This is a genomic window from Kutzneria sp. NPDC052558 (genome assembly GCF_044547355.1).
GTDB lineage: Bacteria > Actinomycetota > Actinomycetes > Mycobacteriales > Pseudonocardiaceae > Kutzneria.
This window is the reverse complement of the sequence record NZ_JBIUAG010000010.1, coordinates 55,738-113,408: the sequence shown is the minus strand read 5'-3', so window position 1 is coordinate 113,408 and position 57,671 is coordinate 55,738. Positions and strand designations below refer to the sequence as shown.

The 57,671-nt window shown below is 71.3% G+C and carries 42 protein-coding genes (2 of these 42 only partly in view); 15 read left to right on the top strand and 27 right to left on the bottom strand.

The genetic code is table 11. The annotated features are described in order from the left end of the window. The 5 genes from ACIG5F_RS19875 to ACIG5F_RS19855 all read right to left on the bottom strand — a co-directional run. On the bottom strand, window positions 1-11,318 hold the start of the coding sequence (locus ACIG5F_RS19875; RefSeq protein ID WP_396519364.1) for an SDR family NAD(P)-dependent oxidoreductase. It extends 15,232 nt beyond the left edge of the window; 11,318 of the gene's 26,550 nt are visible here — the first part of the coding sequence; the start codon lies at window positions 11,316-11,318; the stop codon falls past the left edge of the window. A gap of 2 nt (window positions 11,319-11,320) precedes the next feature. After that, complete coding sequence (locus tag ACIG5F_RS19870) at window positions 11,321-12,277, bottom strand: hypothetical protein (protein WP_396519362.1); 957 nt, start codon at window positions 12,275-12,277, stop codon at window positions 11,321-11,323. Window positions 12,278-12,634: 357 nt separating this feature from the next. Next, window positions 12,635-14,965: a GAF domain-containing SpoIIE family protein phosphatase gene (locus ACIG5F_RS19865; protein ID WP_396519360.1), complete on the bottom strand. Its 2,331-nt coding sequence runs from the start codon at window positions 14,963-14,965 to the stop codon at window positions 12,635-12,637. A gap of 1 nt (window position 14,966) precedes the next feature. Next, window positions 14,967-19,517, bottom strand: coding sequence for a HAMP domain-containing protein (locus ACIG5F_RS19860; protein WP_396519358.1), 4,551 nt, complete (start codon window positions 19,515-19,517; stop codon window positions 14,967-14,969). A 222-nt stretch (window positions 19,518-19,739) separates the two neighbouring features. Continuing rightward, window positions 19,740-20,111: an STAS domain-containing protein gene (locus tag ACIG5F_RS19855; protein WP_396519356.1), complete on the bottom strand. Its 372-nt coding sequence runs from the start codon at window positions 20,109-20,111 to the stop codon at window positions 19,740-19,742. 143 nt (window positions 20,112-20,254) lie between these two features. Here ACIG5F_RS19855 and ACIG5F_RS19850 point away from each other — a divergent pair, with 143 nt between their 5' ends. Next, entirely contained in the window at window positions 20,255-20,743 is a 489-nt protein-coding gene (locus ACIG5F_RS19850) for an ATP-binding protein (protein ID WP_396519354.1), read from the top strand. Between the two features lie 55 nt (window positions 20,744-20,798). On the opposite strand, the gene ACIG5F_RS19845 is transcribed toward ACIG5F_RS19850, so the two are convergent. Together ACIG5F_RS19845 and ACIG5F_RS19840 are read right to left on the bottom strand one after the other, a co-directional pair. Then, window positions 20,799-21,977 (bottom strand): zinc-dependent alcohol dehydrogenase, encoded by a 1,179-nt coding sequence (locus tag ACIG5F_RS19845; protein ID WP_396519352.1) that lies wholly within the window; start codon window positions 21,975-21,977, stop codon window positions 20,799-20,801. A 69-nt stretch (window positions 21,978-22,046) separates the two neighbouring features. Next, the gene (locus ACIG5F_RS19840; RefSeq protein ID WP_396519350.1) at window positions 22,047-23,666 is read right to left on the bottom strand and encodes a cation:proton antiporter; all 1,620 of its coding nucleotides are present in this window, start codon (window positions 23,664-23,666) and stop codon (window positions 22,047-22,049) included. A 59-nt stretch (window positions 23,667-23,725) separates the two neighbouring features. On the opposite strand from ACIG5F_RS19840, the gene ACIG5F_RS19835 reads away from it, so the two are divergent. Continuing rightward, on the top strand, window positions 23,726-24,682 hold the full coding sequence (locus ACIG5F_RS19835) for a DNA topoisomerase IB (RefSeq protein WP_396519348.1): 957 nt from the start codon (window positions 23,726-23,728) through the stop codon (window positions 24,680-24,682). A gap of 84 nt (window positions 24,683-24,766) precedes the next feature. On the opposite strand, the gene ACIG5F_RS19830 is transcribed toward ACIG5F_RS19835, so the two are convergent. Then, a complete protein-coding gene (locus ACIG5F_RS19830; RefSeq protein WP_396519346.1) occupies window positions 24,767-25,066 on the bottom strand; it encodes a transcriptional regulator in 300 nt (99 codons plus the stop codon). 3 nt (window positions 25,067-25,069) lie between these two features. Next, a complete protein-coding gene (locus tag ACIG5F_RS19825; protein WP_396519345.1) occupies window positions 25,070-25,552 on the bottom strand; it encodes a hypothetical protein in 483 nt (160 codons plus the stop codon). Window positions 25,553-25,980: 428 nt separating this feature from the next. Here ACIG5F_RS19825 and ACIG5F_RS19820 point away from each other — a divergent pair, with 428 nt between their 5' ends. Then, window positions 25,981-26,697 carry an IclR family transcriptional regulator gene (locus ACIG5F_RS19820; RefSeq protein ID WP_396519343.1) on the top strand — a complete coding sequence of 239 codons (717 nt, stop codon included), beginning with the start codon at window positions 25,981-25,983 and terminating at the stop codon, window positions 26,695-26,697. Window positions 26,698-26,966: 269 nt separating this feature from the next. Here the strand turns inward: ACIG5F_RS19820 and ACIG5F_RS19815 are convergent, their stop codons facing one another. Beyond that, the gene (locus ACIG5F_RS19815; RefSeq protein WP_396519341.1) at window positions 26,967-29,297 is read right to left on the bottom strand and encodes an ATP-binding protein; all 2,331 of its coding nucleotides are present in this window, start codon (window positions 29,295-29,297) and stop codon (window positions 26,967-26,969) included. 350 nt (window positions 29,298-29,647) lie between these two features. Between ACIG5F_RS19815 and ACIG5F_RS19810 the strand changes: the two genes are divergently transcribed. Then, window positions 29,648-31,084 carry an aldehyde dehydrogenase family protein gene (locus ACIG5F_RS19810; protein ID WP_396519339.1) on the top strand — a complete coding sequence of 479 codons (1,437 nt, stop codon included), beginning with the start codon at window positions 29,648-29,650 and terminating at the stop codon, window positions 31,082-31,084. Between the two features lie 111 nt (window positions 31,085-31,195). Here the strand turns inward: ACIG5F_RS19810 and ACIG5F_RS19805 are convergent, their stop codons facing one another. The 7 genes from ACIG5F_RS19805 to ACIG5F_RS19775 all read right to left on the bottom strand — a co-directional run bounded on the left by ACIG5F_RS19805 (window position 31,196) and on the right by ACIG5F_RS19775 (window position 40,099). Beyond that, entirely contained in the window at window positions 31,196-31,576 is a 381-nt protein-coding gene (locus ACIG5F_RS19805; protein ID WP_396519338.1) for an undecaprenyl diphosphate synthase family protein, read from the bottom strand. A gap of 253 nt (window positions 31,577-31,829) precedes the next feature. Beyond that, entirely contained in the window at window positions 31,830-32,249 is a 420-nt protein-coding gene (locus tag ACIG5F_RS19800) for an SRPBCC family protein (RefSeq protein WP_396519336.1), read from the bottom strand. Between the two features lie 8 nt (window positions 32,250-32,257). Then, window positions 32,258-33,445 (bottom strand): acyl-CoA dehydrogenase family protein, encoded by a 1,188-nt coding sequence (locus tag ACIG5F_RS19795; RefSeq protein ID WP_396519334.1) that lies wholly within the window; start codon window positions 33,443-33,445, stop codon window positions 32,258-32,260. After that, window positions 33,439-33,879: an SRPBCC family protein gene (locus ACIG5F_RS19790; RefSeq protein WP_396519332.1), complete on the bottom strand. Its 441-nt coding sequence runs from the start codon at window positions 33,877-33,879 to the stop codon at window positions 33,439-33,441. The genes ACIG5F_RS19795 and ACIG5F_RS19790 overlap by 7 nt, the downstream gene beginning before the upstream one ends. Beyond that, window positions 33,879-34,667 (bottom strand): thioesterase II family protein, encoded by a 789-nt coding sequence (locus ACIG5F_RS19785; RefSeq protein ID WP_396519330.1) that lies wholly within the window; start codon window positions 34,665-34,667, stop codon window positions 33,879-33,881. Before ACIG5F_RS19785 ends, ACIG5F_RS19790 begins: the two co-directional genes overlap by 1 nt. Beyond that, a complete protein-coding gene (locus ACIG5F_RS19780; RefSeq protein ID WP_396519599.1) occupies window positions 34,660-39,879 on the bottom strand; it encodes a type I polyketide synthase in 5,220 nt (1,739 codons plus the stop codon). Before ACIG5F_RS19780 ends, ACIG5F_RS19785 begins: the two co-directional genes overlap by 8 nt. Window positions 39,880-39,892: 13 nt before the next feature. Next, the gene (locus ACIG5F_RS19775) at window positions 39,893-40,099 is read right to left on the bottom strand and encodes a DUF5988 family protein (protein ID WP_396519597.1); all 207 of its coding nucleotides are present in this window, start codon (window positions 40,097-40,099) and stop codon (window positions 39,893-39,895) included. Between the two features lie 403 nt (window positions 40,100-40,502). Here ACIG5F_RS19775 and ACIG5F_RS19770 point away from each other — a divergent pair, with 403 nt between their 5' ends. After that, window positions 40,503-41,405: a LysR family transcriptional regulator gene (locus ACIG5F_RS19770; RefSeq protein WP_396519328.1), complete on the top strand. Its 903-nt coding sequence runs from the start codon at window positions 40,503-40,505 to the stop codon at window positions 41,403-41,405. 57 nt (window positions 41,406-41,462) lie between these two features. Here the strand turns inward: ACIG5F_RS19770 and ACIG5F_RS19765 are convergent, their stop codons facing one another. From ACIG5F_RS19765 to ACIG5F_RS19755, 3 genes are all read right to left on the bottom strand, one after another. Further along, window positions 41,463-41,960: a hypothetical protein gene (locus tag ACIG5F_RS19765; RefSeq protein ID WP_396519326.1), complete on the bottom strand. Its 498-nt coding sequence runs from the start codon at window positions 41,958-41,960 to the stop codon at window positions 41,463-41,465. A gap of 380 nt (window positions 41,961-42,340) precedes the next feature. After that, entirely contained in the window at window positions 42,341-44,827 is a 2,487-nt protein-coding gene (locus ACIG5F_RS19760; protein ID WP_396519324.1) for an MMPL family transporter, read from the bottom strand. A 33-nt stretch (window positions 44,828-44,860) separates the two neighbouring features. Continuing rightward, window positions 44,861-45,502, bottom strand: coding sequence for a TetR/AcrR family transcriptional regulator (locus ACIG5F_RS19755; protein ID WP_396519322.1), 642 nt, complete (start codon window positions 45,500-45,502; stop codon window positions 44,861-44,863). A 128-nt stretch (window positions 45,503-45,630) separates the two neighbouring features. On the opposite strand from ACIG5F_RS19755, the gene ACIG5F_RS19750 reads away from it, so the two are divergent. The 3 genes from ACIG5F_RS19750 (at window position 45,631) to ACIG5F_RS19740 (ending at window position 48,076) form a co-directional block, all read left to right on the top strand. Beyond that, window positions 45,631-46,311: a YoaK family protein gene (locus ACIG5F_RS19750; protein WP_396519320.1), complete on the top strand. Its 681-nt coding sequence runs from the start codon at window positions 45,631-45,633 to the stop codon at window positions 46,309-46,311. Between the two features lie 59 nt (window positions 46,312-46,370). Then, window positions 46,371-47,003, top strand: a complete 633-nt coding sequence (locus tag ACIG5F_RS19745; RefSeq protein WP_396519318.1) for a GTP pyrophosphokinase family protein — start codon at window positions 46,371-46,373, stop codon at window positions 47,001-47,003. Window positions 47,004-47,101: 98 nt separating this feature from the next. Next, a complete protein-coding gene (locus tag ACIG5F_RS19740) occupies window positions 47,102-48,076 on the top strand; it encodes a cation diffusion facilitator family transporter (RefSeq protein WP_396519316.1) in 975 nt (324 codons plus the stop codon). On the opposite strand, the gene ACIG5F_RS19735 is transcribed toward ACIG5F_RS19740, so the two are convergent. Genes ACIG5F_RS19735 through ACIG5F_RS19720 form a run of 4 tightly spaced genes read right to left on the bottom strand, consistent with a single transcriptional unit; the run spans window position 48,077 to window position 49,775 of the window. Beyond that, window positions 48,077-48,253 (bottom strand): hypothetical protein, encoded by a 177-nt coding sequence (locus tag ACIG5F_RS19735; RefSeq protein ID WP_396519314.1) that lies wholly within the window; start codon window positions 48,251-48,253, stop codon window positions 48,077-48,079. Window positions 48,254-48,256: 3 nt separating this feature from the next. Then, window positions 48,257-48,979 (bottom strand): metallophosphoesterase, encoded by a 723-nt coding sequence (locus ACIG5F_RS19730; RefSeq protein ID WP_396519312.1) that lies wholly within the window; start codon window positions 48,977-48,979, stop codon window positions 48,257-48,259. Continuing rightward, a complete protein-coding gene (locus tag ACIG5F_RS19725; protein WP_396519310.1) occupies window positions 48,976-49,224 on the bottom strand; it encodes a BON domain-containing protein in 249 nt (82 codons plus the stop codon). Before ACIG5F_RS19725 ends, ACIG5F_RS19730 begins: the two co-directional genes overlap by 4 nt. Beyond that, window positions 49,221-49,775 carry a nucleotidyltransferase gene (locus ACIG5F_RS19720; protein WP_396519308.1) on the bottom strand — a complete coding sequence of 185 codons (555 nt, stop codon included), beginning with the start codon at window positions 49,773-49,775 and terminating at the stop codon, window positions 49,221-49,223. Before ACIG5F_RS19720 ends, ACIG5F_RS19725 begins: the two co-directional genes overlap by 4 nt. A 102-nt stretch (window positions 49,776-49,877) precedes the next feature. Between ACIG5F_RS19720 and ACIG5F_RS19715 the strand changes: the two genes are divergently transcribed. The 4 genes from ACIG5F_RS19715 (at window position 49,878) to ACIG5F_RS19700 (ending at window position 53,048) form a co-directional block, all read left to right on the top strand. Then, a complete protein-coding gene (locus ACIG5F_RS19715; protein WP_396519306.1) occupies window positions 49,878-51,731 on the top strand; it encodes a transketolase in 1,854 nt (617 codons plus the stop codon). Window positions 51,732-51,808: 77 nt separating this feature from the next. Next, window positions 51,809-51,970 (top strand): hydrophobic protein, encoded by a 162-nt coding sequence (locus ACIG5F_RS19710; RefSeq protein ID WP_396519304.1) that lies wholly within the window; start codon window positions 51,809-51,811, stop codon window positions 51,968-51,970. Between the two features lie 42 nt (window positions 51,971-52,012). Next, the gene (locus ACIG5F_RS19705; protein ID WP_396519302.1) at window positions 52,013-52,186 is read left to right on the top strand and encodes a CsbD family protein; all 174 of its coding nucleotides are present in this window, start codon (window positions 52,013-52,015) and stop codon (window positions 52,184-52,186) included. Between the two features lie 88 nt (window positions 52,187-52,274). After that, complete coding sequence (locus ACIG5F_RS19700) at window positions 52,275-53,048, top strand: alpha/beta hydrolase (protein WP_396519300.1); 774 nt, start codon at window positions 52,275-52,277, stop codon at window positions 53,046-53,048. Here the strand turns inward: ACIG5F_RS19700 and ACIG5F_RS19695 are convergent. Together ACIG5F_RS19695 and ACIG5F_RS19690 are read right to left on the bottom strand one after the other, a co-directional pair. Next, the gene (locus tag ACIG5F_RS19695; RefSeq protein WP_396519298.1) at window positions 53,045-54,652 is read right to left on the bottom strand and encodes a SpoIIE family protein phosphatase; all 1,608 of its coding nucleotides are present in this window, start codon (window positions 54,650-54,652) and stop codon (window positions 53,045-53,047) included. The two genes, ACIG5F_RS19700 and ACIG5F_RS19695, sit on opposite strands and share 4 nt — an antisense overlap. Then, entirely contained in the window at window positions 54,649-54,981 is a 333-nt protein-coding gene (locus ACIG5F_RS19690) for an STAS domain-containing protein (protein WP_396519296.1), read from the bottom strand. Before ACIG5F_RS19690 ends, ACIG5F_RS19695 begins: the two co-directional genes overlap by 4 nt. A gap of 197 nt (window positions 54,982-55,178) precedes the next feature. Between ACIG5F_RS19690 and ACIG5F_RS19685 the strand changes: the two genes are divergently transcribed. After that, entirely contained in the window at window positions 55,179-55,859 is a 681-nt protein-coding gene (locus tag ACIG5F_RS19685; RefSeq protein ID WP_396519294.1) for an HSP18 transcriptional regulator, read from the top strand. 2 nt (window positions 55,860-55,861) lie between these two features. On the opposite strand, the gene ACIG5F_RS19680 is transcribed toward ACIG5F_RS19685, so the two are convergent. After that, window positions 55,862-56,695, bottom strand: a complete 834-nt coding sequence (locus ACIG5F_RS19680; RefSeq protein WP_396519292.1) for an MEDS domain-containing protein — start codon at window positions 56,693-56,695, stop codon at window positions 55,862-55,864. 212 nt (window positions 56,696-56,907) lie between these two features. Here ACIG5F_RS19680 and ACIG5F_RS19675 point away from each other — a divergent pair, with 212 nt between their 5' ends. Both ACIG5F_RS19675 and ACIG5F_RS19670 read left to right on the top strand, forming a co-directional pair. Beyond that, entirely contained in the window at window positions 56,908-57,240 is a 333-nt protein-coding gene (locus ACIG5F_RS19675; protein WP_396519290.1) for a hypothetical protein, read from the top strand. Window positions 57,241-57,396: 156 nt separating this feature from the next. After that, window positions 57,397-57,671: the 5' portion of a SpoIIE family protein phosphatase gene (locus ACIG5F_RS19670; protein WP_396519288.1), read on the top strand. Its footprint extends 4,147 nt past the window's final position; 275 of the gene's 4,422 nt are visible here — the first part of the coding sequence; its start codon is at window positions 57,397-57,399; the stop codon falls past the right edge of the window.

Sequence of the window (57,671 nt, the reverse complement as noted above, 5' to 3'; positions counted from 1 at the left end):
CGCCCGTCGCGCAGCGCGAGCTGCCACTCCCCCGTCGTATCCCCAGTCACACCGGGGTTGTCGACGTCAGCCAGCAGGAACCGGCCCGGGTGCTCGGTCTGGGCGCTGCGCACCAGGCCCCAGACCGCCGCCATCGCCGGATCCGGCACGTCGTCCGGCAACGCCGCCACCGCATTCCGGGTGGTCACCACCAACCGCGAGTCCTGCCAACGGTTTTCTGCGAGGAACGCCTGCACGACCTGGAGGACCGCCCGCGCACCAGCGGAATCGGGCACGCGCAACTCGACCCAGGGTGACGGGTCGAGCTGGGCCAACCCCTCCGCGTCATGGATCACCGGCAGAGGCTCGCCGGACGCGGCCAGAGTCGGCGCGTGCGTCCAGTCGAGGGCAAACATCCCGTCCACCGGCTGCGCCACCATCCGGCGCACCACCGACCCGACCGTGACGCCGGCCGCGTCGACCGCCACTTGCCGCCATTCCACGGGCGTGGCGGAATCCTCTGCGCCCACAGCGGTTTCAAGCAGCGCCGGGTGGACCGCGAAACCCTCCGGGTCGGTCTCGGCCGGTAGGACGATCTCCTTCGGGGCCGGCGCCGAGGTGACCGTGAGGGTCCCGGTGGCGTGCCGGGTCCACGTCCCGCCATCCGGCCGGGAATACACCGTCACCGCACGGGAGTCGTCGACCAGCACCTGGATTGCCAGCGAACCCCGCTCCGGCACGGCCAGCGGAGTCTCGACGATCAACTCGTCGAGCACCGGCGAGCCGACCCGCTGCCCACCGTAGAGGGCCAGGTCGACCAGCGCCGCGCTCGCCGCCACAGGTTGAGCGACCCAGGGGTGCCGGGACCGGGAGATTCGCCCGGACAGCACCACCCGGTCGGAGTCGGGCAGTTCCACCACCGAATCCAGCAGCGGATGCCCGGTCGAGGTGCGGGCCTTCAGCCAGTAGTGCCCGCGCTCGAAGACCGAGGTCGGCACGGCGGCTCGGGGACCGGGCGGGATGATCGCCGCCCAGTCGACCTCGCCGCCGTGGGCGAAGACCTCGCCCATCGCGGACAACGCGGTGATCACTTCGGGTCGGTCACGCCGGGTCAACGCCACCGCGTGCTGGTCACGGGCACGGATCAGCCCGGTCAGGACCCCGTCCGGCCCCAGTTCGAGCACGGTCGTCAACGGCGTCGCCCGCATGGTGGTGACCGCGTCGGCGAACCGCACCGGGCGGCGCACCTGCGTCACCCAGTAGTCGGCGTCGAGCGCCTCCACGAGCTTCCCGGTCACCGTGGACACGATCGGAATCTCCGGGGCCCGGTAGGTCAGCCCGGCGGCCACTTCCCGGAACTCCGCCAGCATCGGCTCCATGAGCGCCGAATGGAACGCGTGGCTCACCGCCAACGGCCTCGTGCGGACGCCGAGTTCGGTCAGCTCGGCCGCCACCTGGGCCACCGCGTCGCCGGCGCCGGAGATCACCACGGCCTCCGGTCCGTTCACCGCCGCGATGTCGACCCGGCCTTGGGCGATGTCCCTGACCCGGTCTTCCGTCGCGGTGACCGCGGCCATGGCCCCGCCCGCCGGCAGCGCCTGCATCAAGCGGCCCCGGGCCGCGACCAGTGCCGCCGCGTCCGCGAGGGTCAGCACCCCGGCGACGTGCGCGGCGCTCAGCTCACCCACCGAATGCCCGGCCAGGACTCGCGGCCGGATCCCCCACGACTCCACCAGCCGGAACATCGCGACCTCAAGGGCGAACAACCCGGCCTGCGCACAAACCGTCCGGTCCAGCAACTCCGGGCGTTCGAAAACCGCCTGCCGCACCGGGACAGGCCCGGTCAGGTGGCGGTCCAGCTCTGCGCATACGGTGTCGAACGCCTTGGCGTACACCGGAAACGCCGCATACAACTCGCGACCCATGCCCGCCCGTTGCGCGCCCTGGCCCGTGAACACCAGCGCCACGCCGCCTTCGGCCGCCGCGTGCTGCCCGCGCGCCGCACGCAGGCCGGACACCGCCGACTCCACGTCCTCGGCGACAACGACCGCGCGGTGTTCCCACACTGCCCGGCTGCTGGCCAACGATCGGGCCATCGCGCCCAGGTCACTCTCCGCGGTGAGGAAATCGGCCAGGCGAGCCGCCTGTGTGACGAGGGCGTCCGCCGATCGCGCGGACACCACCAGCGGGACCGGCCCCGCGTGCTCGACCGAGTCCACAATGGACTCGTCGACCTGCTCAATGATCACATGCGCGTTGGTCCCGGAGACTCCGAAGGCCGAGATCCCCGCGCGCCGAGGCTGATCGCCCGCCGGCCACACCGCCGGCTCCGTCAGCAGCCGCACGGCCCCGTCGGACCAGTTCACCCGATGCGACGGCGCGTCGACGTGCAGCGTCTTGGGCAGTACCCCGTGGCGCATCGCGAGCACCATCTTGATCACGCCGACGACGCCGGCGGCCGCCTGGGTGTGGCCGATGTTGGACTTGACCGAGCCCAGCAGCAACGGCCGGTCCCGGTTTTGCCCGTAGGCCGCGAGCAGGGCCTGCGCCTCGATCGGATCACCCAGGGTGGTGCCGGTGCCATGGGCCTCGACGACGTCCACTTCGGACGGTTCGAGGCCGGCGTTGGCCAGTGCCTGGCCGATCACCCGCTGCTGGGCGACACCGTTGGGCGCGGTCAAGCCGTTCGACGCGCCGTCCTGGTTCACCGCCGATCCCCGCAGCACGGCCAGAATCTCGCGCCCGTCCCGGCGCGCGTCCGAGAGCCGTTGCAGGACGACGACACCGACACCCTCGGCCCAGCCGGTGCCGTCCGCGGCATCGGCGAAGGACTTGCACCGGCCGTCCGCCGACAGGCCTCGCTGCCGCGAGAACTCCAGGAAGATGTCGGGCGTGGCCATCACGGTCACGCCGCTGGCCAGCGCCATCGAACACTCGCCGGCGCGCAGGGTCTGCGCGGCAAGGTGCAAGGCCACCAACGACGATGAGCACGCGGTGTCCACGGTGACAGCGGGACCCTGAACACCGAGGACGTAGGAGATCCGGCCGGACAAGACACTCGCGGAGGTGCCGGTCAGACGGTAACCCTCGACACCCTCGGGTTGCGCCGTCAGCCCGTAGGCCTGTCCGACGGCCCCGGTGAAGATGCCGATTTCCTGGCCCCGCAACGATGTCGGATTCACGCCCGCGCGTTCCAGCGCCTCCCAGGAGACCTCCAGCAGCAGCCGTTGCTGCGGGTCCATCGCCAGCGCCTCGCGTGGCGAGATCCCGAAGAACCCCGCGTCGAACCAGCCCGCGTCGTGCAGGAACCCGCCGTGGCGGGTGTAGGACCGGCCCAGCGCGGCGGGATCCGGATCGTAGAGCTCGTCGACGTCCCAGCCCCGGTCGGCCGGGAACTCCGAGATCGCGTCCCGTCCTTCGGCGACCAGGTCCCAGAACTCGTCCGGGGTCGTCACCCCGCCCGGCAGCCGCACGCCGATTCCGACGATCGCCACCGGATCGCCGTCGGCTTCGGCCCTCGTGGCGGGTGCGGGCGCAGCCGCGCCCCCGGTCACCTGCTCGTGCAGGAAAGCGCCCAGGGCCGCCGGGTTCGGGTGATCGAACACCACCGTCTGCGGGAACCTCTTGCCCAGTCTGGCGTTCAGCCGGTTGCGCAGCTCGACCGAGGTCAGCGAGTCCATTCCCGCGTCGCGGAAGGCTCGGGACAGCGGCAGGCTCCGTGGATCACCCAGGCCCAGCACCACAGCGGCCTCGGTCTGCACCAGACGAATCAAGGACTCCACAGTGGACACATCGGACGCGACCTCGGCGCGGGCCGCCCGGCCGATCGGGCCGGCGACCTCCCGCAGGATCGCGGGAACGCCACTCTCACGAGCGAGGGCCCGCAGTTGTGGGCGGTTGAGCACCACTGGCGCGATCAGCGCCCGTTCGGCGGCAAGGCTCGCGTCGAGCAACGCCATGCCGTGGTCCGGCTCGATTCGGCCGATCCCGGACCGGGCCATGCGGGCGGTGTCGACGCTGGTCAGATGCCCGGTCATGCCGCTGGCCGGCGCCCAGAGACCCCAGGCCAGCGAGACCGCGGAACGGCCGGCCGCCCGCCGACGCCGCACGACCGCGTCGGCAAAGGTGTTCGCGGCCGCGTAGTTGCCCTGCCCGGCCCCGCCGAGCACGCCGGATATCGACGAGAAGACCACAAACGCGGTCAGATCGGCGTCGCGGGTCAGCTCGTCCAGATGAATCAGCGCGTCGGCCTTGGGCCGCAAGACCGCGTCCAGCCGGTCGGCGTCCAAGGCGGTGAACACCGCGTCGTCCAGCACACCAGCCGCGTGGATCACCGCCGTCAACGGCGCATTGGCCGGCACCACCGACAGCAGCGACTCGACCTGGCCCCGTTCGGCGAGATCGCCGCCGACCACCTCGACCCGTGCCCCCGCGGCCTGGAGTTCGGCGACCAGCGCCCTCGCCGGCTCCGCCTCGATTCCACGCCGGGACGCGAGCACCAGGCTCCGCACGCCATGAGCCGACACCATGTGCCGGGCCACCAGCGCACCCAAGGTGCCGGTGCCGCCGGTGATCAGAACCGTGCCGGCCGGATCCAGCGCGGACTTCGCCGGCTCGGGCCTGGTGATCGGCACCAACCTCGGGACAAGGACTCGGTCGCCGCGCAGCGCGAGCTGCGGCTCACCCTCGACGCCCGGGAGATCGCCGCGGCCGTCGACGAGCACGATCCGGTCCGGGTTCTCGGTCTGGGCCGAGCGGATCAGGCCCCAGACGGCTGCCATCACCGGATCGACGACATCGTCGGGATCGACGGCGACGGCATGCTCGGTGGCGACCACGAGTCGCGAGTCGCCGGGCTGTTCGGCCAGGAACTCCTGCACAGCCCGCAGGACGTCACCGAGAACGCGCCGAGCGCGGCGGGCCTCCGGCTCCGTCGCACCGGGATCCACCCTCAGCAGCGTCCACGACGACGGCGGTCCCGCAGTGGCCGGCAGTTCTTTCCAGTCCACACCGAGGAGTTCGTCAGCAGGCTGGGTTGGGGCGGCTGTCCTGGCCATAGACCGTATCGAGAGAACCGGTTCCCCGGCGGTGTCCGCCAGCACGACCGCCACGCCTTCGGCTGTCGGGGCGACTCGGACCCGTACGGTCGTGGCCCCGGCGGCGTGCAGCGAAACTCCGGTCCACCGCGAGGGAATCTCGACGTCACCGTCCTCATCGAGCGCCAGGACGTGCGCGGCGGCATCCAGCAGGGCCGGGTGGATCGCAAACCCGGCCGTTTCGGGGGACACGCTGACTTCGGCGAACAGTTCCGCTCCACGCCGCCAGGCCGACCGGACGCCCTGGAACACCGGCCCGTAGCCGTAGCCGTTGTCGGCCAAGGTCTCGTACACGTCGTGGATGGGCACGGCCCCGATGGGCGGCCACTGCGTGAGCGACTCGCCCTTGTCTGCGTCTACCGTGAGCGTCCCGGCACCATTGCGATCCCAGCCGGATTCGCTGCCCTCGTGTCGCGAATGGACACTGACCGGCCGGCGGCCATCCGAATCGGCCGCGCCGACGACGACCCGGATCAGTACGCCCGACGGCGTGAGCCGCATGGGCGTTTCGAGCTCAAACCCATGCAGCGTCGGCAATCCGACTCGCGCGCCGGCCTGAAGCGCCAGCTCGACCAGGACCGTTCCGGCCACCACGTCGGGCGAGAGGTGATCGGTGAGCCAGGGATGCGACGTCGCGGACAGCCGCCCGGTCAGCACCAGCCCGCCCGACTCGGGGTTTTCCACCGCCGCGTCGAGGATCGGATGGTCGACGGTCGGGACGGCCGCGCCGGAAGCGACGGGCTCCAGCCAGTAGCGTTGGTGCTCGAACACCGTCGTCGGAGCCTGTGCCTTCGGCCCCGAGGGTAGCGCCGATTCCCAGTCGACAGCGACGCCCCGGACGTGCAACTCGGCGGCGGAACGCAGGAACCGCGCCTTGTCGCCCTCGTCCCGGCGGAGCGTCCCGCCCACCACGACCTCGTCGGCGAGCACGTCGCCGATCGCCGTCGTCAGCACCGGATGGGAACTGCACTCGACAAAGGCGCCGAAACCCTGCGCCGCCAACGCCGTCACCGCATCGGCGAAGCCGACTCGCTGACGAAGGTTGCGGTACCAGTATTCGGCGTCCACACCGTCGACCAGCCATCGACCGTCCACTGTGGAGTACCATGGGATGTTCCCAGCCACACAAGGGACATCACCCAGCGCCGCCAGCAACTGCGTGCGAATCGACTCGACCTGCGCCGTGTGCGAGGCGTAGTCCACGGGAATCATCCGGACCGGAACGTCCTGCCCCCGGTAGAAGCCTTCCAACTCCGCGAGCGCGGCCGGCTCGCCGGCGAGCACTACAGCGTTCGGGCCGTTCACCACGGCGACTTCCACCCCGGCACGGCCGTGAAGGTCACGCAGCGCCCGCTCCTCGCCGACCGCAACCGACAGCATGCCGCCGTGCCCGGTGAGTTCGGCGGCGATCAACTGGGCGCGGGTCACCACAATTCTTGCTGCGTCCACAAGGGACAGTGCCCCGGCTGCGCAGGCCGCGGCGATCTCCCCCTGTGAATGGCCCAGCACGGCATCCGGCCGCAGGCCGACCGATCGCCACAACGCGGCCAGTGACACCATCACCGCAAACGACACCGGCTGCACCACGTCCACCCGGTCCCACCACGCCGGGTCGTCGCTGCGCAGCACCGCGGCCAAGGACCAGTCCACGTGCGGCGCCAGGGCCCGCTCGCATTCGGCCATCCGTTCCGCGAACACCGGCTCGGACTCCCACAACTCCCGGCCCATGCCCGCCCACTGGGCCCCCTGCCCCGGAAACACCAGGACCGTCCTGCCCACGTCCTGTGCATCGGCGGCGATCACCCCGACCGCCGACCGCCCAGCGGCGAGGTGACGCAGGCCCGCGACCGCCGACTCACGATCGTCGGCGACGACCACCGCCCGATGCGGCCAGCGCGCCCGCGCCGACACCAGCGACCTCGCCACCCCGGCCAGTCCAGCCCCGGCGGCAAGGGCGTCATCCAGCTTCGACGCCTGCGCGCCGAGCGCGTGCGCGGAGCGGGCAGACACAACAAGCGGAATCGGGCCCGGATCGGCCGCCGAATCCACGGCCGGCGGGTCGCCCTGCTCCAGGATGACATGGGCATTCGTCCCGGAGACGCCGAACGAGGACACCGCGGCCCGGCGCGGACCCGGCGTGTCCGGCCAGTCGGTCTTCTCGGTCAGCAGCGTGACGTTGCCGGCGGACCACTCGACCCGGCTCGACGGCCGGTCGACGTGCAGGGTCGCCGGCGCGACCCCGTGCCGCATGGCCAGCACCATCTTGATCACGCCGGCGATGCCCGCGGCGGCCTGGGTGTGGCCGATGTTGGACTTCACCGACCCGAGCAGCAGCGGCCGCTCCCGGTCCTGGCCGTAGGTCGCGAGCAACGCCTCGGCCTCGATCGGATCGCCCAGCCGGGTGCCGGTGCCGTGCGCCTCCACAACGTCCACATCGGACGGTGCCAGTCCGGCGCCGGCCAGCGCCTGGCGGATCACGTCCCGTTGGGCGACGCCGTTGGGCGCGGTCAGCCCGTTCGACGCGCCGTCCTGGTTGACCGCCGATCCCCGCAGCACAGCCAAGATCTCGCGCCCGTCTCGGCGAGCGTCGGACAGCCGTTGCAGCACAACGACTCCGACACCTTCGGCCCAACCGGTTCCGTCCGCCGCATCGGCGAACGGCTTGCACCGGCCGTCCGCGGACAGGCCGCCCTGCTTGGCGAACTCCAGGAAGATGCCCGGCGTCGCCAGGACCGTCGCGCCGCCGGCGAGCGCGGTCGTGCACTCGCCGTTCCGCAGGGCCTGGGCGGCCATGTGCAACGCCACCAGCGAGCCCGAACACGCCGTGTCCACGGTCACCGCGGGCCCCTGGAGGCCCAGCACGTAGGAAATCCGGCCGGACAGCACACTCGACGAGGTGCCGGTCAGGGTGTAGCCCTCGGTGTCGCCGGTGCTCTCGTGCATGCGCGGGCCGTAGTCCTGCCCCATCGCGCCGACGTACACGCCGGTCCGGCTGCCGCGCAGCGAGGTCGGGTCCATCCCGGCCCGTTCGAGCGCCTCCCACGTCGTCTCCAGCAGCAGCCGCTGCTGCGGATCCATGGTGAGGGCCTCACGCGGCGAGATCCGGAAGAACCCGGCGTCGAAACCGGCCGGATCGGCCAGAAAGCCCCCGCCACGGCCGGTCGCGAGCACGGCCGCGTCCCAACCGCGATCGGCCGGCATGGGCGATATCGCGTCGACATCGTTGTCGACAACCGACCAGAACGCCTCCGGCGAGTCGATGCCGCCCGGATACCGGCACCCGATCCCCACGATGGCGATCGGCTCGTCCACGGCGGCGACCACAACCGGGGCGGCCGACTCGCCCGCCGTGAGGAACTCGACCAGCCGCGCCGGCGACGGGTGGTCGAACAGCGTGCTGCTGCTGATCCGCCGGCCGGTGCGGGAGTCCAGCCGCTCGGCCAGCTCCACCAGCATCGCCGAGTCGAACCCCAGTTGCCGGAACGGCGCGGTGAGCTCGACCAGCCCCACGTCGGCAAACCCGAGCACCGCCGCGCATTCCTGCGCCACCGCCACCCGCAACCCCCGCGAGTCCCGCTCATGGACAGACCGAATGTCAGTCTCAGGCATAGGCACGAGGCTGACATTCGGTCTGGTGGAGAGCGCGACTCGCGGGGGTTCGGAGGTGGGCCAGAAGGGGTCGCGTTGGAAGGGGTAGGTCGGGAGGGGGACACGATTGCCGGGGAACAACGAGGCCCACGGCACCTCGACGCCCTGGGTGTGCAGCTGAGCCAGCGAGCCCAGCATCCGGATCAGGGTCCCGTCGCCCCGCCGCAGCGTCGGGACGACGACCGCGTCACCCTCGGTCTCCAATGCGCAGTCGCGAATACTGCCCACCAGCACCGGATGCGGGCTGACCTCGACGAAGACCGAGAACCCCGCCTCGCGCAGCTGCCGCATCGCCCCGTGGAAGTTCACCGGCTCGCGCAGATTGCGGTACCAGTAGTCGCCGTCGAGCGGGGCGGTGTCCAGCCGCTGCCCGGTCACCGTGGAATAGAACGGAATCGGCGAGCCGACCGGCCGGATCGACGCCAGCGTCTCCCGCAGCTCCCGCTCGATCCGTTCCACCACAACCGAATGCGACGCGTAGTCGATCGCGACCCGGCCCAGCTGGGTCTCGCCGCCCCACTCGGCCACCAGTTCCGCCAGCGCGTCCTCCGGCCCACTGACGACGGTCGTCGACGGTCCGTTGGCCACGGCCACGGTCAGCCGGCCCTGCCACCGGATCAGCCGCTCCCGCACCACATCGACGGGCAGCCCGACGGACACCATGCCGCCGTCGCCGGACAGTTCCCGGGTGATCAGCTGCGCCCGCAGGGCGACCACCCGTGCACCGTCCTCAAGCGACAGTGCGCCCGCGACGCAGGCAGCGACGAGTTCTCCCTGCGAGTGGCCGACCACCGCCGCGGGTTCGATGCCATAGGACCGCCACAACGCGGCCAATGAGATCATCACGGCCCACAGCACGGGCTGAACCACGTCCGCCCGGTCCCAGGAAGGCGTCCCGGGCCGGCCCCGCACGACGTCGAGCAGCGACCAGTCCTGGAACGGGGCCAACGCCTCCGCACAGGCCAGCATCGACTCGGCGAAGACCGGCGCCGTGTCCAGCAGCTCCACGGCCATCCCGACCCACTGCGAGCCCTGGCCCGGGAAGACGAAAACCGCACCACCAACGTCCTTCGACGCCGTCCCCCACGTCACCATCGGAGCCGGCCGGCCGTCAGCCAGCGCCTGCACGCCGGCCAGCAGCTGCTCCGCATCCGCGCCCAGCACTACGGCTCGATGCGACAGCGTGGCCCGAGTGCCGGCCAACGACGCAGCGACGTCACCCGCCCTCAGGTCGGGGCGATTCCGCAAGTGCGCCACCAGGTTCGCGGCCTGCTCACGCAAGGCGGCGTCACCATGGCCGGACAGCGGCCAGGCCAGGACGGCTGGATCTGCGCTCGGCGTGGCCGCCGGCGTCTCGGGCGCGGACTCGACGATCACGTGACAGTTGGCGCCGCCCATGCCGAACGACGACACGCCCGCCAGCACCGGGCCGTCCGGCAGCGGCGTCGGCTCCGACACCACGGCCAGCTGCCACTCGTCGAAACGGATCTCCGGGTTGGGCTTCGTGTAGTTCAGGCTGGGCGGCAGGACGCGGTGACCGACCGCGAGCAAAGCCTTGAGCAGGCCGACAATCCCGGCCGCGCCCTCCAGGTGCCCGACGTTGGTCTTGGCCGAGCCGACCAGCAGCGGCCGTGTCGTTCGGGACGCGCCATAGACCGCTCCCAGGGCAGCGGCCTCGATCGGGTCACCGACCCGCGTCCCGGTGCCGTGCAGTTCCACGTAGCCGACCTCAGCCGGATCGACCCCAGCCCGGGCACACGCCGCCCGTAGCACCTCTTGCTGCGCCCGTGAGCTCGGCACCGTCAACTGCTCGGCCGGGCCGTCATTGTTGGTCGCACTGCCCCGGATGACGCCGTAGATGCGGTCGCCGTCGGCAAGAGCCTGGGACATCGCCTTCAGGACGACAACTCCGCCGCCCTCACCGCGGACGTAGCCGTTGGCCCGTGCGTCGAAGGTGAAACACCGGCCGTCCGGCGACAGCGCACCGAACTCCGCGACCGCCGCGGCCGTCTCGGCGGCGAGATTGAGCTGAACGCCGCCGGCCAGCGCCATCGACGACTCACCCGACCGAATACTCGAACACGCGAGATGCACCGCGACCAGCGCCGAAGACTGGCCCGTGTCCACCGACATGCTCGGCCCCGACAGACCCAACACGTGGGACAGGCGGTTCGCCAGCATGCTCCGGTTCGTCCCGGTCAGGGTGTGGTGCCCCACCGCTCCCGTCCGGCGCGCGATCACCGCGTAGTCGTCGGTCGTGGCCCCGACGAACACGCCGATTCCGCCGCCGCGCAGCGAGTCCGGCGCGATCGCGGCGTCCTCGAACGCCTCCCAGCCCAGTTCGAGCAGCAACCGCTGCTGCGGGTCCATCTCCCGGGCCTCGCGGGGCGAGACGCCGAACAGGCCGGCGTCGAAGCCGGCGACGTCGGACAGGTAGCCGCCCCGGTCCGGCCCCTCACGCCCGTCCGGCCGAGGTCCGATCGCCTCGACACCGTCGCGCAGCAGCCGCCAGAACTGCGTGGTGTCGCGCGCACCGGGCAGGCGGCACGACATCCCGATCACCGCGATGGGCTCCGCGGTCGGGTTCTCCCGCATCGTCACTCGCCGGTTTCCGCCGCTTCCAGCGAGGCTCGCGCCGCGGCGAAGAACGGTTGGATCTCCGCTGCCTCCCACACAACGGGATGAGTGGCCCGCGACGCGACGCCCGGCAGCGCCCGGGTTCGCTCCACCGCCTCCAGCAGGGCCTTGGTCGTCACCTCCCGGTTGTAGCGCTCGGTGACCCACTTCCGGCCGTCGATGCGGGCCTGCTCCAGGTCGGGCCGGCGCACCAGGTCGAGGGCTTGGTCGGCCAGCAGCGCGGTGCGCAGGTCCGGCACCGCCCAGGTCCCCGGGGCGTCGAACAGCTCCGCGCCACCGCCCGAGGCGTACCCCGTGACCAGGCACCCGCTGGCCAGCGCTTCGGCGATCGGCAGGCCGAAGGACTCGCCCTCGGGCGATCCCATCGCGATGAACACCGAGGTCGTCGACATCAGCTCGGCGACCTGTCCGTGCGACAGGCCCCGGATCTCCCGCAGTTCCACGCCCGCGCATCTCGGGTCATTACGCAGCAGGCGCCGCAGCAGCACCGATTCCCCCGGACGCTTGCGGGCCATCCAGGCGATGCTCGGGGTTCGCACGTCCGCCGGCCCGAACAGCTCCGCGTCCACCGGATTCGGAATGAGCTGCGGACGCACGTGCGGAATGGCCCCGCTCAGCACATCCACGCTTTCCCTCGACACCGTCCAGATCGCGGTCTCGCCGGCCCAGCCCGGATAGTCGTCGACGTCCGGGCAGGCGACGAACGTCAGGAAGTACGCCTGGTTGAAGACGACCTTCCGGGCCCCGGGGGCCGGATCGCGGTGCGGCAGCACCTCGATCTCCGGGATCACCAGGATGTCGTCCTCGGCCAGGTCGATCTCCAGGCCGGACAGCGTGGGCACGTGATCGTCGAACCAGGTGTACCGGTATCCCGGCGTCGGTGTCCACCGATAGGCCTCGACGCCCGCGTCGACCAACAGTCCGACGTGTTCAGTGGCTATTCGAATTCCGCCCAATGGGACATCGAATTCACCGAGGGCATAGATGACCCTGCCACCCATATGACGCTCTCCCCGTTCCACGCGAAGGAAACCCGGGACAGCCACCGGATCGAGGGCGCGGACACCACCCCCGTCGCAGCGGCCCAGCGGATTCCCACGCCGGCGAACGCCAGGAGCAGTCGCACTCTCCCCGCGATCCCCGGCCCACCCACACGGCGTTGTGCGACCACCCGGACAACGCCGACGCTACGGCCACTCCCCGGGGAAAGGAAAGATGATTGAACATTCGTGCAATGTATGCGGGAGGGCTTCACCCTGGCTCCTGGACATCCGTCAGCGCAGCTGCACCCCCACGATGCACGTGTCGTCGTCGGTGTCGGCGTTGCTGTGGGTGAGCAGGTAGTCGATCCGCTGCTCCAGCGCGGCCTGGGCGCGCTGTGCGGTCTGCACGAGGTGGTGGAGCGACTCGTCGAGCTCGTGGCCCTTCCGTTCCACGAGACCGTCGGTGTACAGCACGAGAATGTCGCCGGAGTCCAGCTGAAGCTCGGCCTCCTCGTACGCCGACTCGCCGCGGGCGCCCAGCACGAGGCCGCGGGTCAGGGGCAGGCTGGTCGCGTCACGCTCGCGGATCAGCAGCGGCGGCAGGTGACCGGCGCGGGCCCACCGCACGGTCCTGGTGGCCGGGTCGTACAGGGCGCAGATCGCGGTCGCGAGCACGCGGTCGGTGAGGTCGTGGGCGACCTGGTTCAACCACGCCAACAACTGCGCGGGGCCGGCGCCGGTCGTGGCCAGACCACGCAGGGCGTTGCGCAGCATCACCATGCCGGTGGCGGCCGTGACGCCGTGCCCGGCGATGTCCCCGACGGACAGCAGAACCTGCTTGTTGGGCAGGACGACCGCGTCGTACCAGTCGCCGCCGACGAGGTACTCGGACTCGGCCGGCCGGTACCGTACGGCGATGTGCAGCCCCACAGCGTCGATCGGGCCCTGCGCGGCGGGCATGATGGCCCGCTGGAGCTGAAGCGTCAGCCGGTTCTGCTCGGCGACCTGCTGCTCGGCCTGGGCGAGCTGGTCGCGGGTGGCGGCGAGGGCGACCTCGGTCCAGTGCTGGGCGGAGATGTCCTGGTACGCGCCGCGGACGCCGACCACCTGGTCGTCCTGGCCGAGCACCGGTTCCACGATCACCCGGATGTGCCGGGACACCCCGTCCGGCCGGCGCAGCCGGAACGCGGCCGAGGCGGGCCGCCGGTGGTGCAGCACGGCCCGCAGCAGCCGGCCGATGGCGTCGGCGTCGTCGGGATGCGCGTGCTGGGCGATCTCGGCCAGCGGCACCGGCCGCGCGGTCGGCGCGAGCCCGTGCAACGCGAACAACTCGCTGTGCCACGTGGTCTCGCCGGTGAGCAGGTTCTCCTCGAACCCGCCCACGCGGACCAGGCGCTGGGCGTGGTGGAGCAGCGTGGCCAGCCGGGCCGCCTCGTCCTGGAGCCGCCAGATCAGCAGGACGTGATGGCCGTGCCGGGTGATGCTGACCGTGGCGGTCGAGGTGAGCCGGATCTGGTCGACCAGCGCGGTCAGCACCAGGCGATCGGCGCGTAGCGGTTCCCCGGTGGCGTAGACGTGTTCGACCTTGTCGAACAGCCCGCTCTCCCCCGCCGCGAGCGGGAAGGCCTCCAGCAGCAGCTCGCCGGCGATCAGTCCGCGGGGCCGGCCGGCCGGATCCTTGAACGACTCGTTGACGTGCAGGATGCGGAAGTCCACCAACGACCCCGCGTTGTCCAGGTGCGGCCCCAGGACCAGGGCCGGGTCCAGCACCCCGTCGGCGAGGTCGATCAGCTCGGCCGCCTCGCGTTCCACCGCGACGGCGACGCCCGGCCGACCAGGCGCGACCCCATCGTCCACAGTGGACGCGCACAGCTGGGCCAGCGCCTCGATCTGCCGCAGGATCCGCGACTGCTGCGGCGGCACCGGGTCGGGCCAGCCGACCTCCAGCACGCCGATGATCCGGCCGCCGCTGCCGACCGGGCAGACGATCCGGCCGCCGTGCGGCCCCGCGACCGACGGCAGGCCGGCCTCGGCGAGGTCGGCGAACTGCACGACGTCACGCTCCAGCAGCGCCCGTCTCGCCGCGGTGGCGACGCCGGGCGGCACATAACGCCAGCGCTGGGCTTCGACCGCGGCGATCCCGGCGCAGCCGGCCAAGGTCAGCGAGCCGTCGACGGCGGCGGCCCAGATGGCGACCGTGGTGACGCCGAGGGGCCGGAGCGCATGGGACAGCAGGGATTCCGCGACCTGTTGCACGTCGGCGGCGACGGCGGCGCCGCTTTCGGCCGTACGGAGCCGGACAACCGCACGCTGATCGGCGTCGTCGGGCCGAACCAGGTGCTGCGCGACCGAGCTGAGGCGGTCGTCGGCGGCCTTGTTGATGACCTGCACGGCCAACTCGAGCAGGGTCTGGCCCGATTCCTCGGCCAGCGCGGCCAACTGCTCGGCCGCCTGCTGTGGGCCGCAGCGCAGGCGCTCGACGAGCACGCCCTTGGCCAGCTCGATCAGGGCGCGCCCGTCCGCGGCGGCCTCGGCGCGTCGGATCTCGCGGCGCAGCCGGTCGACGGTCTCGGCCAGCCGGCCGGCGCCCGCGCCTTCGGCGGATGGTCCGGATGTGGTCATCTCAGCCCTGCAACCAGCGGTGGATGCGCGCGATCACGTCCCGCGTGTCCACCGGTTTGGTGACGTAGTCGTTCGCGCCGGACGCCAGGCTCTTGGCCCCGTCACCCGGCATCGCCTTGGCGGTCACGGTGATGATGGGCAGGTCGGCGTGTTCGGGCATGGCCCGGATCGCCGCCGTCGCGGAGTAGCCGTCCATCTCCGGCATCATCACGTCCATCAGGATCAGTTCCACCTCGGGGTGCGCGGCCAGCGCCTCGATGCCGGTGCGGCCGTTGTCCGCGTGCAGCACCCGCAGGCCGTGCAGCTCCAGGATGCTGGTCAGGGCGAAGACATTGCGCGCGTCGTCGTCCACGACGAGCACCGTCCGGCCGGCGAGCCGACCGTCGAGCCCGGCTTCCGGCGCCGGTATCGACGCCGGTTCCTCCTGGCGTACCAGGGGAAGCACGTCGCCTGGCTGCTCAGCGCTCAGGTGCAGCGCGACCCGCTCGCGCAGCTCGTCGAGACTCGCGATCAGCTCAACGGGCTGGACCTCGGCCTGCGCGGCGACGCCATGCTCCTGTTCCGAGGACAGCCGTCGTGTGCTGTGGGCCAGCACGGGCACGCCGCGCAGGCCCGGGTCCCCGTCGAGGGCCTGGAGGAAGCGCAGACCGGCCTGTTCGGGCATGTCGAGCTGGAGCACCACGCAGTGGTAGGGCTGCCTGGCCAGTTGGGCGGCGGCCTCTTCCGGGCCCACCGCGGTCGTCACCTCCACCGGCAGGTCCTGAGCCAGCACCTGGCCGTGGCCGAGGTCGGCCACCGCGCTCTGCGCCACCATGGAGAGCAGCCCCTGCTGCCGTTCCTCGATCACCAGCAGCCGCTTCGGCTGCCGGCCCGGGGCCGAAGGCGTCGGCGGCCGTGGCGCGGGCACGACCAGCGCGGGGTCCGGTTCTTCCGCGCGCACCACCGATTCGGCAGCGATGACGGGGTGGAAGTCGGGGCGCGCGACCGGCAGGTAGAGGGTGAACGTGCTGCCCTTGCCCAGGGTGCTGTGCGCGGTGATCGCGCCGCCCAGCAGCTGCGCGAGCTCACGGCTGATGGACAGGCCAAGGCCGGTGCCGCCGTACTTGCGGCTGGTCGTGCCGTCGGCCTGCTGGAAGGCCCCGAAGATCGTCTCCAGCTGCTGGTCGGCGATGCCGATGCCGGTGTCCACCACATGGAAGGCCAGCGCGGAGCCGTGTCGGCGCACGGCCGCCGGCAGGTGCGCCGGGTCGGCCGGTTCGATGCGCAGCTCCACGTCGCCGGTCTCGGTGAACTTCACCGCGTTGGACACCAGGTTGCGCAGGATCTGCCGCAGCCGCGAGTCGTCGGTGAGCAGCTCGACCGGAACCCCGGTGGCGGTGGTGATCCGGAAGCCCAGGCTCTTCTCGGTGGTCAACGGCCGGAAGGTCGCGTCGACGTAGTCCAGCAGCTGGCGCAGCGGCACCTGCTCCGGGCTGATGTCCATCTTGCCCGCCTCGACCTTGGACAGGTCCAGGATGTCGTTGATCAGCTGGAGCAGGTCCGAGCCGGCCGAGTGGATGATGCCGGCGTACTCCACCTGCTTGGGCGTCAGGTTGCGGTTCGGGTTCTGGGCCAGCAGCTGGGCCAGGATGAGCAGGCTGTTGAGCGGCGTGCGCAGCTCGTGGGACATGTTGGCCAGGAACTCGGACTTGTACTTGGAGGCCAGCGCCAGCTGCTGGGCCCGGGTCTCCAGCTCCTGGCGGGCCTGTTCGATCTCCAGGTTCTTGGTCTCGATGTCCCGGTTCTGGCTGACCAGCAGCGCGGCCTTCTCCTCAAGCTCGGCGTTGGACTGCTGCAGTTCCTCCTGGCGGGCCTGCAGTTCCTGCGACCGGGTCTGCAGCTCGGTGGTCAGCCGCTGGGACTGGCCGAGCAGCTCGTCGGTGCGGGCGTTGGCCATGATGGTGTTGAGGTTGACGCCGATGGTGCCCATCAGCTGTTCCAGGAAGGCCCGCTGGATCGGGGTGAACTGGTGCGCCGAGGCCAGTTCGATCGCCCCCAGGACCTGGCCCTCCACCACGATCGGCAACACGATGACGGTGCGGGCCGCGGTCCGGCCGAGTCCGGAGGAGATGGTCACGTAGTCGGCCGGCGCGTCCTCCAGCGCGATCGTGCGCTGGCTGCGCGCGGCCTGGCCGACCAGCGACTGCCCCCAGCGGAACCGGGTCGGCCGCCCGTCGCCGGCCAGGTCGTCGGGATGCCCGTACGAGCCGATCAGGCGCAGCATCGGGGCGGGATCGGCCTCCTCGGTGAGGTAGAAGGCCCCGTACTGGGCCCCGACCAGCGGCGTCAGCTCGTCCATCACCAGGTCCGCGACCACGGCCAGGTCCCGCCGTCCCTGCATGAGGTCGGAGATGCTGGCCAGGTTGGACTTCAGCCAGTCCTGCTCCTGGTTGGCGCTGGTGGTCTCGCGCAGCGACTGCACCATCGAGTTGATGTTGTCCTTGAGCTCCGCGACCTCGCCGGACGCCTCGACCGTGATGGAGCGGGTCAGGTCGCCCTCGGCGACGGCGCTGGTCACCTCGGCGATGGCCCGCACCTGCCGGGTCAGGTTGCCGGCCAGCTCGTTGACGTTCTCGGTGAGCCGCTTCCAGGTGCCGGACACGCCCTCGACCTCGGCCTGGCCGCCCAGCCGTCCCTCGGTGCCGACCTCGCGGGCCACCCGGGTGACCTCGTCGGCGAAGGCGGACAGCTGGTTCACCATCGTGTTGATGGTGGTCTTGAGCTCCAGGATCTCGCCGCGCGCGTCCACGTCGATCTTCTTGGACAGGTCGCCCTGGGCGACGGCGGTGGTGACCTGGGCGATGTTGCGGACCTGGTTGGTGAGGTTGTTGGCCATCGAGTTGACGTTGTCGGTGAGGTCCTTCCAGGTGCCGGCCACGTTGGGCACCCGGGCCTGGCCGCCGAGCTGGCCCTCGGTGCCGACCTCGCGGGCGACTCTGGTCACCTCGTCGGCGAACGCGGACAGCGTGTCGACCATCGTGTTGATCACGCCGGCCAGCGCCGCGACCTCGCCCTTGGCCTCCACGGTGATCTTCTGCGACAGGTCGCCCCTGGCCACCGCCGTCGCCACCTGGGCGATGGACCGCACCTGGCCGGTCAGGTTGGACGCCATCACGTTGACGTTGTCGGTCAGGTCCTTCCAGGTGCCGGACACGCCGCGAACCGTGGCCTGACCGCCGAGATTGCCCTCGGTGCCGACCTCGCGGGCCACCCGCGTGACCTCGTCGGCGAAGGCCGAGAGCTGGTCGACCATCGTGTTGATGGTTTCCTTGAGCTCCAGGATCTCGCCGCGGGCGTCGACCCGGATCTTCTGCGACAGGTCGCCGCGGGCCACCGCGGTGGTGACCTCGGCGATGGACCGCACCTGCGCGGTCAGGTTGTCGCCCATGACGTTCACCGACTCGGTGAGGGCCTTCCACGTGCCGGACACGCCCTTGACGTCGGCCTGCCCGCCCAGCCGGCCTTCGGTGCCCACTTCGCGAGCGACCCTCGTGACCTCGTCGGCGAACGCGGACAGCTGGTCGACCATCGTGTTGATGGTGTTCTTCAGCTCCAGGATCTCGCCCCGCGCGGTCACCGTGATCTTCTGCGACAGGTCGCCCTTGGCCACCGCCGTCGCGACCTGGGCGATGGACCGCACCTGGTCGGTCAGGTTGCCGGCCATGAAGTTCACCGAGTCCGTGAGGTCGCGCCACGTCCCCGACACGCCCTTCACGTCGGCCTGGCCGCCGAGGCGGCCGTCGGTGCCGACCTCGCGGGCCATGCGGGTGACCTCGTCGGCGAACGCGGAGAGCTGGTCGACCATCGTGTTGATGGTGTTCTTCAGCTCCAGGATCTCGCCCTTGGCGGTCACGGTGATCTTCTGCGACAGGTCGCCCTTGGCGACGGCGGTGGTCACCTGGGCGATGTTGCGGACCTGGTCGGTCAGGTTGCCGGCCATGAAGTTCACCGAGTCGGTCAGGTCCCGCCAGGTTCCCGACACGCCCTGCACGTCGGCCTGGCCGCCGAGCTGGCCCTCGCTGCCGACCTCGCGGGCCACCCGCGTGACCTCGTCGGCGAACGCCGAGAGCTGGTCCACCATCGTGTTGACGGTTTCCTTCAGCTCCAGGATCTCGCCCTGCGCGTCGACGTCGATCTTCTGGGACAGGTCGCCCCTGGCCACCGCGGTGGCGACCTGGGCGATGTCGCGGACCTGGCTGGTGAGGTTGCCGGCCATGGCGTTCACCGAGTCGGTGAGGTCCTTCCACGTGCCGGACACGCCCGGCACCTTGGCCTGGCCGCCGAGCCGCCCCTCGGTCCCGACCTCCCGGGACACCCGGGTCACCTCGGAGGTGAACAGCGACAGCTGGTCGACCATGCCGTTGAAGACGCCGGCGATCTCGCCGAGCAGACCCTGCGCGTCGTCCGGCAGGCGCGTGCCGAAGTCCCCGTCCCGCACCGCCGTCAGGCCCACCAGCAGCTGACGCAGTTGTGGTTCGCCGACCTGCGCGACTTCGAGCGTCGCTCCGCTCATCGCCATCCTCGTTCCGCTCGCCGCCGACCGCCGGGCGCGCCGGCGTCGCGGAAAAACGACGTTTCTGCTGGGCAGAATGCGCATCACCGCCCCGCCCGCGCGCGACTGGAAAGCGCACAGGCCGAGGCGGTCCCGCCAGCTGGCTGCTGAACCAGCAGAACCGTGGATGACAGCAATCCAGACGTGTATATCACCAGGCGCGGCGAGGCCGCGCGCGAGCGCTCAGGAGCCCACGGCCTCGGCGACCGACCTGGTGATGGCCAGCAGCTGGTCCAGGCCGGTGATCTGGATCGGGCGCAGCACCTGGTGGCCGGTCGCGACCACGCGCAACGGCGTGCCCCGGTCGGCGCACAGCTCGTGGTGGGTGACCAGCAGCGCCAGGCCCATCGAGGCGAGGAACCGCACACCGGTCAGGTCGAGCACCACCGGCGCCGGCGGCACGGCGACGGCCTCGGCGGCCCGCAGCCGCTCGTCGAGCCGGTCCTTGCTGACCATGTCGATCTCCCCGCGGACGTGCACCACCACCGCCGCCCCGGCGAACTCGGTGTCGACCCAGAGCACGGGCGCGTCTGCTCGCGAGCTGGTCTCGCTCATCCTTCGGGGCCTCCGGTCCCTTGACGTCCTCCAAACCGTAGACCGATGCCCCCGCCGCCGCTGATCGACGGTGGGCCTGCGTGCCTGGACCGAATGCGCGATTATGTCCGCGGTGCCCGGGTACTCGGCGCTGAGCACAGGCCGTGACCGGCAGTGAACGCGAACAGGTGGTGCACGTGGCCGAATCGGCCGCCCTAGGCTCCGAAGACACCGACTCCGAGGATGCGCCTGCCGTCGCGGACCTGCTCCTCACCGGACACCCCGCCGTCGCCGAGGCCTTGAGCCGGGCCCGGGAGCAGCTGACCGCCTGGGCGAGGTCCGCCGGCCTGGACGACGAGCAGGTCGACGACGCGGCCCTGGCCGTCTACGAGGCGATGGCCAACATCGTCGACCACGCCTACGAGCAACCGGGCGGCACCTTCGACCTGCACGCCTGCCGCTGCGGCGACCTGGTCACCGTCACCGTCGCCGATCGCGGCCGTTGGAAGCCGCCCGAGAGCGGCGCCCCGAACTGGCGGGGACGAGGGCTGCTCATCATGGAACGCGCCACCTCGGCGTTGGATGTGAGTCGCCACGCAATGGGCACCACGGTCCGCATGAGCTGGCTGGCCAGCACGAGCGACCAGCCCTAGACACGGTGGACCAGAGGGCCACGCCGCCGCATGGCCTTGGTCCACCGCGGTGGTCTCAGGGCTGGAGCAGGACCTTGACGGCCCCGTCCCGCTTCTGCTGGAACATCTGGTACGCGGCGGGGGCCTGGTCCAGCCGAACCCGGTGCGTGGCGAAGGTCTCCACGCCGAGCGGGTCGCCGTCCACCAGCAGCGGCAGCAGCTCGTCGACCCAGCGGCGCACGTTGGCCTGCCCCATCCGCAGCTGGATCTGCTTGTCGAACATCCGCAGCATCGGCATCGGATCGGTCATCCCGCCGTACACGCCGGCCAACGAGATGGTCCCGCCGCGCCGCACGATGTCGATGGCCAGGTACAGGGCGTGCAACCGGTCCACACCGGCCCGCTTCATGAGCCAGGCCTGGATCCCGTCCGGCAGCAGGGCAGTCATCTGCTGGGCCAGCTGGGCGTTCGGCGAACCGTGCGCCTCCATGCCCACGGCGTCCACCACCGCGTCCGGGCCCCGCCCGTCGGTCATGTCCCGGATCGCCGCGACCAGTTCGGGCTCACGCAGATCCACCGCCTCGACGCCGTTGGCCCGCGCCCGGGCCAGCCGCTCCGGCACCAGGTCGACGCCGATCACCTTGCCCACGCCCCGATGCTGCGCGACACGGCACGCCATGTCGCCGATCGGCCCCAGGCCGAGCACCACCAGGCTGCCGCCCTCGGGCACCGCCGCGTATTCGACGGCCTGCCACGCCGTGGGCAGCACATCGGACAGGTACACGAACCGGTCGTCCGGCGGGCCGTCCGGGACCTTGATCGGCAGCGTGTTGCCGAACGGCACCCGCAGGAACTCCGCCTGCCCGCCGGGAACCTGCCCGTACAGCTTGGTGTACCCGAACAGCGCGGCGCCGCTGCCCTGCTCGTGCACCTGGGTGGTCTCGCACTGCGAGTGCAGCCCCTGTCCGCACATGAAGCACGTCCCGCAGGACACGTTGAACGGCACCACCACCCGGTCCCCGGGCCGCACGGCGGTCACCTCCGGCCCCACCTCCTCCACCACGCCCATCGGCTCGTGGCCGAGGATGTCGCCCTCGTCCAGGAACGGCCCCAGCACTTCGTACAGGTGCAGGTCGGACCCGCAGATGCCGCTGGAGGTGATGCCGACGACCACATCCGTCGGCTGCTCGATCCGCGGGTCCGGCACGGTGTCCACCCGCACGTCACGCCGGCCGTGCCAGGTCACTGCCTTCATCGGCTTTCCCTTCCGGAGAAACGTTGTCAGCCCCGGCTACCCGGTGCGCCACCGGGCAACCGCCACCGATCAGGGGGTGTCCACGCTGGCCTGGCGTAGATCCAGTTCGCGCAGCATCCGCCGCAGCACCTCGTCGTCGATCTCGCCGGCGTCCCGGGCCGCGACGACGACCCGGCGCTCGACGTCCAGCATCGTGGCCAGCAGCCGCTGAAAGGCCTCAGCGCGGCCGCCGTCCTGCTCCTCGATCCACTCCTGGGCCGTGCCCTGGTGGTGCTCGGCCAGCGAGCGCAGCAGCTCCACCACCTGGTCGGGCGTGGGCTCGTCACTGTCGGACACCCGGCGGTCGAGCTCCTCGCCGGCGGCGGCGACGGCCTCGTGGCGCACCCTGGCCTCGTCGTCGGCGTCCGCGCGCTCCTCGTGCGTGGGCACCTTGAGCAGGCGGATCACCAGCGCCAGCGTCGAACCGTGCAGCAGCAGCGTGCCGACCGTGATCGCGAACGTCACGAACAGCACCAGGTCCCGGCCGGGCATCGACGGCGGCGTGGCGAAGGCGACGGCCAGCGACACGACACCACGCATCCCGGCCCAGGCCACCACCGTGGTCGCCTTCGGGTCCGGCGGATCCCGTCGACGCGTCAGCAACGCCGGCAGGTAGGCCACCGGGTAGACCCAGACCACCCGGACGGCGACCGTCACCGCCACCAGGGCGGCGCTCACGCCCACCAGCCGCCAGCTCGGCCCGGCGGCCCCGACGATGGCCGGCAGCTGAAGCCCGATCACGCCGAACACCACCGACTCCAGCAGCACGTCGACCGACCGCCAGACCGCGTTCTCCTGCAACCGGGTGGTGTGCCGGCCGTACGGGGCCTTGTGTCCCATGAGGACACCGGCCACGGCGACGGCCAGAATCCCGGACGCCTCGACCTGGTCGGCGAGCGCGTAACAGGCGAACGGCGTCGCCACGCCGATCGCGCTCTCCAAGACGCCGTCGCCGATGCGCAGCCGCACGTGGTGCACGGCGAAGCCGATCGCCGCGCCGATCAGGCCGCCGACGACAGCCGCGTACAGGAACGCCAGAATCCCTTGCCACCACGTCATCGCCGCGCCGGTGGCGACGGCGAGCGCGAGCTTCCACAGAGTCAGCGCGGCGGCGTCGTTGCCGAGGCTCTCCCCCGCCAGCAACACCATCGCCCGCCGCGGCACGTTCAGCCGGCGGCCGATCGCGATCGCCGCCACCGCGTCGGTCGGCGCGACCACCGCGCCCAACACCAGCGCCGACGCCAGGGGGAACTGCGGCAGCAGCAGGTGCGCGGCGACCCCGACCGCGGCCATGGTGGCCAGCACCGGGCCGACCGCGAACAGGGCGACCGGCCGCAGCATCGAGCGGATGTTGACGTACGAGCTGTCCAGGGCGGCCGAGTACACCAGCGGCGGCAGCACGAAGGCCAGCACGAACTCCGGCTCCAGCTGGAAATCGGGCAGCCCCGGCGCCAGCGAGACGGCCAACCCGACCGCCAGCAACGCCAGCGGCGGCGGAAGGCGCAGCTTCACGGCGACCGCGCGCACCGCGAGGGAGCCGGCCACCAGCGCCACCACCGCCAGCGGCGTCACCCCGAGGAACTCTCGGTCAGCAACCGCACCGGCTCGCCCTCCTTCGATGGCCCCGTCGAAGGCAGTACCCAGCGCCACCGGCGTTAACCCCCTGGCAGAACGGGTATCCGGCCGGCATGCGGTTGAGACGGAGCCGATTGACCGGTGAATGCATCAGCCGGCGCCGCCACGGCCGTGGCTTCGGCTACCGACATCCGGACGGCTCGGCCGTCACGGACCGGGAAACCCTGGACCGACTCCGCGCCCTGGCCATTCCCCCGGCGTGGCGGGACGTCTGGATCTGCCCGTGGCCCAACGGCCACATCCAGGCCACCGGCACCGACGACGCCGGCCGCAAGCAGTACCTCTACCACGACCAGTGGCGGGAGGACCGCGACCGACAGAAGTTCGACCGCGTGCGGAAACTGTCCGCGAAGCTGCCGGCGCTGCGCCGGCAGGTCGGCGACGACCTGGCGGCCGGCGGCTTCGCCCGGCAGCGGGTCACGGCTGTCGCCCTGCGCATGCTGGAGCAGGGCGTGTTCCGCGTCGGCAACGACGAGTACGTCGAGTCCAACGGCACCTACGGGGTTTCCACGCTGTTGCGGGACCACGTCACGGTCCGCGGCGAACGGGTGGAGTTCCGCTTTCCGGCCAAGGGCCAACAGGAACGCCGCGTGGCCCTGGAGGATCCCGACCTGGCCAAGGCGGTGTCCTCGTTGCGGCGCGCCCGCACCGGCAGCGACCGGCTCCTGATGCATCGTGACGGCAGGCAATGGCGGCCCCTGGACGCCCAGGACGTCAACGAGCGGCTGCACGAACTGGTCGACGACGACTTCACCGCCAAGGACCTCCGCACCTGGAACGCCACCGTGCTGGCCGCCGTGATCCTCGCCGGCCGCAAGGGCCGGGGCGGCAAGCGTGTCGCGATCCGCGAGATGTTCAAGGAAGTCGCCGCGCACCTGGGCAACACCCCGGCCATCGCCCGCAAGTCCTATGTGGACCCTCGGGTGGTTCTCGCCTTCGAGCGGGATCGGACCATCGGCCCGAGCACGGATCTGGACCGCGTGGAGCGGGCGGTCGCCCGGTTGCTGGCCCGCACCGGCTTCGACGACTGAGGACGTCGCCGCGGGGTTGCGGCGGCGTCGAACCCGGACATCGGCCCCGCCGCCAGCCCGGCGGCCCTGCCAACAGGAAACGAGCTAGGCCGGGGGTCGGCGGGCGCTCTCGGCGATGGCCTGGAGGGCGGCGATGTGCTCGGCCAGGGTTTCACGTCCGGTGTCGGTGAGGTTGAGCCAGGTTCGCGGCCGCTTGCCGACGTAGCCCTTGCGGACCGCGACGTAGTCGTTCTTGGACAAGGTCGTGACCTGTTTGGACAGTGCGGAGTCGGTGAGGCCCACCGAGTCGCGGACGAAGCCGAACTCGGCCCAGTCCGCGGCGGCGAGCAGCGCGACGATGGCCAGCCGGGTCGGGTCCAGCAGGAGTTGGTCGAGCTCGGCCACCGCTCAGTCCTTCTCTTGCCGGCGCAGCAGCCACAGCTGGAACCGGGGTCCGAGGACGATGATGTAGAACGCCGCCAGCGCCCCGTAGTAGATCGCCGCGTGGGGCACGTGCAGCAGCGGAATGACCACGGCCACGGCCAACGAGAGGACGATCACGGGCGCGACGCGCGGCAGGTTCCAGCGGAAGGCGGACGGCAGGCTGCGGCCGGACACCGCGACCGACCGCCCGAGCAGGCTGCCGCCGACCCGGGTGCGCAGCACGACGAACAGCGCCAGCGCGACCACCACCAGGACCCAGGTCAGCCAGGGCACTGTCGTCGGGGCCAGGTCGACGGTCACGGCGTAGCCGAGCACGAGCAGGCCGCCGAAGATCGAGACCCAGCGGGGACCCACCAGGGATGTGAGCACCTGCTCCCGGCTCGCGCGGACCGCGCGCAGCGCCGCCGCCGCCTCGTCCGGCGTCGGTTTGTCCTCCGGCTCGTTCACGGTGACATCCCCTCTCCACTCCTCGGCAAGTACTTGCCTGAAGAGAAAGTACCTCGCCCTTTCCTCTCAGGCAAGTACTTGCCTAGCGTGTAGCCCCGCGGTCATGGCCACCGCACATGAACACGGACCATCGCCCTCGCCGCCGGCGATTCCCGGGATCAACCGGTTGACGCGCCCGGCCGTCGGCCGCGCCTACCGGCCGGGCCTACGCGGGGAAGGCTACGACGACGTCGAGTCCGAACAACCGCGCCGGTGCTCCCGGATGACCGCTGGTCAGGGGCGCGCTACGTACGCGGCGGCATGGCTACGTAGACCGGCCCGCCACCACCGGTGAGGTGAGCAGATTCACCGATAGCCGACCGCCGGGCGGCTGGTGGAGAGTCTGGAGCGGAAGGTTCACCCGACGCGGATTCCGTTGGAGGTGTGATGTGGATGATCAGAGTCTGCCGCGCTCGATCGGCAGGGCGTTCTCGGTCTTCTCGGCGTTGCAGGAGGCGAGCGGGCCGCAGCGCCTGACCGAGTTGAGTCTGCGCACGGGACTGGCCAAGTCGACCACCCACCGCATGCTGTCCGCGCTGACGTCGGTCGGCCTGGTGGGACGGGTGGGCGACTACTACCAGCCGGCCCAGGGCTCCCCGCCCCCGAGATCCGACCTCGACCACGAGACGCTCCGGCGCCTGGCCCCGTTCCTCGGCGACCTGCTGGTGCGGACCGGCATGACGGCGAGCCTGGCGGTGCTCGCCGGCACGGACGTGGAGTTCGTGCACCGCGTCTACAGCCACCACGACGCCCATAGCCCGAGTGACAGCACCGGCCGGGTCAGGGCGCTGCGGTCCGCCGCCGGCCGGCTGTTGCTGGCCTACGACGAGGCCGCGGTGCGCGGCCTGGTCCGGCAGGACGAGCTGGACGCCACCGAGGTGGCGAGGCTGGGCCGTGATCTGCTGCGGATCCGGCGACGCGCCTTCGCGGAGCTGACCGGCCCGCACGGCACCACCTGCCTGGCGGTGCCGGTGCGGCTGCCGGGTTGCCCGACGATCGCCTTGGTGGCCAAGGGAATGAGCGGGCAGATCGACCGCGACCGCACCCTGCTCTGGCTGCGGCGGGTGTCGGACGCGGCGATGCGCGACGTCTGCTGTGTGGCCTAGGAGTGCGCTGAACAACCGGCGGGTCTCCTCCCGGACCGGCGGTAGCCGGGCTGGGAGGATCAGTGGGTGCGAGGTGTCGGCAATCCTGATCCGGAGTTGATGGACGCCGCCGCCGGGTGTCGGGTTGCGTGCCCCTCCAGCGGCGAGCACACTGGCTGGTGGCGGGAAGCACGACCACTTGTCGACCCCACGGGGTCTGACCCAAATTGGCACGTAAGAGGCCGTCGTGGCGTCCTTCCCGCCCCAAACCACCCTTGTTCAGCACACTCCTAACCGTTGCGGTGGTCGACCACCCAGGCGGCGAGTTGCGCGCGGGAGTTGAAGTCGAGCTTCTTGAGCACGTTGGCCAGGTGCTTCTCCGCGGTGCGGGTGGAGATCCCCAGCCGGGCGGCGATCTCCTTGTTGGCCAGGCCCAGCGTGACCAGTTCGGCCACCTCGTGCTCCCGGTAGGTCAGCGGTGTCCCGGTGGTCGCGGCCGGCGCGGCGGACGCGGCTTTCTCTTCGAGGCCATAGGCGACGGCCTGATCGAGTTCGAGCGCGGCGCCGCGCTCGAAGGCGGTCGTGAAGGCACGGTCGCCGAGAACGCGGCGGGCCTGCTGCTCGCACGCCACACGTGAGGCGACGTAGTGCCGATAGCCGAACTGAGGCTGGCCGTCGACCAGGGACCACATCCGGTGGGCCGCGCCCATCAGCACCGCGGCCCGCTCCTGCTCGCCGGACGCGCCGTCGATCCAGGCCAGCCGCTCGACCCGCACCGCCGCGCTCATGATGTCGTTGAACAGGCGCATGACGCGAAGGCCTTCCTTCGCGTACACACGCGCCTGGGTCAACTCGCCCCGCGCCGATTCGGCCACGGTGAGGCTGTAGAGCGCATAGGACCGGGCCCATTGCTCGCCATGCCCCTCGCACAGTTCACGGGCATGTCGCCCCAATGTGACGGCGCGTTCGACGTCGCCCCGGAAAGCGACGACGATGGCGAGCGTGACATAAGCCAGAATCACGGAGCCGTTCAGTACGTCCAGAGCGTGGAAGCGCGCTAACGCCTCCTCCAACAGGGCCTGCGCACGCGGCAGATCATCGGTGAACCGCGCGATGAGCCCCTGCACGAACAACGCGTGCACCAGCGTGGTCTCGTCCCCGTGCGCCAGCGCCCAGTCCCGGCACTCCCGCGCCATGGTCGTGGCGGCCGAGAATCCCCCTTGCATCGTGGTGATGTGGGCGTTGGCGCGCAGGGCGTTGGCCCGTTGCCGGCTCGGCTCGGTGTCCAGGGCCAGGGCCCGGTCCAGCCAGTGCCGTCCCTCGGCCGCGAAGCCGCAGCCGAACCAGTAGAAGTGCAGGGCGGCGGCCAGCCGCAGGCCGGTCCGGGACTCGCCGGGGGTGGTCAGGCAGCACTCCAGGGCCAGGCGCAGGTTGGGGTGGGCGGACCGGGTGCGGGCGGCCACCTGAAGCTGGGTGGGGCCGAACCACTCCGCCTCGCCCCGTTCGGCCAACCGCAGGAAGTAGTCCCGGTGCCGCAGCCGCAGCGTGGCCTCCGCCCCGGCCGCCCGCAGCCGGTCGCGCCCGTAGTGGCGAAGGGTGTCCAGCAGCCGGTACCGCGCCCAGTCGGCCTGCTCCTGGTCCTCCCTGATCAGGATCGACTTGTCCACCAGCCCGACCAGCAGGTCCAGCACCTGGTCCCGGTCGATGCCGTCGCCGTCGCACACCGCTTCGGCCGCGTCCAGGTCGAACCCGCCGGCGAACACGGACACCCGCGCCCACAGCTGCTGTTCGGCCGGCGAGCACAACTCGTAGCTCCAGTCGACCACCGCCCGCAGCGTCTGATGGCGGGGCAACACCGTCCGGCTGCCCCCGCGCAGGAAGCAGAAGCGGTCGTCCAGCCGATTCAGGATCTGCTCCGGCGACAGCACCCGCAGCCGCGCCGCGGCGAGCTCGACGGCCAGCGGCAGGCCGTCCAGCTGATGGCAGATCCGGGCGATCGTCGTGTGGTTGGCGGCGGTGAGCGTGAAGTCGGGCCGCACGAGAGTGGCCCGCTCCATGAACAGCCGCATCGCGTCGTTGCCGACCAGGTCGCCGGGCTGCCGCGGGCGTTGCGGGTCCGGCACCGGCAGCGGGGGCACCGCGAGGACCTGCTCGCCGGGCGTGGACAGCGCGTGCCGGCTGGTGGCCAGGATCCGCAGCCCCGGGGCCGCCGGGAGCAGCTCGGCCGCCAGCCCCGCGCACCGGTCCGCGAGGTGCTCGCAGTTGTCCAGCACGAGCAGCAGCTCGCGGTCGCGCAGGTAGCCGATCACCACCTCCCGTGGCGAGCGGGCGGACTGGTCCCGCAGCCCCACGCTGTCGGCCACGGTCTGCTCCAAAAGGGCGTGGTCCTGCAACGAGGCCAGCTCGACCAGCCACACGCCGTCGACGAACTCCTGGCGCATGTTGGCCGCCACCCGCAGCGCCAGCCGCGTCTTGCCCACCCCACCGGCCCCGGTCAACGTGACCAGTCGAGCCGCGGACAGCAGTCGCGCGGCCTCGACGACCTCCCGGCGGCGGTCCACGAAACTGGTGACCTCGGCGGGGAGGTCACCCCCACGCCGCATCATCTCGGCATCCGGCATCAGAGATCCCATGTTCGCAGGGGCCATGGTCCACCGGGTCCGCGGTGGAACAACCTTCCCCCGATCTCCTACCATGCCGCCGCCGTCCGGCGGAGTCGCCCGGCCTGGTCGAACTCCAACGGGCGAACGTCGCCGCGCGCCCGGCGTCGGCCCTGTTCCACCTCATGGAACAGCGGTGTCGGGAGCCGGAACGGACGGATAGCGTCCACGAAAAACCGCCGGCGGACAACAAGAACGGTATCGTGTCGAGCATTCTCTGGGCTCCACGTTTGTCGAATGATCCGACTTTCTCCACGAGGTCCACCAGGCAGGGTCGTCCGAAGCGCACGATCTGACTAAGGAGCATCTCCGTGGCCCGCAACCACATCGACGGACAATGGCTGGACAGCGCCACCAGAACCGATTCCCTCAGCCCGGCGAGCGGCAAGTCGCTCGGCACGTACGCCGACGGCGGCGCCGAGGAGGCGACCGCCGCCGTCGACGCGGCCCGCCGGACGTTCGACACCACCGACTGGGCCCACGACCGCCAGCGTCGGGCCCGCGTGCTGCGCGAGATGGCCGACGCGCTGGAGAGCCACCGCGACGAAGTGATCACCTCGCTGGCCACGGAGAACGGCAAGATCCTCGCCGAGGCCGCGTTCGAGGTGGACCTGGCCATCCCGAAGCTGCGCTACTACGCCGGGCTGGCGCTGTCGGACCTCGGCGGGTCGGCCGAGGTGGCGCCGGACCTCTACTCGTTCTCGCTGCGCCAGCCCATGGGCGTCGCGGCGATCATCGTGCCGTGGAACGCGCCGGTGGTGCTGGCCATCCGGGGGTTCGCCCCGGCGCTGGCGGCCGGCTGCACCGTGGCGATGAAGATGCCCGGGCAGACCGGCCTGACCAACGGGCTGCTGCTGGAGCTCATGACCTCCGCGCCGAGCCTGCCGCCGGGCGTGCTCAACTCGTTCACCGAGTCCGGCAACACCGGCGCGCCGGTGCTGGTCGGCGACCCGCGGGTGAACGTGATCAGCTACACCGGCAGCACCGTGGTCGGCCGGCAGATCATGCGCGACGCCGCGGCCAACCTCACCCCGGTGTCGCTGGAGCTGGGCGGCAAGACCCCGATGGTGGTCTTCGACGACGCCGACCTGGACGCGGTGGCCCCGGTGCTGGCCAAGGGGATCACGACCTTCGCCGGCCAGTTCTGCATGGCCGGCAGCCGCATCCTGGCCCAGCGCGGCATCGCCCCGCGGCTGCGCGAGCGGGTGGTGGACCTGCTGCGGGCGGTCCGGGTCGGGCCCGGCGACGATCCGGCCAGCGACATGGGGCCGATGATCGACAAGGCCAACGTGGCGCGGGTCGACCGGCTCGTCGAGTCCGCCCTCGCCTACGCGACGCCGCTGGTGCGGGGCGGGGTGCCGACCGATCCGCACCTGGCCGACGGCGCCTACCACCTGCCGACCCTGCTGGAGGTCGAGGGCACCGACAACGACCTCGTGCAGAAGGAGGTGTTCGGGCCGGTCGGCACCTTCGAGGTCTTCGACGACGAGGACGACGCCGTCGCCCGGGCCAACGCCACCGAGTACGGCCTGGCCGCGAGCGTGTGGAGCCGGGACGTGGACCGCCCGCTGCGGGTGGCGCGCCGCATCGACGCCGGCACGGTGTGGACCAACACCTGGGGCCTGGTCAACGACCAGTTCGAGGAGGGCGGCTTCAAGCACAGCGGCACGGGCCGGCTCAACGGCCTGCGCGCGCTGGCCGAGTTCCAGGAGATCAAGCACCTGATGCAGCCGGTCGGCCGGCGCTGACCCCGACAGCACGAGCGCAGGCGACGAGGGCGATGGTCGGCAGTCCATCGCCCTCGTCGCATGTGGACAGTCGCGGGTGGACCTCGGGAGACAGTGTCCACAGCCGCGTTGTCATGGCTCAGATGGCGCGGCCCTGGTAGTGCAGGACCTGATCCTTGTCGGTGTTGTTGCGCTTGGCGACGACGCGGATGTCAGCCGCGCGATGATGTCCTCGTCGATCCGGTACAGGTCGGCGAGCTCGTTGTCGGTGCGGTGGCGGATGTTGTCGTCCGACAGCATCCAGACGGTCACCACCTCGATGCCCAGCTCCGCACACCAGGCGAGGACCTCGGGGATCTTCGCGAATCCGGTGCGGTGCCCATCGGCGACCGAGGCCAGGCCGCGGCGACGAGCCCACCTTCTGTTGCCGTCCAACACGATTCCCAGATGACGGGGCGCCCCGCCCGTCGGCGCGTTCTTCGACGCGAAGCGGGCGGCTGCTAGCTCAGTCATGAGTCGGTCTCCGATCATGGCGAGGGCTTCCTCGATCAGGATCCACCCGGCGCGCGGCGGCGGGCTATGCGTGAATCTACGAACATGGTCACGTAGCGGGGAATACGTAGCCAAGCGGCGGACCACCCAGTGGCACAGGACGTTGCCGATGTCCGTCGGTCAGCTCGGTGTCCCACGCGCGAACGTCAACCGTGACGACCGCGCCCCCGGTGACGGCAGCTGTCACCGGGGGCGCGGTCGGCCGGGCTGCGTGTCATCGATGCAGTTCCCGCAGGCCGTCGAACATGGACTGGTAGACCGCGATGATGAAGTTCATCGTCTCGGTCGGCGTGGTGTCGCGCGGTTCGAGCGTGGCCGACCAGGTGAGCAGGCAGCGCTCGGCCGACAGTTCGCTCACCGCCATGGTCGCCAGATAGCCGTCCTGCATGGGGAAACCGCTGGTGTCCGGCATCGAGTAGGTCAGGCGCATCGTGTCCTGGTCGATCGCCTCCAGCCGCTCCTGATACTGGAACGGCTGGCCGGTCGGGTCCTTCGCGACCAGGGTGCGGTAGCGACCGTCCACTGTGCACTCGATGACGGCCGGGCAGTAGCGGCCCACCGAGCCGAAGTCGGAGATGGTCCGCCAGAGGTTGCGCGCGGAGTCCTCGAACGATTGAGCAACCGTGCATTCCATGACGTCTCCTAGAGCAGTCCGACGACGGGGTCGCCGCCGCACAGATTGGCCCCGTAGATGTGTTGCGCCATCAGGGGAAGCAGCATGCCGTGGCGGGTGCCGGTCTCGCAGTCGCGCCAGTAGCGCTGCACGGGGTTGGCCTCGGCGAACGCGGACGCGCCCTGGGCGTCGAGCAGGAGCTCGATGGCCTCGCGGCTCTGCCGCAGGGCCCAGCCGGTGTCCATGCGCAGCTGCGCCCGCTCGTGGTCGGTGAGGCGCTCGTGCCGTTCGTTGCGGTAGTCGGAGACGGCGGCCGCCCGCAGCAGGTGCAGCTCGGCGGTGTCGATCTTGGTAGCGGCTTCGGACACCTGAAGCTGCACGGTGGCGACGTCGCGGGCCCGCTCGGCGAGGGTGAAGGTGTTGCGCTTGCCCTGGCGGATCTGGCCGAGCGTCAGCTCCAGCGCCGCCTTGGCCATGCCGACGTAGGGGCCGATGACGTAGAGGATGAGCGCGGCGGCGAAGCCGGCCTGGTACAGCGGAGCGTCGTTGTCCGGGCGCACCGCGCCGCTGTCGATCCCGACCACGTCGAGGATGCGGTGGCCGGGAATGAACAGGTCCTTGCCGACCAGCGTGTTGCTGCCGCTGGCCCGCATGCCCGTGGTGTGCCAGGTGTCCCTGATCGTCAGCTCCCGCATGGGCACCAGACCCATGCCGGGCCGGGGCGGCGTGCCGTCGCCGCTGAAGACGGGCACGCCGACGAGCGCGTAGTCGGCGTGCAGGCATCCGGTGGAATAGCGCCATTCCCCGGTCACGCGGACGCCGTCGCCCTCCGGCCGCACGTCCTCGGGGATGGCCACGACCGCGCAGAACCGCGGGGCGGCCCCGTCGGCCCAGATCTCGTCGGTGGTCCGGCGGGGGTACAGGCCGGCCATCCACTGGCACGCCGACATGATGCCCAGCGTCCAGCCGGTGGCCCCGCAGCCGCGGCCGATCTCGATGGACGCCCGCACGAACTCGGTCAGCGTCCGCTCGTCACCGCCGTAGGCGGCCGGCCGGCTGGCCGAGTACAGGCCGCTGTCGACGAGCGCGGCGATGACCTCGTCGGTGACGCGGCGATTGCGCTCGGCGTCGGGCGCCTGGGCACGCAACAGCGGCACCAGCGCGGCGGCGGCCTTGGTGAACGTGTCCTCGGCGGGAATGTCGGTGACGGTCAGCATGTCCCCTCCTTGCTGGAATCGGCGTACGCGGCCAGTTCGCGAACGAAGTCGTTGAGGAAGTCCTGCATGTAGCGCCGCCAGTGCCCGCCGCGCCACGGAACCTTGGCGTAGAAGGTGCTTTCCCAGTGCAGGACGCCGTCGGTGACGGTGCCGGTGCCCACGTACCGCCAGAACGGCAGGCCGGACAGCAGCCGGTAGCGCAGCAGCCGGTCGGGCTGCACCTCGGTGATCTCGGATCGGGTGGTGCGCCCGCGGAACCAGAAGGCGCGGATCGCGCCCGGGCCCTCGCGGTCGGCGGCCCCGGTCCGCTCCAGTCGGAACGCGTCCACCGACGAGCACCAGTCGGCCCAGGTGGCGCCGTCGGCCATCAGAGCGAAGATCTTCTCCGGCGGCACGGTGATCGGTGTGGACGCTACGGCACGTTGTTTGAACATCACAACTCTCCCGGTGCGTAGGCAGTGCTGAGCGGATCGGTCATGGCGAGCTCGGCCAGCACGAGGCCGAGCAGTGCGGAGCGGCCGTCGAGGATGGAGAAGTGCGTGCCGTCGTAGCGGCGGGCGCGCAGCGGCCGGTCCGTGTGGTGCTGCCAGTGCTCCATTTCGGCCGGCGCGACCAGGGTGTCGCGGTCGGCGGCGAAGGCACTGACGGGCAGCGGCAGTGGGGGGCGCGGATCGGGTCGGTAGCTTCGGTAGACGGCGGTGTCGGCGTGCAGCACGGCGCGCACGTGGGCGGCCAGGTCCGGGTCGTCGATCAGTTCCCTAGGTATGGCCCCGAGTTCGCTGAACACCACGAGTGGATCCCGGCCGCCGAGGTCGTAGGTCATGCGCCGGTTGTCCCAGCGGCTGGGCGCGGGCGCGGCCGACACCAGCAGCGAGGCGGGCATCGCGGCGGCCCGGCCGTGGAGGGCCCGCGCGCACTCGTAGGCCAGCATCGCGCCGGCGCAGTGGCCGAAGAAGTGGGTCTCCCTTCCGTCGTCGTGCTCCGCCACGGCGTCGGCGATGTGGTCAAGGAGGGTGTTGAACCGGGTCAGCGGGGCTTCGCCGATCCTGTTCTCCCGCCCGGGCAGCTGCACGCCGACAAGCTCGATGTCGTCAGGCAGCAGGGGAATCCACCGCGCGTAGGGAGCGATGCCGCCGCCGGCAAAGGGAAAGCAGTACAGGCGACGCCGGGCCCGCGGCCGTGGCTGCAAGGGCAGCAGCCACGAGTCGAATTCGTCAGACATCGCTGCCTGCCGCGGTGGCGAGGGCGTGCGCGAGTTGCCGTGGGGTCGGGTGCTTCCAGATCGCGGTGGTGGGCACTTCCACACCGGCCGACGCGAGACGCTGCCGTAGTCGCATGGCGCCAAGGGAATCCAGTCCCAGGCTGATGAACGGCATGTTCGGCTGCGTGGCCGAGGGCCGGCGGCCGAGGATGTCCCCGACCTGCGCCCACAGGTACTCCGACCAGATGTGCACCCGCTCGGCCAGATCGGCCACCCGCAGGCGGTCGGCCAGCGAGTCGGGCGTCGCCGATGCCTCGGTCGTCGGAGTGGACAGCGGGGCGAACAGCGCGAGCGCGGCCAGCCCGGGTTGGTCGGCGAACCAGTGCTCGGCGTCCGCCCTGAAGACGCCGACGTGGGCGAAGTCATTGAGCAGAGCCACTTCCATCGCGTCCATGGCGTCGGCTGGGGTCAACGCGGCGTGTCCCTGGTCCTCGTAGGTCCGGGCGAGCCCGGTGCCGGCCCACAGTCCCCAGCCGATGCTGGTCGCCGGCAGGCCCTGCGCCCTGCGCCAGCCGGCGAGGCCGTCGAGCCAGGCGTTCGCCGACGCGTACGAGCCCAGCCCCGCGCTGCCGATCATGGCCGACATGGAGGAGAAGGTGACCCACCAGTCGAGCGCGATGTCGAGCGTGGCCTCGTGCAGCCGCCAAGCCCCGTCGACCTTCGACTGCCAGGTCGGCAGGAAGTCCGCCGGCGTGAGGCCGGCGATCGGTCCATCATGGACGGTCAACGCCGCGTGCAGCACGCCGCGCAGCGAGCACCCGTCCGCATTGGCCGCCGCCACAAGTTCCCGTGCGGTCTCCGGGTGCGCGATGTCCCCGCACACCACCGTCACCTGCGTGCCGCGTTCGCGCATCGCCGCGATGACAGCCGCAGCGGTGTCGTTCGGGGCCGAACGGCCGTTCAACACGATCCGGCCCGCGCCCTTCTTGCTCAACCACTGGGCGGCGTGCAGGCCAACCGCGCCGAGACCGCCGGTGATGAGGTACGCCCCATCGGGGCTGACCACTGTGGACGGTTCGGTGTCGCGTGGGAGAGCCGGCGCCACCTGAGCCAGGAACCGGATTCCCGAGCGCCACGCGACCACGCTGGCGTCCGTGCTCGAGGCGAGTTCGGCCAGCAGGTCCGCCACCGCGGATTCACCGCGGCCGGGATCGACCAGGGTGGCCCGCAGTTCGGGATGTTCGTGCCGCAGCACGTGGACGATGGCCGGCACACCGGCCTGGTCCAGATCCGTGTGGTCGGTCGGCAGCACGCCGTGCGCATTCGAGGCGACGACCCACAACCGCGGGGCTCGCCCCGGACTCTCGACGACACAGGCCCGCGCCGTCGCCGCGACCAGCGTGGCCAACTCCCTGGCCCGCTGCGGTGACGGCGTCGCCACGGCCGGCGGCAGCAGGAGGAGCACGTTGGCATCGCCGGGCCGGCGGGCGACCGAGCGCGCGAGCTCTTCGCCGAACCGGGAGTTTTCCTCCACGGACAACGGTGTGTCGAGCAACTCGGCCGCGCGCAGCAGGGCTGCGGCTTCCGCGGCGCGTTGGTCGCCGGGCGACGCGCAGACGGTCCACGTGCCGGTCAGCTGCGCGCTCGGCCCCAACGGCGACGGCGTCCACGTCAGCTCGTGGAACAACGGGGTCAGGCGCTCCGGGCCCCGCGCGTAGCGGGCGAACCGCACCCCGCAGGCGTGCGCGATGAGGTCCCCGGCCTCGTCCAGCAGCCGGAATCCGCCCTGGAAACCGGAATCGTCGGGCAGCGGGGCAAGCTCGACCCGGCACTCGACGGCATCACGGGGATCGCCGACCAACCGCAGGTCGCCGAGCGCGATGGCCAGCGGCGCCACGTCGAGATCGTCGTGGGTGCACACCAGCGCGGCGCTGAGGGTCCGCAGGCAGGCGTCCAGCACGGCGGGGTGGACGTGGAAGCGCCGGTCCGCGCGCACACTGCCGGACACGACCAGCCGGCCACGGGCGAAGACACGGTCGCCTTCGGTGGCGATGTGGACGTCGTCCAGGAGCTGGAAGGCCGGACCGTAGGACACGCCGCGGCGATCGAGTTCCGCCGCGAGGGCCTCGGCGGTGACCGTCCGTTCGGCCCTGTGCCCGGACATCTCGTTGCTGTAGTTGGCCGCGCTCGCGATGCTCACCCGTGCCGTGGCGTGCACGGTCCAGGAGTCGTCACTCGAATCGAAGGACCGGATCGTGCAGTCGAGGTCTCCGTCGGCGCCGCGTTCGACGCTGGTGTAGACCGGCGTCGACGCGTCCAGCGGCAGCATCTGAACGACTTCCACGCCGGTGAGCGCGAGCTCTCGCGGCGGCCGGCCCAGCACTTCCGCACCGGCGGCGACAGCGATCTCCGCGAACGCCGCGAGCGGCGCCATCGCCTCACCGTGCACGGTCATTCCGGACAGCCACGGCACTGCGTCACGGCCCAGATCGGCCCGCCAGAACACACCGGTGGCCGGCGGCGGAGCGCACAACCGGGGGCCGAGGAACACATGCCCCTCGCCGCTACGGGCGGACGTGGCGAGATCGGGATGCGGGAGGGGAAGGTCGATCCAGTGGCGTTCGCGGTTCCAGGCCGTCACCGGCAGATCCGCGACCGTGCCGTGCCGTACTTCCGGCGACCAGTCCACCGGGACGCCGTGGGCCCACAGCGCACCGAGACCACGCTGGATGTCCCGAGGGCCGTCCTGACCGCGCACCAAGGTCGGCACCACCAGGGGTTCGACCCCGGCGTCGGTCAGGGTGCTGCGCATCGCCGAGGCCAGGCCCGGATGCGGTGATATCTCGACGAAGACGTCGAAACCGTCCCGCGCGGCGGCAACCAGGGCGTGCCGGAACCGCACCGGCTGGCGCATGTTGGCCGCCCAGTACGGGGCGTCGAAGTCGGGCGTGGCCCGCGGGTCGTCCAACACGGTGGTGTAGAAGGCGGGCAGCGTCGCGGCGGCCGGCGCCACGCGGACTTCCCGCAGGGATTCGATGAGTTCCGGGATGATCGGATCGACCATCGCGCTGTGCGAGGCCACATCCACCTTGATCAGCTTTGCCGGCACGCCGCGCGCGTTCCACCGCTCCACCAGAGCGTGCACCGCCGCGGTCGCCCCCGCGATGACCGTCGAGTCCGTGGCCGAGAGCACGGCGATCGACACGTCGTCGACACCGGCGAGCTCCTCGGCGACAACCTGCTCGTGCAGCCACACCACGGCCATGGCGCCCCGACCGGACAGACGGGCCAGCATGCGGGACCGGCGGCAGACCACTCGCACGCCGTCGGCCAGCGACAGGCGGCCCGACACCACGGCCGCCGCCACCTCGCCCATCGAGTGACCGATCACGGCGGCCGGCCGCACGCCCTGGGCCGTCCAACTCGCGGCCAGCGCGACCTGCATGGAGAACAGCGACGGCTGGAGGGTGGCGATGCCGGTGACCACCTCCTCGCCCGTGCACAACTGCTGGCGCAGCGAGAACCCGCCCTCGGCCCTGACCAACGGCTCCAGCTCGTCGATCGCCGCCGTGAACGCCGGGTCGACGTCGAGCAGCGACCGGCCCATGCCGGCCCACTGCGTGCCCTGCCCGGAGAACACCCACACCGGGCCGGCCACCCGTCCGAGCTGGGCGGTGGCCCGGGTGACGTCCGGCAGGTTCTCGGCCTGGTCCCGCACCGCCTTCAGCTGCTCGACCAGCTCGCCGGCACTGTCCGCGACCACGGCGAGCCGCTCGCTCAGCGGCGAACGACGCCGGGCCAGCGTGTGGGCGACGTCCCGCAGGGCGATCGAACCGGGCTCGACCAGCCGCTCGGCCAGCCGCCCGGCGGACTCCCGCAGGGCCTGGTCCGAGGCCGCCGACAGCACGAACACCCTTGGCCTGGCAGCGGCCGGCTCGGGTTCCGGCGCCGTCTGGTCGAAGCTCTCGACGATGGCGTGGGCGTTGGTGCCGCTGAAGCCGAAGCTGGACACCGCGGCGATCCGGGTGGGCCCGTCCACCGGCCACGGACCCACCTCCTGGGGGACGTACAGGCGGGTGTCGGCCGCGGGGATCTCCGGATTCCAGCGCCGGAAGTGCAGTGTGGGCACCACGGTGGCGTTCCGGACGCACAACACCGCCTTGATCAGGCCGGTGACGCCCGCGGCCGCCTCGAGGTGGCCGATGTTGGACTTGAGACTGCCCAGCGCGCAGCGGCCGAGATCACCGGAGCCGTACACGTCGGCCAGCGCCGAGAACTCGATCGGGTCCCCCACCGGCGTGCCCGGCCCGTGCGCCTCGACCATGCCCACCGCGGCCGCCGGCACGCCGGCCTTCTGCACGGCGGTGCGCAACAGGATGCGCTGCGCCTCGGCCGACGGCGTGGTCAATCCCCGCGAGCGGCCGTCCTGGTTGACCGCGGTGCCCTTGATGACGGCCAGCACCGGATCGCCGTCCCGCAGCGCGTCGTCCAGCCGCCGCAACACGACCATGCCCGCGCCCTCACCGCGCACGTATCCGTCGGCGGCGGCGTCGAACGGCCGGCACCGACCGGTCGACGACAGCATTCCCCATTGCGAGTAGGAAAGGCTGGCGTCCGGCGTGACCAGCACATTGGCCCCGCCGGCCAGCGCGATGTCACACTCGTCGGAATTCAGGCTCTGGCAGGCCAGGTGCACGGCGACCAATGAGGACGCGCACGCGGCGTCGATCGCCACCGACGGGCCACGCAATCCCAGCAGATACGATATCCGCCCGGCCGCCGTCGAATGCGCGGTGCCCGACGAGGTGTAGGGCTCGATCTCGTCGTACCGGCCGGCCATGCGCAGGAGATAATCGACGTGACACAAACCCGTGAACACGCCGACCGGCCGTCCTTCGAGGCCGCGCGGTGAGATCCCGGCCCTTTCCAGGGCCTCCCAGGCGATTTCCAGCATCAGCCGGGCCTGCGGATCCATCGCCCGGGCCTCCCGGGCGGAAATGCCGAAGAACTCCGCGTCGAATCCCGCGATGTCGTCGAGCAGCCCGGCCCAGCGGGAGGTCATCCGGCCGGGAACGTCCTGGTCGGGCGCATAGAAGGCGGCGACGTCCCAGCGGTCGTGCGGGCCTTCGCGAATAGCGTCCCGCCCGGTCCGCAGCAGTTGCCACAACGAATCGGGCCCGTCGACCCCACCGGGCAGACGGCACCCCACTCCCACAACAGCGATCGGCGACATGGTCACGGCCGACTCACTCGGCGATCGCGGTGCTGTAGAGCCACCGGAACACCGGATGGCCGCCGCCCGCGTCGTCGTGACCGCCGGTGAACTCGAAGTGCTCGTGCCGGGCGAAGTGATCCACCGTGATTCGGTCGGGCAGCGGATGCGACACGGTCACGGTCGCCACTGCCGGAAGATCGACCGGCCCTCCCTCGAGGAGAACGGTCCGCTGCACCATACGATCACCCAATGACATGACGACTCCCCACGAAGTAGGTGACGGAAAATCATGGGCGAAATATGTGCCGACTCATTTTCGCCCGCAATGTTCACTCACCATAGGGGCCTCGCCCGACGGTGCCCACGACGGTTCCACGCCATGGAACCGTCGCGCGCCCGCCGCACGGTCGCCAACGGCGGGAAGCCCTGAGCAGCATGATCACCGTGACCGGTGCATCCATTGTGGACAGTGATGGGGCTGGCCGGGCCGGCGTCGGGCTCGGCCCGGCGCACGGACGGCCACACGTGAGCCATGATCACACCCGCGCCTGGAGGTATGGCCGGCAGTGCCGATGTCGTGCACCTGCGGACATCCGGCACGGCGACGATTCGGCGTCGGCTGCTAGGGTTGCCGCCATCCCATGGAAACCTTGCATCTGCGCTATTTCGTGACAGTGGCCGAGGAGCTGAACTTCTCGGCGGCGGCCCGGCGGCTGCACATGGCGGCGTCGCCGCTGAGCCAGCGCGTCCGCGATCTGGAGCGGGAACTGGGTGTGCGGCTGTTCGACCGGGACACCCGCCGGGTCGAACTCACCCCGGCCGGCGCGGCGCTGCTGCCGATCGCGCGGGACGTCCTGGAGCAGTTCAACTCGATTCCCTGGCGGCTGCGGGAAACCACGCGACAGCACCGCGAACGGGTGCTGATCGGCATGCCGGTCGGCGTGCATCCGCTGCTGCGGTCGTGCGTCGCGATGCTCGGCGACCGGATCGGCGACCGCTACGACCTGCACCGGTGGCCGGGCCGGACCCAGACCCTGATCAACGAGGTCGGCCGGGGCAAGCTGGCGCTGGCGCTGGTCCGGATGCCGTTCAGCGACCCCCGGCTGGGGCACGTGTCCGTGCTGTCCGAGCCGATGGGCGCGGCGGTCCCGGCCGACCGGTTCGCGGGCCGGGAGGTCATCTCCCTGGCCGAGCTGGCCGACCTGCCCTTCGTGCCGCCGCCGCGGGACATCCGCGCCGCCTGTTTCGACGTGCTGGACTCGGAACTGGCCGAGCGGGGCATCCGCAAGCGCCTCACCGTCACCGACACCGGCTACGAGGGCGTGGCCGAGGTGATCTCCAGCGGGCTGGGCTTCGGCATCACCATCCTGGCCCCGGAAAGCCCCATTCACGGCTTCCTGGTCGGCAACGTCTCGGTGCTGCCCTTCGCCGACTTCGCGCCCCGGCTGGAAACCTGCCTGATCTGGCGCCGTGACCGGGCCGACGACGGCGATCTGGCGGAGATCATCCGGATCGCGCGCGACGTCTTCACCGCCGCCGACTGACCGGGCGGCGCGGGGAGAAGTCGTCCACCGCCTGGCACGACTTCTCCCCTGGAGCCACTAGCCCCAGAACCTCAGGGCCTGCCAACCCAACGACTGCTGGCCCGCCGTGTTGGCGTGACAGCCGTCAGCGATGAGCTCGTCGTTCTTGAGGTGGAAAGCGCCGGCGTACAACACCTTCTGCGTCCGGTCGGCGGCCGCCTGTCGGGCGAGGCTGTCCGTCGACTGTGGACCGTCGGCCCCGGCCAGTGGGCACGTGTGCCCGGGCTCGTACTGCGGCTGGCCGGTGATGTAGATCAGCGCGCCGGGGGCGGCGTGCAGGCGGGCGTTGGCGATCAGGGCCTTGACCTCGTCATAGGTCGCGCCCTGGGTGCCGATGCACACCTGCACCCACACCGCGGTCGGCTTGCCGAACTGGGCCGTCTGCGCGTCGAACTTCTGCCAGGCGGCCGAATTCGGGTCGGTCCAGGCCTGCACGATCAGGCCACCGGTCCCGTAAGGGCCCCACATCCGCTTGCCGCCGTCGGCGACGTAGCCCGTCGAGACGTTCTCAGCCATCGAACAGCCGATGAAGCCCATGGAATTCGTCCGAACGACGGCCGTCGACGCGGCCGCCTGCCAGGGAATCACCAAGGCGGCCAAGGCAGTCAGGCCCGCGACGACAACCGATAGCTTGCTTGCGACACGAAACATCAACACCTCCAATGGAGAAGAAAAGATGTGTGTCATCCTCATTTGTTCGCTTCACGAACACGCATTCTCATTGCGCACGGCCAAGCTAGGACCGTGCGGCGAACGATCGCAAGCGGCGCGGCGCCGTTCCCGGCGAATTCCCAGTGACGTCGTGACCCGGCGTCAAGGTGTCTGTGAAACAGCTGTGGCCGGCCCGTGTTCACACCACGGACCGGCCACAGGGTCAAAAACTCACAGGGAGAAACTCAGTGCGCGTCGACGCTCTCCCGCTCATCGACGGCAACGGGTTCGGCCCCGGGCAGCGGGTGGCTGCGCTCCAGCGCGGCGCCCTCCACATCCACGTTGGGCAGCAACCGGTCCAGCCAGCGGGGCAGCCACCAGACCGCCTTGCCGGTCAGGTGCATCAGCGCCGGCACCAGCAGCATCCGCACCAGGAAGGCGTCGAACAGCACGCCGACGGCGAGGCCGAGGCCCAGCGGCCGGACCATGGTCAGCTCGGAGAACACGAAGCCGCCGAACACCGAGACCATGATGATCGCGGCCGCGGTGACCACGGCGCGGCCGTTGCGCAGACCGGCGGTGACGGCCGCGCGGGCCGGCACGCCGTGCACGAAGGCCTCACGCATGCCGGAGACCAGGAACAGCTGGTAGTCCATGGCCAGCCCGAACAGCACGCCCATCAGGATGATCGGCGCGAAGTCCAGCACCGGCCCGGGATCGTGCACGTCGAACACCGCCGACAGCCAACCCCACTGGTACACCGCGACCACCACGCCGAACGCGGCGAACAGCGACAGCACGTAGCCGGCGGTGGCGATCAGCGGCACCAGCAGCGACCGGAACACCACGATCATGATGAGCAGCGACAGGCCGACCACCACGATCAGATATCCGGGCAGTGCGCCGGAAAGCTTGTCGGCGACGTCGATGTTGGCGCTGGCCGTGCCGGCCACGCCGATCGTGATCCCGCCCGGCAGCGGCGGCAGCGCCCGCAGCCGGGTCACCAGGTCCGAAGTGGACACACTGGTCGGCCCATCGGCCGGGATCACCTGGAAGACGAAGAAGTCCTTGCTGTCGGCCACGCCCGCCGGGGCGACCGCGGCGACGTCCTTCTGCTGGCTCAGTTCCCGGGCGATGTCGACCTGGGTGGCCAGCACGTCGTCGGCGCCGACCGGCTTCGGCGTCTGCGCGGCGATCACCAACGGGCCGTTGACCCCGGTGCCGAACTTGTCGGCGACGGTCTTGAACGTCCGGTACGCGGTGGAATCCGTGGCCTGCGCCGATCCGTCGGGCAGGCCCAGCCGCATGCTCAGCGCCGGGGCGGCGATCACCAGCAGCGCCGCGATGGCCAGCACCGCGGTCACGATCGCACGCCAGGTCGGCATCGGGGTCGGTGCGGGCGCGTCGTGCCCGCTGCTGCCGATGGCCTCCCGCATGCGCCGGGTCAGCAGCCGCAACCCGGCCAGCCGCATCAGGGCCGCCGGCAGCGTGATCGACACCAGCACGGCGACGGCCACGCACACCGCGCCGACATCGCCCATCACGCCCAGGAACGGAATGCCGGTCACGTTGAGCGCCAGCAGCGCCACGATCACCGTGAGGCCGGCGAAGACCACCGCGCCGCCGGCGGTGCCGTTGGCCAGCCCGATCGACTCGTGCAGCGCCATGCCCTGGCGCAGCTGCCGGCGATGCCGGTTGATGATGAACAGCGAATAGTCGATGCCCACGGCCAGGCCGAGCATCAGGCCCAGCACCGGGGTCACCGAGGCCATGTCGACCACGCCGGAGAACGCCATCGCCCCGGCCACGCCGACGCCCACCCCGACCAGCGAGGAGATCAGCGGCAGCACGGTGCCCAGCAGCGTGCGGAGCATGAGCAACAGCACCAGCGCCGCCACGATCAGGCCGGTGATCTCACCCGGGCCCATCAGGCCGGACGTGGACTGCGCGATCTCGGCCGAGTAGTCGACCTGGACGCCCGGGATCGACGCCGCGTCCAGCTTGTGGGCAACGTTGTCCTTGGCCTCCTGCGGCAGCGTGTACGCGTCGTCGGTGAACATCACCGCGCCGGTCGCGGCGGTGCCGTCGGCCGAGACCGTGCGGACCTTCGAGGAGAAGTCCAGCAGCTGCCTGCCCTGCTCCAGCGGCTTGGACTTGGCCGCGATCTGCGCCTCGGACGCGTCCAGCTGCTTGCTCTGCGCGTCGAGCTGGGCCTGCTGCTGGGCAAGCTGCGCCGCCGCGGCCGGGCTGCCGGCGGCAGCGGCCTTCGCGGCGTTCAGCTGCTGCTGCGCCGCGGCCAACTGCTGCCGCCCGGCCGCGATCTGGGCCTTGCCGTCGTCGACCTGCTTCTGCCCGTCAGCCAGCTGCTTCTGCTGGTCGGCGATCTGCTGCTGCACGGTGAACGGGTCGACGACATCGCGCACCCGGTCCTGGCCCTTGAGGCTGGTCAGCAGGTCGCTGACGCCCTTGCGCTGCTCGGCGGTGAACGGTTGGCCGTCCTTGGTCTGGAACACCACCGTGCCGGCGACGCCGGACAGGCTCGGCAGCTTGTCGGCCAGCTTCGCCGTGACGGCCTCGGTCGGCGTGCCGGGGATGGAGAAGCTGGAGGCGAGCGTGCCGCCCGCGGTCAGGAAGGCGACCACGGCCACGGCTAAGGCGAGCAGCCAGAAGCCCAGCACCCGCAACGGGTTTCGGGCCGCCAACCGCCCTAGTCGGTACAACAACTGCGCCATGGGAGTGCTCCGGTGTCGAATGGGTGGAAAGGGTCAGCCCAGGGCCACGAACCCGTCGCGCACCTGGACGATCAGGCGCTCGAACAGGTCCGACCACAGCCGGCGGGTCTCGGGGGTGTCGGCCAGCCCGGTGCGCTCGGCCCAGTGCTTGTGCAGCACGATCAGGCCGGCGAGCAGGCTGGACACCAGCACCTCGACGTCCAGCGGCGGCACGTCCGGGTGCCGGCGGACGGCGCTCTCGGTCAGGTTGTCGCTGACGCTGAGCACCGTGTCCCGGGCGATGGCCAGCACCCGCGCGTCCTGGTGGCCCATCGGCCCCAGCACGTGGGTCAGCCGGATCATCGCGCCGAGCAGGTCGGTGGACCGCAGCAGCGCGGCCAGGTCGTCGAGCAGGGCGGCGTGCGTGCCGGTGCCGGCGGGGGCCGGGGTGCGGCCGACCTTCAGGTTGTCGATGACGTCCCGGAGGATCTCGTTGCCGACGGCGATGAACAGTTCCTCGGTGGAGTGGAAGTAGTTGAACACGGTCCGCCGGGACACCCCGGCCCGCTCGGCCACCTCGTCCACCGACATGCCCTCGACGCCGCGTTCGGACAGCAGTTCGGTCGCCGCGCCGACGATCCGCCGCCGGCGACGCTCCATGCTGGCCGCCTCGCGACCCTCCAACGCCCGTGCCACAGCTTTACACTACGTGCAGTTCTGCACTCTGTGCAGAACTGGTGGCCGTGCTTCCGGTCACACTCCGGACGGGCAGGGAAACCGAGACTTCCACACATCGACCCCGATCCCTGCGGTAGCGTCGGCCCATGCCGCGCCGTTTCGACAGCGAAGCCACGCTTTCCTGGGTCCTTTCCGGCCTGGCCGGAATGACCGGGGCGACCGCGTTCACGCACAGCTCCGGATACTTCGTGACATTCATGACCGGAAACACCGAGCGGTCGGTTCTGGGCTATTTCTCCGGGACGCCCGACCTGGCCCTGGCCGCGCTGCTGCTGATCGCGGCGTTCCTGGCCGGTGTGGTGATCGCCTCGCTGCTGCGCCGCCACCTGTGGAAACGGCACGCGCACGGGGCCAGCGTGCTCACCACCCTGGCGCTGGCCGGGGCGACCCTGCTCGATCTGGAGCTCAACGGCTGGACCGGTCGGGACGTCACCCTCATGCCCATCATGCTGATCTCGTTCGGCATGGGGGCGCTCAACGTGTCTTTCGTGCGCGACGGCGAGGTGTCGATCCCGCTCAGCTATGTCACCGGCACCCTGGTGAAACTCGGCCAGGGAATCGAGCGGCATCTCAGCGGCGGCAGCGTTGTCGAGTGGCTCGGTTATGCCCTGGTCTATGTCTCGTTCATGGCCGTGGCGCTGATCGGCGGCATTCTCGCGCTGGTCACCAGCGGCGCGCAGCTGCTGCTGGCCACCACCGCCGTGTGCGCCGTGGTCAGCGCGTACACCTACTTCCACCTCGACCGGGCCCGGACGCCGGTCGGCTGAACTTGGGTATCGTTGCGGACGTCAGGTGAGCGGCCCGGAACGAGGTGCGGCGCAGTCCGATGAGTAGCGAAGTGCTGGGCGAGCGCCGCGTGGCCGAGCAGATCCGGCTGAACCCGAGATTCCTGGCGGTGTACAAGTTCGCCATCGAGGAGCTGATGACCAAGCTCCGGATTCTCAGCGAGGAGTTCGACCTCGCGCACCGGCACGACCCGATCGAGCACATCAGCAGCCGGGTCAAGCGGCCCGAGGCCATCGAGGACAAGGTGCGCCGCCGCGGGCTGGCCCCCGACCTGCCGGCCATCGCCGAGGGCCTCGACGACATGGCCGGCGTGCGCGTCATCTGCCCGTTCGTGTCCGACGTCTACACCGTCGCCGAGATGCTCACCGGCCAGGACGACGTGGAGCTGTTGCGCCGCAAGGACTACATCGCCACCCCCAAGCCCAACGGCTACCGCAGCCTGCACCTGATCGTGCGCATCCCGGTGTTCCTGTCCGACCGGGTCGAGCGGGTCAAGGTCGAGGTCCAGCTGCGCACCATCGCCATGGACTTCTGGGCCACCCTGGAGCACAAGCTGTCCTACAAGTACGAGAGCCAGGTCCCCGGCGACTTCGCCGCCGAGCTGGCCGACGTGGCCATGCTGGCCTCGCACCTCGACTCCCGGATGCAGAAGCTGCACCAGCGCCTGGGCTGAGCGACCGTCGACCCCGAATCCGGTGGCCCCGGCACGGATCACCCGATCGTGGTTCATCACCGGCGCGGGCGGGCACCCCGTGCCGGTGGTGAGAGTCGATGGCTGACAAGCAGCGCAGCGCGGTCACGGTGGTGGTGGCGCTCGGCGCGAACGTCGGGGTGGCGGTGCTGAAGCTGATCGCCGGGTTGCTGTCCGGGTCGGGCGCGCTGCTGTCGGAGGCGGCGCACTCGGTGGGCGACACGTCGACCCAGATCCTGCTGCTGACGGCGGTGCGGCGGTCGGAGCGGCCGGCGGATGCCGAGCATCCGTTCGGCTACGGCAAGGAGCGGTACTTCTGGTCGCTGCTGGCGGCGTTCGGGATCCTGGTGTCGGGGGCGGCTTTCTCGGTGTACCAAGGAGTGCACACGATCACCACGCCGCCGGAGTCCGACAGCTACGCCTGGGTGAACTACGTGGTGCTCGGCATCGCCCTGGTGTTGGAGGGCACGTCCTTGCTTCAGGCGACCCGCCAGGTCCGCACCGAGGCCGAGGAGCACGAGCACTCCGTGGCCGCGCAGCTGCGCGGCAGCGACGATCCGACGCCGCGGGCGGTGTTCACCGAGGACCTCACCGCCGTGATCGGCATCTTCCTGGCGGCGCTCGGGGTCGGCCTGCACCAGCTGACCGGCTCGGCGGTGTGGGACGGCGCGGCGTCGCTCGCGATCGGGGTCCTGCTGGCCGTGGTCGCCGTGCTGCTGGGGCGGGCGTGCCGGGGTCTGCTGATCGGCCGCCAGGCCGACCCGCGGCTCGTGCGGGCCATCTGGGAGTGGTTGGAGGAGCAGCCGGAGGTGGACGACCTGGTGGACCTCCAGACCATGCTCACCGGCACCGACCGGGTGCTGGTGTGCGCCCGGGTCGACTTCGTGGACAGCTACACCGCCGGCGACCTGGAGAAGGCGTGCATGCGCATCGAAGGCGGCCTGCGCGAGCGGTGCCGGGACATCGACGAGGTCTTCGTCCAGCCCGTCCCCCGCTCCGACCCGCAGCTGCGGGAGCGGGTCCTCCGCCGCTACGGCCGGATCCTCGCCGACTAGCTACTTCCCTTTCGCCGCCCAGAGATTGAACCCGCCGACCGCCGCCACCGCGGCACACCACAGCAGCACGTACGAGGGCGCGTGACCCACCGCGACCGAGACCACGCCGAGCAGCGCGCAGATCCCGCAGCCCGCCGCGGTCAGCAGGGAGATCGCACTCGCCGGATGACGGGACATCGCTCAGGCCGAAGCCGGTTCCAGGGTGTAGACGCGGTAGGCCGCCTGGAGCACGGGCTGGGCGACGTTGCGGACGCGGACGCCGCCGGGGGTGGTGCCGACCTCGGCGCCGTAGTGGGCGTGGCCGTGCACGGCGAGGTCCACACCGCTGCCGTCGATGGCCTCGGCGAGCTGGTAGGCGCCGAGGAAGGGGTGGATCTCGGGCGGCTCGCCGTGCAGGGTGTCGGCGGAGGGCGAGTAGTGGGTCAGCGCGATCCGCACGTCGGCGGTCAGCCCGAGCAGCGCGGCCCGCAGCCGTTCGGCGACCTGTTCGGTGTGGTGGATGAACGCCTTCATCTCCGGCTCGCCGAAGGCGTGCCCGCACTTGCCGGCGAAGCCGCCGCCGAAGCCCTTCACGCCGGCGATCCCGACCCGGACGCCGTCGACGTCGAGCACGATCCCGTCGCCTTCCAGCACGGTGATGCCCCGGTCGACCAGCAGGCTGGTGATCTTCTCCTCGGCGTCCCCGTGGTAGTCGTGGTTGCCCAGCACCGCCACCACCGGCACCGGGAGATCGGCGAACTCGTCGGCCACGGCCAGGCCCTCCTCGGGCGTGCCGAGCCGGGTCAGGTCGCCGGCCAGCAGCAGGACATCGGCCCGCTCGCCGAGATCGGCCAGCGCCGGCCGCAGCGAGCCGCGGGTGTCGGCCCCGAGATGGACGTCGCCGACGGCGGCAACCCGGATCATCGCAGGTCCTCCCGTCCGACCGGCGGCTCGGCCCTGGTCACCTGGACCTCGTTGTGCAGCACCAGATCCGGCAGCCGCTCGGCGACCACCTTGGCCACCGCGTCGCGGCGCCGGTCGCACGCCACCCGTCCGGTCAGGAACAGCTGGTCGCCCCGGATCCGCACGTGCACACCCAGTTCCGCGGTTCTCGGGTCCTCGGCCAGCGTCCGCTGCACGGCGGCCACGTCGTACTGGGGCACGCTCACGGCACTTCCTCCTCGATGTCGAGACGGTTGAGCAGCAACAGGAACGCCTCCGCGTACGGCGACGCGACGGTGCGTTCGCGGACCTCGCGCCAGTCGACCTGCTCCCGCAGCGCGCGGGCGATCGGCAGCACCTCGGTGAAGTCGCACCGGTGCGGGCTGAACACCAACAGCTTGTCCACCACCAGATCCGTCGCGGTGGCCACCGGCATCACCGCCGGTCCGACGCGCATCCGCTCCGCCCGGGCCAGCACCTCGTCGGTGACCGGCAGGTTGTTGGGCCGGAACAGCAGGTCGATCAACCGGTCGCCCTCGTACACCTTGGCCAGCCAGTCCAGCGGGGTCTGCGCGGCCCGCATCCCCACGCCGACCAGCGCCGACACCGCCCGGGCCACGTCCTGTTCCCGCACCAGCACATCCACGTCGTGCGTGGTGGCCGGACCGCCCCGGGCATACACCGCGCAGCCGCCGGTCAGCGCGAACGGCACCTCGGCGGCGGTCAGCGTGTTGGCGACTATCGCCAACGACCGCAACAGCTGCACCTGCTCACTCACGGTGGTCGGGATACCCGGTGGGGATCGCCCGAACCGTGTGGGATAGCCGAGGCGTGAGCGGGTACCTCGCTGACGGACGAGCAACCGAAGGAGGAACCCTGGATGGCGGACAACGACTTCCGCCGTGAGCTGGGCCAACAGCTGCGGGTGGACTCGGTCCGGATGAGCGCGCGAGCCGGCTCCGGCCACCCGACATCGTCGATGTCGGCCGCGGACCTGATGGCCGTGCTGCTGGCCGGACACCTGCGCCTGGACTACAGCCGGCCGCACGACCAGCACAACGACCACCTGGTCTTCTCCAAGGGACACGCGTCGCCGCTCTACTACGCCATGCTCAAGGCCGCCGGCGCGATCACCGAGGACGAGCTGGCCAGCTACCGGCAGCTCGGCAGCAGGCTGGAGGGCCACCCCACGCCGCGGATACCGCCGACCGACGTGGCCACCGGCTCGCTGGGCCAGGGTCTGCCCATCGGCGTCGGCCTGGCCTACGCCGGCAAGCACCTGGACCGCCTGCCGTACCGGGTGTGGGTGCTCTGCGGCGACTCCGAGATGGCCGAGGGCTCGATGTGGGAGGCGTTCGAGCACGCCGCCCACTTCGGCCTGGACAACCTGACCGCGATCGTCGACGTGAACCGGCTCGGCCAGACCACCGAGACCATGGTCGGCTGGGACCTCGACACCTACGCCGCTCGCGCGCGGGCCTTCGGCTGGCACGCGATCACCGTCGACGGGCATGACGTGGACGCCATCGACGCCGCCTACGCCGCGGCCGAGGCGACCACCGGGATGCCGACGGCGGTGTTCGCGAAAACCCTGAAAGGCAAGGGGGTTCGGGCGGTCGAGGACCTGCCCGGCAAGCACGGCAAGCCCCTGGACGACCCTGAGGCGGCGATCGCCGAACTCGGCGGCCGCCGGGACCTCACCGTCGCCGTCGCCCGGCCGGACCGATCGGTCCAGCCGCACGTTTTCTCCACCGAGGGCGGCACGTTGCCGAGTTGGCCGGTCGGTGAGCAGGTGGCGACGCGGCTGGCCTACGGTGAGGCGCTGGCGGCGCTCGGCTCGATACGGCCGGACGTGGTCGCGCTGGACGGCGAGGTGTCCAACTCCACCCACAGCGACCTGTTCGCCCAGGCACATCCCGAGCGGTACGTGGAGATGTACATCGCCGAGCAGCAGATGATCGCCACGGCGGTGGGGTTGCAGGCACGGGACTGGACGGCGTTCGCCTCGACCTTCGCCGCGTTCCTGTCGCGGGCGTACGACTTCATCCGCATGGCGGCGATCTCCCGGGCCGACCTGCGGCTGGCCGGTTCGCACGCCGGCGTGTCCATCGGCCCCGACGGGCCGTCGCAGATGGCCCTGGAGGACATGGCGGCCCTGCGGGCGGTGCACGGCAGCGCCGTGCTCCATCCCTCCGACGCCAACCAGACCGCGCGACTGGTGGCGGAAATGGCTCAACGGCCCGGAATCTCCTACCTCCGGACGCTGCGGGGCAAGACCACGGTCCGCACCGGCCCCGAGGAGGACGTGGTGATCGGCGGCAGCCGCGTCGTCCGGTCCACCGAGGACGATCACGTGACCCTGGTGGCCTGCGGCATCACTGTCGACGAGGCCGTGCGGGCCGCCGAGTCGCTGGCCGCCGAGGGCGTGCGGGCCCGCGTGCTCGACTGCTACTCGGTCAAGCCCATCGACGCCGCCGCGGTGCGGAAGGCGGCCGAGGACACACACGCGCTGATCACGGTCGAAGACCATTGGGCGGAAGGAGGTCTGGGCGATGCGGTGCTCGAAGCGCTCGCGGAGTCAGCGGAACCGACCGCGGTCCGCAAACTGGCCGTGCGTCACATGCCAACCTCAGGCACCCCCGAGGAACTGCTTGGCGCGGAGGGCATCGACGCCGCCGGCATCGTCGAGGTGGCCCACGAGTTGTTGGCGCGCCGTCTGTCCGTGACGAGCTGAGCGTCACACCGGCGTTTGCCCGGCCGTGCGGCGGGTATTCAGGCTGCAACTCCCTTCGAGATGAACAGGAGAGTCCGATGGGCATCATCCTGGCGGTGCTGTTGCTGGCCCTGATCCTGGGCGGCGCGGGGTTCGCGCTGCACGCCTTGTGGATCATCGCCGGCATCGTGCTCGTGGTGTGGCTGCTGGGTTTTCTCGTGCGCAGCGCCGAGGGCGGCGGCCGCTGGTACCGCTGGTGATCGCACCCCCGACCGGCATCTGACCTGGACGGAAGGAACCGTATGAGCACCGAACGCAAGATCGACGCCACGACCGACGACGTCAAGGGCAAGGTGAAGGAAGGCGTCGGGCACGTGACCGACGACAAGAAGCTCGAGACCGAGGGCAAGGGCGACCAGGCCAAGGGCAAGATCAAGCAGGCCGTCGAGGACGTCAAGGACGCCTTCAAGAAGTGACCGCCCGGGAAAGGGGCCCCGCCGCCGGCGGGGCCCCTTTTCGCTGTGCGGCAACGGTTCGAACCGAGACTTCTGGGTAACCCCAGGTATGAGCATCAGTGGACTCGTCGACACCGCCCGGGGATTCGCCCGCGAGCAGGCGGTCGTGGCGGCGCTGGGCGTGCCGACCCTGCTTCGCCATCCCGTGTGGCGTGTCGCCGACCCGGAGTTGGGCGGCGGCGCGGGAGTGTTGTTGGTGCCCGGGTTCGGGGCCGGCGACAGCGGCCTCGCGCTCACCGGAAAATGGTTGGCCGCCAGGGGGTTTCGCCCCACGCCGGCCCGGATCGGCCTCAACGTCGGCTGCACGTCCACCCTGGTCGACCAGGTGGAGCTGCGACTGGCCGAGCACGCGCGACTGACCGGCGGCCCCGTTGTCCTGTTGGGACAGAGCCGGGGCGGCGCGTTGGCCCGGCTGGTCGCGGCGCGTCGGCCGGATCTGGTGCGGGGCCTGGTGATGCTGGGCAGCCCGGTGCTCGACCTGCTCGGCGCCCGGCTCGGCGTGATCACCATCGCCCGGCTGCTGGCCCGGTTGTCGGCGCTGGGCGTCAAAGGCCTGCTCGACGACGACTGCTTCCGCGGCGACTGCTACACCACCCATTCGCAGGCACTGCGGGCCGCGCTGCCTGAGTCGATGCCGGCGGTCGCCTTCTACTCCCGCAACGACGCGATCGCCCCGTGGCGGTTGTGCCTTGATCCCTACGCCACCTGTGTGGAGGTCGCCAGCACGCACACCGGCATGGCCTTCGACCCCGCCGTGTACTCGACGCTCGGCCCACTGCTCGCGTCCTGGCAGGCCGACGACCGCCAGCCGCTCGCGGCCTAGGGATTGGCCTCACGGTGCACGACGAGCAGGGCGACGTCGTCGGCGGTCTGGCCTTCGACGAACGCGGCCATGAGCTGCTCGCACACCGCCTCGGACGACACCGCGGCCACGGCGGCCAGCAGTTCGGACAATCCGTCGTCGACGGGCCGGTCGCGGCGTTCGATCAAGCCGTCGGTGTAGAAGCACACCGTCGCGCCGGGCGGCACCTCGACGGTGTGGCTGCGGCGGGGCCGGGTCCGCAGTCCGAAGCCGATGGGTGGGTCCACGGCGGCTTCGACGAACTCGCCGGGCCGGCCGGGCACGGCCAACACCGGCCGCAGGTGCCCGGCCAGGCACAGGGTCAGCCGCCCGGCGGCGGGCTCGATCACGCCGTAGGCGACCGTGGCCATGACGCCGGCCTCGAAGTGGGTGGCCTTGCGGTCCAGCTTGTCCAGCACCACCTCGGGGGCGTCGTTGTCCAACGCGTACGCCCGCAGGGCACTGCGCAGCCGCCCCATCACCACGGCGGCCGGGAACCCGTGCCCGGCCACGTCGCCGATGACCACGCCGATGCGGCCGCCGGACAACGGGAACACGTCGTACCAGTCACCGCCGACGCCCAGGTCCGCGCCGGGGGCGTACCGGCCGGCGAAGTCGAGCCCCGCCACCGAGGGCAGGCGGCCGGGCAACAGGCTGCGCTGCAAGGCGGTGGTGGCGGCACTCTCGGCGTCGGAGGCCTGGGACCGCACCGCGAGGGCGAGCCGATCGGCTGCCAGCTGGAGCAGACCCTTGTCCTCGCCGGTGAACGTCCGGTCGCCGGTCGCCCCCACCCGCAGGATGCCGACGAGTGCGCCACCGGCGATCATCGGCGCCGCCGCCATGGCCCGGATCCCGTTGTCCGCCAAGCGCTCCGCCTCGGTCCCGGACACGTCGACCCGGTCGGTGGCCTCGGCCCGCATGGTCGCGGCGACCCGGCCGGCCAGCCCCTCGCCGGACAGGATCCGGGCCGGCCGGACCATTCCGTGTTCGACGCCGACGGCCACGCCGGGGACCAGGTGGTCGGCCGAGCGGTCGTAGAGCAGCATGAGGGCGGTGTCCACGCGCAGCATCTCGCGCACGCGGGTCAGCAGTTCCCGTATCACGGCATCGGCGTCCAAGCGGGAGAGGCTGACGTCGGTGATCGCCTCCAGGAAGCGCAGCCGAGTCGTGTCGTCCGGAGACGGCGTCGCGGCGGCGGTCGGCCACCGCATGCGCACGGTCGTGCCGTGCGGCGAGGGCAGCACCGACACCTGACCGGCCAGCCGCTCGATCAGCGCCAGGCCGCGGCCGCGGTACAACTGCTCGCTCGGCGTGCTCACGTGCCAGTGGCCCTCGTCCCCCACGGTCACGACGACGGCGTCGCCGTCGTGCCGGACCTCGACGTCGAGCAGGCCCGGACCGTCGTCACGGTAGGCGTGCTCGACCACGTTGGCCATGGCCTCGTACACGGCCAGGGCCATCACCTGGGACAGGTCGACCGACAGGCCGGCACGCTCGGCCCACGCCTCGATCGAGCGCCGGATGCCGACGAGCTGCTCGGCCTTGGCCAGGCCGTGCCAGCGCAGAGGTGGTTCGGCGACGTTCATCCTTCGAGCGCGGCCGTCAGGCTGGGCCTGATCTCGAGGTCCTCGGTCAGCCCGGTCAGCTCCATCGGCCGCAGCACGGCCTGGTCGTCGGCGACCACCCGCAGCTCGGTGGTGTCGTCGGACTCCCGGTGGGCCAGCGCCAGCACGGCCAGCCCGGCCGAGGAGAAGAACCGGACGTCGGTGAGGTCGATGACCAGCACCCGCGGCTTCTCCCGCAGCAGCGCCGCCACCTGGCTCTCCAGCGCCGGCGCCGTGACCATGTCGATCTCACCGTCCACTCGCACGACCGCGATGTCCTCGGTGGGGCGTTCGACGGCGACGGTCGCCAACCCTGCCTCCGCTTTGCTCGAATCGTCAGCGTTGAACCCGGTCACAGCGACATCCTGCTCCCCGTCGGGGAGACCGGCAGCGGCGGATACCCACTCGCCGCGCCGCCCAAACCCGCCGCCGTCGGATGCGCCGCGCCCCCACCGGCGGTAAAATGTCGTCCAAGCGATGACGGGCCATAGGTCAACGGAGGGATGACATGGCGGAGGGGGATGAACGCGAGCGGGCGCGACAGTGGCTGGCCGACCGGCCGGTCGACGAGGACGGGCACGGTGGCGACCAGGCGCTCGCCGACCTCGGGCTGATCAACCGGATCGCGCACCACGACGTGGCCTACCAGGACGAAGACGAGAAGGGCCTGGCCGACGCGCTGGCCGCGCTGACCCTGCTGCGCCACCTGCGCGAGGAGCTGGCCGAGTGGGAGCCACGGCTGATCGCCGCCGCCCGCGCCCACGGGGCGAGCTGGATCCAGCTCGCACCGGCGCTCGGCGTGGCCAGCCGCCAGGCGGCCGAACGCCGCTACCTGCGGCTGCGCCCGGACGGCACCGGCGTCGCGACCACCGGCGAGCAGCGCGTGCGGGCCGAACGGGACCGGCGGGCCGGGGACCGCGCCGTCGACCGGTGGGCCCGCGACAACGCCATCGGGCTGCGGCAGCTGGCGGCCCAGGTCAGCGCCCTCGCCGGCGACGAGACCCTGGTCGGCGACGCCCAGCAGCACGTGGAGGCCGTCACGGCCGCGCTGGGCGAGCCCGACACCGCCACGCTGCTCGGGCCGCTCAGCGAGGCCCGCTCGCACCTGCGTCCGAGCCATCCCGAGCTGGCCGACAAGATCGAGCACGTCACCGGCGAGGGTGAGCAGGCTCGGCGGCCGACGAGCTGAACTCAGGCCGCGCGTTCGGCCCACACGTTCTCCAGGTTCAGCGCCTCGATCACCCGAGCCGGCGTGGACAGGCCGGTGCGCAGCACGACCGGCACGCCCCGCTCGCGGGCGTGGTCGTCCAGGGCGACCAGGCCGCGGTGGTCGATGAAGGTCAGCCTGGACCCGTCGAGCACCACGCGGTCGCCCGCCACCACCGCCGGCTCCGCGCGGCGCAGGGCGAGCGGGAACAGGTCGACGCTGGCCAGGTCGACCTCCCCGCTGAGCTCACCCGAGCAGCCGGGGTCGCTGGAGGCGTACAGCCGGAAGGGCGCGGCGTTGCGGGTGGTGTTGGGGTGCATGCACGCCACCTCCGCCACCGCCCGGTCGCCCAGCTCGCGGCGGTCGTAGCCGCACAGCGCCGCGAAGGGGCGCGCGGTCATGTAGCGGTCGATGAGGTGCTCGTAGCGGGCGAACGCGTCGAGCTGGGACGGCTTGCGGACCACCGTGGTCACGTCCGCCGCCACCCGCAGCCCGGTGAAGCCGTCGTCCAGCGCCCGCTCGGTGGCCGACGCGTAGCTCGCCACCCGCGCCTCGGGCTCGATCACGGCGTCCGGGCCGAGGGCGTCGTCCACCGGGGCCACGCAGGCCGCTCCCGCCCGCAGCGCCCGGCCCATGTCCCGGTTGGCGCTCAGGTCGTCGGCCAGCGCCTCGGGAGAACCGTCGCCGACGTACCAGACCTGTTGTCCCAGCGCCAATCCCTCGACCAGGAACTCGCGGGCGCGGCGGCGGAACTCGCAGTCCTCGTCGTAGCTCCAGCACACATGGTCCTGGAGTCCGAGGCCGCGTGCCGTGTCCACCGTCCTACTGGCCCGTATCACCGCACAAGGGTACCCCTACCCAAGTGCCGGGGGCAGCGCCTGAAGGCGGCCGAATGGCCGCCGCGGAGAGAGTTTGCCGGATGACACCATGGATTGTCAACGTGAGGATGACATCGATCATCCGGGCGGATTGGCGCTTCCGGACGCGGGGTATCCGGGCGGCACCATCCGTCACGAACAGGAGCGATGCCATGAACGCCAAGGCACAGGCCAAACAGATCCAGGAACAGGCCGAGCAGGCGGCGGCGCAGGCCAAGGACACGGCCGCGCAGGCCAAGAACACCGCCACGCAAGCCGCTGCGCAGGCCAAGGACACCGCAGCACAGACCGCGGCACAGGTCAGGGACACCGCCACGCAGGCGCTCGACCAGGCCGAGCGGAAGATCGACGACCTGCCGGAGGCGGTCCGCGAGCCGGCGCACCGCACCCTCGACGTGGTCCGCCAGCGGCCCGGCCTGGTGCTGGCCGGGTTGGCCGGGCTGATCCTGGTGCTGCGGCTGCTCCTGCGCCGCAACCGGGGCTGACCGACTCAGGAGGTCCGGGCGAGCGGCGTGTTTCCGGGCCAGGGCCGCGTGTTTGTCCTGCCACCGAACAGACCATCATTGCGTTGCCGGACGGTTGCCGCTGCTCCAAGCTGGGGTGGCAGGTGAGGTCCGGCGGAAGAAGGGCAAGCCAGCGCGGTGAGCGACGTATTCCCCGGCAACAGCGAGATGGCCGCGCGGATGCGCGAGTTCGACTGGTCGGCGTCCACCCTGGGGGCGCCCGCCGACTGGCCGGGCAGCCTGCGCACGGCCACCCGGATCTGCCTGACCTCGCGGTTCCCGATGATCCTGTGGTGGGGGCCGCAGCTGCGGTTCCTCTACAACGACGCGTACCTGCCGCTGCTGGGCTCCAAGCACCCGGCGCTGGGCAAGCCCGGCCGCGAGGTCTGGACGGAGATCTGGCACATCATCGG

Coding starts and splice junctions, on each gene's coding strand:
- ACIG5F_RS19855 (WP_396519356.1), bottom strand. CDS start 20,111: ATGAGCGAGACCAGCTCGCGAGCAGACGCGCCCGTGCTCTGGGTCGAC.
- ACIG5F_RS19695 (WP_396519298.1), bottom strand. CDS start 54,652: ATGAACGTCGCCGAACCACCTCTGCGCTGGCACGGCCTGGCCAAGGCC.
- ACIG5F_RS19860 (WP_396519358.1), bottom strand. CDS start 19,517: ATGAGCGGAGCGACGCTCGAAGTCGCGCAGGTCGGCGAACCACAACTG.
- ACIG5F_RS19735 (WP_396519314.1), bottom strand. CDS start 48,253: ATGTCCCGTCATCCGGCGAGTGCGATCTCCCTGCTGACCGCGGCGGGC.
- ACIG5F_RS19700 (WP_396519300.1), top strand. CDS start 52,275: ATGAGCATCAGTGGACTCGTCGACACCGCCCGGGGATTCGCCCGCGAG.
- ACIG5F_RS19785 (WP_396519330.1), bottom strand. CDS start 34,667: ATGTCTGACGAATTCGACTCGTGGCTGCTGCCCTTGCAGCCACGGCCG.
- ACIG5F_RS19675 (WP_396519290.1), top strand. CDS start 56,908: ATGAACGCCAAGGCACAGGCCAAACAGATCCAGGAACAGGCCGAGCAG.
- ACIG5F_RS19770 (WP_396519328.1), top strand. CDS start 40,503: ATGGAAACCTTGCATCTGCGCTATTTCGTGACAGTGGCCGAGGAGCTG.
- ACIG5F_RS19845 (WP_396519352.1), bottom strand. CDS start 21,977: ATGAAGGCAGTGACCTGGCACGGCCGGCGTGACGTGCGGGTGGACACC.
- ACIG5F_RS19865 (WP_396519360.1), bottom strand. CDS start 14,965: ATGACCACATCCGGACCATCCGCCGAAGGCGCGGGCGCCGGCCGGCTG.
- ACIG5F_RS19800 (WP_396519336.1), bottom strand. CDS start 32,249: ATGGAATGCACGGTTGCTCAATCGTTCGAGGACTCCGCGCGCAACCTC.
- ACIG5F_RS19730 (WP_396519312.1), bottom strand. CDS start 48,979: ATGATCCGGGTTGCCGCCGTCGGCGACGTCCATCTCGGGGCCGACACC.
- ACIG5F_RS19705 (WP_396519302.1), top strand. CDS start 52,013: ATGAGCACCGAACGCAAGATCGACGCCACGACCGACGACGTCAAGGGC.
- ACIG5F_RS19795 (WP_396519334.1), bottom strand. CDS start 33,445: ATGCTGACCGTCACCGACATTCCCGCCGAGGACACGTTCACCAAGGCC.
- ACIG5F_RS19710 (WP_396519304.1), top strand. CDS start 51,809: ATGGGCATCATCCTGGCGGTGCTGTTGCTGGCCCTGATCCTGGGCGGC.
- ACIG5F_RS19685 (WP_396519294.1), top strand. CDS start 55,179: ATGGCGGAGGGGGATGAACGCGAGCGGGCGCGACAGTGGCTGGCCGAC.
- ACIG5F_RS19790 (WP_396519332.1), bottom strand. CDS start 33,879: ATGTTCAAACAACGTGCCGTAGCGTCCACACCGATCACCGTGCCGCCG.
- ACIG5F_RS19745 (WP_396519318.1), top strand. CDS start 46,371: ATGAGTAGCGAAGTGCTGGGCGAGCGCCGCGTGGCCGAGCAGATCCGG.
- ACIG5F_RS19780 (WP_396519599.1), bottom strand. CDS start 39,879: ATGTCGCCGATCGCTGTTGTGGGAGTGGGGTGCCGTCTGCCCGGTGGG.
- ACIG5F_RS19775 (WP_396519597.1), bottom strand. CDS start 40,099: ATGGTGCAGCGGACCGTTCTCCTCGAGGGAGGGCCGGTCGATCTTCCG.
- ACIG5F_RS19750 (WP_396519320.1), top strand. CDS start 45,631: ATGCCGCGCCGTTTCGACAGCGAAGCCACGCTTTCCTGGGTCCTTTCC.
- ACIG5F_RS19765 (WP_396519326.1), bottom strand. CDS start 41,960: ATGGCTGAGAACGTCTCGACGGGCTACGTCGCCGACGGCGGCAAGCGG.
- ACIG5F_RS19760 (WP_396519324.1), bottom strand. CDS start 44,827: ATGGCGCAGTTGTTGTACCGACTAGGGCGGTTGGCGGCCCGAAACCCG.
- ACIG5F_RS19805 (WP_396519338.1), bottom strand. CDS start 31,576: ATGACTGAGCTAGCAGCCGCCCGCTTCGCGTCGAAGAACGCGCCGACG.
- ACIG5F_RS19715 (WP_396519306.1), top strand. CDS start 49,878: ATGGCGGACAACGACTTCCGCCGTGAGCTGGGCCAACAGCTGCGGGTG.
- ACIG5F_RS19815 (WP_396519341.1), bottom strand. CDS start 29,297: ATGCCGGATGCCGAGATGATGCGGCGTGGGGGTGACCTCCCCGCCGAG.
- ACIG5F_RS19740 (WP_396519316.1), top strand. CDS start 47,102: ATGGCTGACAAGCAGCGCAGCGCGGTCACGGTGGTGGTGGCGCTCGGC.